Below are 55,572 nucleotides of genomic sequence, written 5' to 3' on the forward strand. Positions count from 1 at the left end.
AAGGCCGCCATCGCGGGCCTCAAGGAACTGCCCGCCGTCAACGCCGAGATCGAAGGCGACGACATCGTCTACAAGAACTACTACGACATCGGCGTCGCCGTCGGCACGCCGCAGGGCCTGGTCGTGCCGGTCGTGCGCGACGCCGACACGCTGTCGTTCGGCGGGATCGAGAAGACGATCGGCGACCTCGGCCGCAAGGCGCGCGACGGCAAGCTCACCATCGCGGACCTGACCGGCGGCACCTTCACCATCTCCAACGGCGGCGTCTACGGCTCGCTGATGTCGACGCCGATCCTCAACCCGCCGCAGTCGGCGATCCTCGGCATGCACAAGATCCAGCAGCGCCCGATGGTCGTCGGCGGCGAGATCAAGGTGCGGCCGATGATGTATCTCGCCGTCTCCTACGACCACCGGATCATCGACGGGCGCGAGGCCGTGCTGTTCCTGGTCCGCATCAAGGAATGCCTCGAGGATCCCGAGCGGCTGCTGCTCGAGGTGTGAGGGATCGGTAACGCTGTCATCCCGAGGGCGAAGCCCGAGGGACCTTTCCGGCTCAGCAAAGGTCCCTCGCTGCGCTCGGGATGACACCGAAGTTTGGAGCGGCGTCAAACCATGGCAAACGAAACCTTCGATCTCGTCGTGATCGGTGCCGGACCGGGCGGCTACGTCGCCGCCATCCGCGCCGCGCAGCTCGGCATGAAGGTCGCGATGGTGGAGAAGCGCGCCACGTTCGGCGGCACCTGCCTGAACGTCGGCTGCATTCCGTCCAAGGCGCTGCTGCAGTCCTCGCACCTCTTCGAGGCGGCGGGTCACGATCTCGCCGCGCACGGCATCGCCGTCGAACCGCCCCGGCTCGATCTCGCCCAGATGATGAAGCGCAAGGGCGAGGTCGTGGACGCGACGACCAAGGGCGTGGCCTTCCTCTTCCGCAAGAACAAGATCACGGCCTTCCAGGGCAGCGGCCGCATCGAGGCGGCCGGCTCGGTCGCCGTTGTGGGCGATGACGGGTCGGTCAAGGAGACCCTGGCGACGAAGACCATCCTGATCGCCTCCGGCTCTGAAGTGATGCCCCTGCCGGGCGTGACGGTCGACGAGAAGAAGATCGTGTCGTCGACCGGCGCGCTCGAGTTCGCCGAGGTCCCGGCGCATCTCGTCGTGGTGGGCGCCGGCATCATCGGCCTCGAGCTCGGCTCGGTGTGGCGGCGCCTCGGCGCGGAGGTCACGGTGATCGAGTTCCTCGATCGCATCACGCCCGGCGTCGACGACGAGGTCACCAAGCACCTGCAGCGGGCGCTCGCCAAGCAGGGGCTGAAGTTCCGGCTGGGCTCGAAGGTCACCAGCGCCGACGCCAGTGGCGAGGGCGTCACCCTCACCGTCGAGCCGGCCAAGGGCGGGGCCGCCGAGACCCTGCACGCCGACATCGTACTGGTCGCGATCGGCCGCCGTCCCTACGTGGCGGGGCTCGGCCTCGACAAGGCCGGCGTGAAGCTCACCGAGCGCGGTCGCATCGCCGTCGACGGCCATTTCCAGACCTCGGTTCCCGGCATCTACGCCATCGGCGACGTGATCGACGGACCGATGCTGGCCCACAAGGCGAGCGAGGACGGCATCGCCTGCGTCGAGACCCTGGCCGGCCAGAAGGGCCACGTGAACTGGGATCTCGTTCCCTCGGTCATCTACACCCAGCCCGAGGTCGCCTGGGTCGGCAAGACCGAGGAACAACTGAAAGCAGCCGGCGTTGCCTACAAGGTCGGCAAGTACCCGTTCACCGCCGACCCGCGCAGCCGCGCCAACGCAGCGACGGAGGGTTTCGTGAAGGTCCTGGCCGACAAGGCGACCGACAAGGTCCTGGGCGTGCACATCATCGGCGCCGAGGCCGGCACGATGATCGCCGAGGCCGCCATGGCCATGGAATTCTCCGCCTCCGCCGAGGATATCGGGCGCGTCTGCCATGCCCATCCCACGGTCAGCGAGGCCTTGAAGGAGGCCGCCCTCGCGGCGTGGGACAAGCCCATCCACCTCTAGCCGGGCGCGGGGCAGGGTCCGTGCGCAAGCCCCTCATGGTGGTGGCGATCATCGCCTGCCTCGCGATGTCGGTGGTGGGCGGCCTGATTCCGATCCTTCAGGGCTGGATCTTCTTCGTGATTGCCCTCTACCTGCTGGCCACCGAGTTCGAGATCGGGCGGGAATGGGTGAAGCGGGCCCGGCGGCGCTGGCCCTCCCTCAACCGCTGGATCGAGCGGGCCCGCGACCACCGCTGGGCGCCCTCCCATCTCAAGGAATTCGAGGACCTGACGGACCCCGGCAAATAGGGCTATCATGGCGGCAACAGGAGGATCCGCCATGAATGGCCCGGTAACACCGCGCGGCGTCAATCACCTCGTGCTGAACGTCCGCGACATCGAGGAATCCCATCGCTTCTGGACGGAGATCGTCGGCTTCCGCCAGGTCGGCCAGCTCACGCCGACCAAGGAGCGGCCGAACCCGCCCAAGATGCGCTTCTACTCGGGCGTGCGCGAGGACGGCACGTCGCACCATCACGACGTCGCCCTGGTCGAGAATCGCGACCTGCCGGCGCCGCCGGAGAACTGGTCGATGTTCGGCATGCCGTGCGCCGTCAACCACATCGCCATCACCATGCCGAGCCGCGAGGCCTGGATGGAGCACCTGGCCTACCTCCAGGAGAAGGGCGTGAAGTTCGACCGCCGCGTCGAGCACGGCATGACGCACAGCCTCTACATCCACGATCCCAACGGCTATGGCGTCGAGTTCGTCTACGACCTGCCCAAGGACGTGTGGCAGGGCGACATCAACGGCGCGCTGAACTACGTCAAGGTGCTGCCCACCGAGGGCGCCGAGGCGCTCGACGACCGTACCGAGGGCATCCCGACCTTCGCCAAGGCGGCCGCGCCGGCGGAGTAGGCGGGTCCGCCGTCGGCTTGTCGACGCTCCCTCAGTCACGCCCTCACCCAGCCTCTCCCCCAAGGGAGAGAGGAGCCTGAGGAAGACGGGGACGAGGGCTGATTTTCTTCCTTTCATGTTCCTCTCCCTCGCGAGGGGGAGAGGTTAGGTGAGGGGGCGGCTTCCTCACCCCTTTGGCGTCAGGCCCTTGTAGACGGCCTCGGCGATCGGGAGCAGCTCGTCGCGGCTGGCCATCGCGGTGACGGCAAAGCCGAAGCCCTGGTCGATCCAGGCGAAGGTCGCCGTGTTGCCCTCGGCCTTGAAGCGGAACGCCGTCTCGGTGCCGTCGGCGGCGCGGACATAGACCGTCAGCCGGCGGCCCGTCGCGTCCTCGTACATGAGCTGGGCGGCGGCGCTGCTGTCGGCAGGCAGCAGGCGGCCGCCGATCAGGCGGAAGCCGAACCGTCCGAGGTCGGGCGCCTCGAGCCGGCGGCCCAGCCGCTTCGACAGCCATTGCAGCAGATGCGCTTCCTGCGCGGCGCCGACCTCGACTGGATGGGCCACCTCGACGACGAAGGTGCGGAAGGCGGCCGTCGCGCCCTGGGCGATGACGGCCGTGGGCGCGGCCGCGACCCGGGTCTCGGACATGCCGTCGTTGGCGAGCCAGCCGGCGCCGGTGCCGGCCACGAAAAGCAGCACGGCCGCCGCCGCGAGGCCCGAACGCCGCCACAGCCGGTTGCGCCGCGCGGCCTGCAGGCTGGCGATGCGCAGCCGCGCCGGGATCGGCTCGTCGGCCTTGGCCTGGAGCTGGGCGCGCAGCGCGGCGCGGTGACGGCGGTCGGCCAGGATCCGCTCGCGCACCTCGGGATGGAGGGCGAGATGGGCCTCGACCGCCGCGCGCCGGCCGGCCTCGAGCCGGTCGTCGACATAGGCCTGCAGCTCGTCCTCGCCGATCGGATGGTCGTCGCCGATCATTTCACTCTCCGCAGAAGGGTCGGGCGCACGCCCTCGACCATCGAGCGCAGCTTCTGCCGTGCCCGCGACAGGCGCGACATCACCGTTCCCATCGGCAGGCCGAGGATGCGCGCGGCCTCGTCGTAGGAAAAGTCCTCGACGCCGACCAGCAGCAGCAGCGACTTCTGCTCCTCGGGCAGCCGGTCGAGTGCGGCGAGCACGTCGCGCGCCTCGGCAGCCGCCTCGGGCGAGGTCGCCGGATCGGCCAGGTCGGTGTCGTCGATCGCGACGGACGTGCCGCGCCGGCTCGACCGCCGGCGAGCGTCGAGATGCAGGTTGCGCAGGATGGTGAACAGCCAGGCGCGCAGGTCGCCGTCGGGACGACGCGATCCCCAGTGCAACAGGGCGCGCTCGAGCGTGTCCTGCACGAGGTCGTCGGCGCCGGCATGCTCGCGCACCAGGGCGAAGGCATGACGGCGCAACGCGGGGATCAGCGGCTCGAGCAGGAGGGCCGGGTCGGCCATGCGTCTCAATCTAGGTGGCCCGGCACCGGCGCGCACGCCGGTGCCGGACCACCGGCTCCGTGTCAGGGCTTGGCGACGTGCCAGGCGCCGTTCAGGAAGCCGTCGCCGGTCGTGTCGCCGGGCTTGGTGTCCTTGACCCAGGCGTAGACGGGCTTGCCCTTGTAGGCCCACTGCTTCAGGCCGCCGTCGCGCACGACGATGGTCCAGTCGCCCGAGGCCTTGCCGCCGTCGGCGACCAGCAGGGGCGGCCAGTTGGTGGCGCACTGGCCGTTGCACACCGACTTGCCGGGCGTGTCCTTGTCGAACGTGTAGAGCGTCATGCCCTTGGCATCGACGAACATGCCGCCCTTGGCCATGGGCGGCGCGGCCACCGGATCGCCGGCGAAGGCGGTGGCGGCGAGCAGGACGGTGGCGGCGGCGGAAAACGACAGAAGCTTGAGCATCGGATCTCCTCGGCAGACGAAGGCTGCCCGGGGAAGACGCCGGCGGCGGCGGTTTATTCCCGGCGTCGATCGAAATCTTCGCTGGGAGTCCGATGCCCGGCGTCCGATAGTGTGCCGCGATGTTCGCACGTCTCCTGTTCCTTCTCGCCGTGGTCGGCGCGACGCCGGCCTTGGCACAACAGGCCGTGCATGTGCCGGTGGAGCAGGGCGGTCGCACGCTCCAGCTCGCCGCGCAGCTCTTCAAGCCGCCCGGCGCCGGCCCGTCGCCCGCCGTTGCGATCTTCCACGGGTGCGGCGGCCCCGGGCAGAACACGGCGCGCATGGCGGGCCTCCTCGCCTCCTGGGGCTATGTGGCGCTGGTCGTCGACAGCTTCTCGGCGCGCCGCCTGAAGGACGTCTGCGGGCGGGCGAACTGGCCCACCCAGCGCGACGCCGAGACCCGCGCGCTCGACATCGATGCCGCCCTCGCCTGGCTGGCGAAGCAGAGCTTCGTCGTTGCCGGACGCATCGCCTTCATGGGCTATTCCTACGGCGGCGGCGTCGCGGCCCTGCGGGCGCTGCAGCGGGCCGATGCCGCGGCCCCGTCGCCGGCGCGGGCCGCCATCCTGGTCTATCCCGACTGCGGGCTGGCCGATGCGCTGGGACCGAAGCTCGCGGTGCGGCAACCCACCCTGTTCGCGATGGGCGCGCTCGATGACTGGACGCCGGTCTCGCAGTGCCAGGCCGCGATCGACCGCATCGTGCAGGGCCGCGACCTGGTTGAGACGAAGGTCTACGAGGGCGCGCATCACAGTTTCGACGCGCTCGGCCTGCCGGTGCGCTATCTCAAGGACGTGGGCAACCGCAGCAAGCCGAACGATTGCTGCGGCGCCCACTACGGCGCCAACCAGAAGGCCTGGGCGGCATTCGTCGAGGACGTGAAGACGTTCCTGGCGAGGACCCTGGCGAAGTGACGGTCGACGCCGCCCACCACCGCCGGCACCTCACGGTCTGGAGTGTCGCGTCGCTCGGCATCGGGTCGATGGTCGGCGCCGGCATCTTCGCGCTGCTCGGCCAGGCGGCGCTGATGGCGGGGAGCGACGTCTACCTGTCGTTCCTGATCGGCGGCGTGGTCGCCCTGCTGTCGGGCTATTCCTATGCCCGGCTGGCCGCCCGCTTCCCGAGCTCGGGCGGCATCATGGACTACTACGACAAGGCCTTTCCCGCGCGCGTGATCGCGGGCGGCCTGTCGGTCCTCTACCTCGTCACCCTGGTCGTCACGATCGTGATGGTCGCCAAGACCTTCGGCACCTACGCCAGCCACATGCTGCCGGGCGGCGATGCGCCGCGCCTCTACACCAACGCCTTCGCGTCGGCGATCGTGATCGCCATCGTCTGGATCAACATGGTGGGTTCGCACGCGGTGGGGCGTGCCGAGGAGGCGCTGGTCGTCATCAAGCTCGTGATCCTGGTGGTGCTGATGCTGGCGGGCCTGCAGGGGCTGGAGCCCGCGATGCTCACCCAGTCGCCGAGCGTCGGGCCGCGTGCCCTGCTGGCAAGCGTCGGCCTCACCTTCTTCGCCTATGCCGGCTATGGCATGATGGCCAACGCCGCCGGCCATGTGAGGGATCCCGGCCGCACCATTCCCCGCGCGATCTACCTGGCGATCGGCGTGGTCATCGTCCTCTACATCGCCCTCGCCGTCGTCGTCCTGGGCAACCTGACCAGCGCACAGCTCGCCGCGCACGCGGAAACGGCGGTGGCGCAGGCGGCCAAGCCGGTCCTCGGCAATGCCGGCTTCGTCTTCGTGTCGATCGGCGCGCTGTTCGCCACGGCATCGGCCATCAACGCCAGCATCTTCTCGGCGCTGGAGATCTCACGCGAGCTCGCTCATCGCGGCCAGCTGCCGCCGATCTTCGCGCGCGCGGCCTGGGGCCAGGGCACCCACGGGCTCGTCTGGTCCGCCGGGGCGGTCCTGGTGATGATCAACCTGTTCGACCTGTCGCGGGTCGCCCATATCGCCGGCGCGGCGTTCCTGGTCTGCTATCTCGCGGTCTTCGCCGCCCACTGGCGCCTGCATGAGAAGGTCGGCGGCTCGCGGCTGCTGATCGGGGCCGGCGCGGCCCTGATGACCGTCGTGTTGCTCGCCCTATGCGCCCACCTGTGGCACGAGCGGCCCTCGACCATCCTGATGATCGCGGCGGCGATCGGCGGCAGCCTGGCGGTCGAGGGCTACGTCCTGTGGCGGCTCGGCCGCCGCTGAGCGGCCGGCACCGTCATCTCTTGGCGCGCGGATGCGCGGCGCGATAGACGGCGGCGAGGCGCGTGGCGTCGACGGCGGTGTAGCGCTGGGTCGTCGACAGCGAGGCGTGGCCGAGCAGCTCCTGGATGGTGCGGAGGTCGCCGCCGGCGCCCAGCAGATGGGTGGCGAAGGAATGGCGCAGCGCATGCGGCGTCACGCTGTCGGCGAGGCCCAGCTCGCGCCGCATCTCGCGCACCCGCTTCTGCACGATCGCCGGATCGAGGGCGCCGCCGCGCGCGCCGACGAAGAAGGAATCGCCCGGCCTGCGGGCGGACAGGAACGGGCAGGCGTCGCGGTACGCGCGCAGTGCCGCCAGCGTCTGCGGCAGGAGCGGCACGATGCGGGTCTTGTTGCCCTTGCCGGTGACGGAGAGCGTGTCGCGGCCGGACGCCAGCAGGTCCTCGACTTCCGAGCGGGTGAGGCTGAGGGCCTCGCCGATGCGCAGCCCGGCGCCGTAGAGCAGGAGCAGGACGGCGGTGTCGCGCCGGTCGAGCCAGGCCTCGCGCTCCTGCTGCGCCGGCACCTCGAGAAACTCCTCCATGTCGGGCTCGCTCAGCGCCTTCGGCACCGAGTGCGGCAGCTTCGGAGTCTGGATCAGGCCGATGCTGGCATTGCGGGCCAGCCCGCGCTTGTCGAGGAACTGGAAGAACGAGCGGACCGAGGAGAAGGCCCGCGCCGTCGAGGTGCGGGCGAGCCCGAGCCGCGCGCGCTCCGCCAGCCAGGCGCGGAACTCCGCCGGCTTCAGCTTGCCCAGCGCCTCCAGGCTGGGCGGCGCCCCGAGATAGGTCGTCATGAAGCCCAGGAAAGACGCCACGTCGTGCTCGTAGGCGACCAGCGTGTGACGGGCGAGCCGGCGCTCGCTCGTCAGCCAGTCGCGCCAGGCTTCCCGGGCGCTATCGACGCTGGCCGTCATCCCGGGCGGGCCCGTTATTCGGGCAGGTCGAGCCAGGCTCGGATCGTGTTCTCGAGCACCTTGGCGAGGAAGAACAGCAGCTCGGTCGCCTGCTCGGGCCCGAAGGCCTGGGGATCGCGCGAGCCGAAGCACATCACCCCGTCGGGCGAACCCGAGGAGACGCGCAGCCGCATCAGCACGTCGGATTTCACGAAGCGGGAGACGTCGCCGAAGAAAGCCTCCTCGCCCACGATCTCGGACCGCAGGCGGGCGTGCTTGTCGGGGCCGATGGCGGCATCGATGGCGCCCGGCGCCAGCACGTAGACGCCGCGCACCGGCACGCGCTTGGGCGCGTCGGCGTTGGCCTCGATCGCGAGCGTGATGAAGTCGACGTCGAGCAGCTCCGGCAGCTCGTGGGTGACGACATGGATCATCTTCTCGAAGGTCGAGGCCTGGATGATGCTGATCACCGCCGCCTGGATGCGGTTCTGGACGATCTGGTTCTGCTTGGAGTTGGCGATGATCTCGGTGCGCTCGTCCTTCAGCCGGTCGATCTCGCTGCGCAGGCGCTTCAGGATCGCCTGCTGCATGTCGATGACGCCCGGCCCCTGGACGCGCGGCGTGACGCCGAGCTCCGCGGCCAGCTCGCCGTGGCGCTCGAAGAAGTCGGGATGGGCCTTGAGATAGGCGATGACGTCGTCGGCCGTGATGACCTTGACCTGGCGGCCCGAGCCATCGGGCGCCGTGACGGTGCCGTCGTTACCCATGTGTCGCTCCGCGTCCCATGCTGGGCTCCCGGTCAGAGAAGGGGTCGGCTGCAGCGGGCGAGGCCGTCGAAGGCGGGACATCGGCAGTATCGGTCCGGAACTTCATATAAACTGCCCCAATGTCCTGTGGTTCGGACGCGCCATCTGCCACAATTTCTAGCGATTCCGCCCCCGAGCGACAAGCCGAGGACGCCGCGGCGCCGCCCTCGGCCCCGGTGGAAAACGTCGCCCGGCGGACGGTCCGGGTCCTGCTGCCGCTGCCGCTGGCGGATGCCTACGACTATGCGGTACCCCCTGACCTCGAGGTCGCGCCGGGCCATTTCGTGATCGTTCCGCTGGGCAAGCGGCTGACGATCGGGGTGGTGTGGGGCGACGGCTCGGGCGAGGTGGCGGCGGCCAGGCTGCGAGATATTGCCGAGGTTTTGCCCGCCCTGCCGATGGCCGAGGCGCTGCGCCGCTTCGTCGAATGGGTGGCGGCCTACACGCTGGCGCCGCCCGGGGCGGTGCTGCGCATGGCCATGAGCGTGCCCTCGGCGCTGGAGGCGCCGCGCACCGAGATCGTCTATCGCGCCGCGCCGCCGCCGGACGACGCCGCCCTGAAGATCACCGCCGCCCGCCGCCGCGTGCTGGCGCAGCTCGCCGACGGACCGGCCCTGCCGGCGGCCGAGCTGGCGCTTCTGGCCGGGGTCGGCACCGCGGTGATCAAGGCCATGGCGGGGATCGGCCTGCTCGAGGGCGTCGAGCGCACGATGCGGCGGTCGTTCCCCCAGCCCGACGGACAGCGGCCCGGCCCGACGCTCTCGGCCGAGCAGGCCGTGGCCGCCCAGGGACTGGTCGACCGGGTGCTGGCCCATACGTTCTCGGCCACCCTGCTCGACGGCGTCCCGGGCGCCGGCAAGACCGAGGTCTACTTCGAGGCAATCGCCGCGGCGCTGGCCTCGGGCCGGCAGGTCCTGGTGCTGCTGCCCGAGATCGCGCTCACGGCGCAGTGGCTCAGGCGCTTCGAGGAGCGGTTCGGCGCGCCGCCGGCGGCCTGGCATTCCGGCCTGACCAGCCTCGAGCGCCGCGAGACCTGGCGGGCGATCGCCGAGGGTCGGGTCGGAGTCGTGGTCGGCGCCCGCTCGGCGCTGTTCCTGCCGTTCGCCCATCTCGGCCTCATCGTCGTCGACGAGGAGCATGACGGTTCCTACAAGCAGGACGAGGGCGTCACCTACAATGCCCGCGACATGGCGGTGGTGCGGGCCCGCCTGGTGTCGGCGCCGATCGTGCTCGCCTCCGCGACACCCTCGCTGGAAAGCGTCGTCAACGTCCAGACCGGCCGCTACGGCGCGGTCCATCTGCCGGACCGCCATGGCGGTCGCCAGCTCGCCACCCTGTCGGCGGTGGACCTGCGCCGGAATGCACCGCCGCGCGGCCAGTGGCTGTCGCCGCCGGTGGTCGAGGCGATGAAGCAGGTCCTGGCGGCGGGCGAGCAGACCCTGCTGTTCCTCAATCGGCGGGGCTATGCGCCGATCACGCTGTGCCGCGCCTGCGGCCACGGCATCGAATGTCCGCAATGCTCGGCCTGGCTGGTCGAGCACCGCTTCCGGCGGACGCTGGTCTGCCATCATTGCGGCTACAACGAGCCGCCGGCCCATGCCTGCCGCTCCTGCGGCGCCGTCGACCAGTTCGTGGCCTGCGGCCCCGGGGTGGAGCGGTTGGCCGAAGAAGCGCTGGCGCATTTCCCGGAGGCCCGGCTCGAGCTCTTCACCTCGGATTCGCTGCTCAACCGCGACGAGGCGGCGGCCGCGGTCGATCGCATGATCGCCGGCGAGATCGACATCCTGATCGGCACGCAGATGGCGGCCAAGGGCCACCATTTCCCCAACCTCACCCTGGTAGCGGTGGTCGACGCCGATCTCGGCCTGAACGGCGGCGACCTCCGGGCGGCCGAACGCACCTTCCAACTGCTCTACCAAGTGGCCGGGCGGGCCGGCCGGGCCGACCGGCCGGGCCGGGCCCTGGTGCAGACCCATGCGCCGGAGCATCCCGTCATGCAGGCGCTGGTGTCGGGCGACCGCGAGCGCTTCGTCGCCGCCGAACTGGCCGATCGGCGCGCCGCCGGCATGCCGCCGTTCGGCCGCCTGGCGGCGCTGATCGTCTCCGGGCCCGATCCCGCCGCGGTCGACAATGTCTGCGCCGTGCTGGCCCGCCGGGCGCCGCACCAGCCGGGGGTGACGGTGCTCGGACCCTCGGTCGCGCCGCTCGCGCTGCTGCGCGGCCGCCACCGCCGCCGGTTCCTTCTCAAGGCGCCGCGGGACGTCGCGGTGCAGCCGCTGCTGCGGGCCTGGCTGGACCGAATCGGCCTGCCCGGTTCGGTCCGACTGCAGATCGACGTCGATCCCTATTCCTTCATGTGACATGCGCGCTGAAAAATCGCGGTAATACAGCGCTTTGGTAACCTTGCGCCTTTACAGGGCGCATGGTAGCAACGCGCGCTTTTCCGGGCGGCGCGAGGGAGTTTTCCCGCGAAAAGAGACGGGGATTCAACCACTTGGCGGCCCGGCAGCGCGGCTGGGGAGAGGCTTTGGACGTGTCGACTTCTGCGACCTCTGGCGTTGCTGGGCGCTATGCCAGCGCCCTTTTCGAACTGGCGGACAATGCCAAGGCGCTCGACCAGGTGGCGGAGGACCTCAAGGCGCTGCGCCAGATGGCTGCCGAGAGTTCCGACTTCGCCCGTCTGCTCGCCAGCCCGGTGATCGGCCGCGAGGTGCAGGGCAAGGCGCTGCTGGCCGTGCTCGACGCCGCCGGCATCCAGGGCCTGACCCGCAATTTCGTCGGCACCGTCGCCGCCAACGGCCGCGCCCGCGACCTGGTCGCCATGGCCACCGCGTTCCTGGCCGAGCTGGCCAGCCGCCGCGGCGAGACCACCGCGACCGTGACCTCGGCCGTCCCGCTGTCCGACCAGCAGTTGCAGCAGCTCAGCGAGACGCTGCGCTCCGTGCTGGGCGGCGGCAAGGTTTCCATCGACGCGCACGTCGAGCCCGACATCCTGGGCGGCCTTGTCGTCAAGGTCGGCTCGCGCCTTTTCGATTCGTCCATCCGCAGCAAGCTGCAGCGACTGCAGCTCGCCATGAAGGGGGTTGCTTAAATGGATATCCGCGCCGCCGAGATCTCGGCCATTCTCAAGCAGCAGATCGCCAACTTCGGCACCGAGGCCGAGGTGGCCGAGGTCGGCCAGGTCCTGTCGGTCGGTGACGGCATCGCCCGCGTCTACGGCCTCGACAGCGTCAAGGCCGGCGAGATGGTCGAGTTCCCGGGCGGCATCAAGGGCATGGCGCTCAACCTCGAGAGCGACAATGTCGGCGTCGTGATCTTCGGCGAGGATCGCGGCATCCGCGAGGGCGACACGGTGAAGCGCACCGGCGCCATCGTCGACGTGCCGGTGGGCAAGGGCCTGCTCGGCCGCGTGGTCGACGGTCTCGGCAACCCGATCGACGGCAAGGGGCCGCTCGATTCGAGCGAGCGCCGCCTCGTCGAGGTCAAGGCGCCGGGCATCATCCCGCGCAAGTCGGTGAACGAGCCGATGCAGACCGGCCTCAAGGCCATCGACAGCCTGGTGCCGATCGGCCGCGGCCAGCGCGAGCTGATCATCGGCGACCGCCAGACCGGCAAGACCGCCGTGGCGATCGACACGTTCCTGAACCAGAAGCCCATCAACAAGGGCACCGACGAGAGCCGCAAGCTCTACTGCGTCTACGTCGCCGTCGGCCAGAAGCGCTCGACCGTCGCGCAGATCGTGAAGACGCTCGAGGACAACGGCGCGATGGAATACTCGATCGTCGTCGCCGCGACGGCGTCCGATCCGGCGCCGATGCAGTTCCTCGCGCCCTATACCGGCTGCGCCATGGGCGAGTTTTTCCGCGACAACGGCATGCACGCCGTGATCGTGTACGACGACCTGTCCAAGCAGGCGGTCGCCTACCGCCAGATGTCGCTGCTGCTGCGCCGCCCGCCGGGCCGCGAGGCCTATCCCGGCGACGTGTTCTATCTCCACTCGCGCCTGCTGGAGCGCGCCGCCAAGCTGAACGACAAGAACGGCTCGGGCTCGCTCACCGCGCTGCCGGTCATCGAGACGCAGGCCGGCGACGTGTCGGCCTACATCCCGACCAACGTGATCTCGATCACCGACGGCCAGATCTTCCTCGAGACCGAGCTCTTCTACCAGGGCATCCGGCCGGCGATTAACGTCGGCCTGTCGGTCAGCCGCGTCGGCTCGGCGGCGCAGATCAAGGCGATGAAGCAGGTCGCCGGCACCATCAAGCTGGAGCTGGCGCAGTACCGCGAGATGGCGGCCTTCGCGCAGTTCGCCTCGGACCTCGACGCCTCGACCCAGCGCCTGCTGGCGCGCGGCCAGCGTCTGACCGAGCTCCTGAAGCAGGGCCAGTTCAGCCCGATGCCGGTCGAGGAGCAGGTCGCCTCGATCTTCTCCGGCACCCGCGGCTTCCTCGACACCCTGCCGGTCGGCCGCGTCGGCGACTTCGAGCGCCAGATGCTCGACGCGCTGCGCGCCGAGGGCTCGATCCTGGCGTCGATCCGCGAGAAGCGCGAGATCGTCAAGGAGACGGACGACAAGCTGAAGGCCTTCCTGACCGACTTCACCAAGAAGTTCGCCTGAGGGACATCCGTCACCGATGCCCAGTCTCAAGACCTACCGGCTCCGGATCCGAAGCGTCCAGTCGACGCAGAAGATCACCAAGGCCATGAAGATGGTGGCGGCCGCCAAGCTGCGCCGCGCCCAGGAGCAGGCCGTGGCGGCGCGTCCCTACGCCGAGGCCATGGACCATCTGATGGCCTCGCTCGGCGCCAGCTTCAAGCCGGGCACCGGGCCGCGCCTGCTGGCCGGCACCGGCGACGACCGCACCCACCTGGTGATCGTCGCCACCGGCGATCGCGGCCTGTGCGGCGCCTTCAACAGCTCGATCGTGCGCGAGGCGCGCCGCTTCATCCGCGCGCTGCTGGCCGAGGGCAAGACGGTCAAGATCCTGGCCGTCGGCCGCAAGGGTCGTGACCAGCTGCGCCGCGACTTCGCGGCGAACATCGTCGATTCGATCACCGACCTCGGGCGGCCGCGGCTCGGCTACGGGGACGCGCAGACCGTGGCCAGGCGCGTCATGGACATGTTCGACGCCGGCGAGTTCGACGTCGCAACGGTGATCTTCAACCAGTTCCGGTCGGCGATGACCCAGATCGTCACCCGCCAGCAGCTGATTCCGCCGCCCGCGCCGGAGACGGCGGCGGCCGGCGCGCCGGTCTCGGTCGGCGGCGCCGTCTACGAGTTCGAGCCCGAGGAGGGCGAGATCCTGGCCGAGCTGCTGCCGCGCAACCTCACGGTCCAGATCTTCCGCGTCCTGCTGGAGAACGCCGCGAGCTTCTACGGCTCGCAGATGACGGCGATGGACGGCGCGACGAAGAACGCCGGCGACATGATCAAGCGGCTGACGCTGCAGATGAACCGCTCGCGCCAGGCGTCGATCACCAAGGAACTCATCGAGATCATCTCCGGCGCCGAGGCCGTCTAGCCCGCGCCGACCGCAATCGAAGGAAGGAATACCGTCATGGCCACCAACAACATCGGCACGATCACCCAGATCACGGGCGCCGTCGTCGACGTCCGGTTCGACGCCGACCTGCCGAACATCCTGAACGCGCTGCACGTCGAAGCCGACGGCCGCAAGCTGGTGCTGGAAGTCGCCCAGCACCTGGGCGAGTCCGAGGTCCGCACCATCGCCATGGACACGACCGACGGCCTGGTCCGCGGCGAGAAGGCGGTCGACACCGGCGGCCCGATCGCCATGCCGGTCGGACCCGAGACGCTCGGCCGCATCCTGAACGTCATCGGCGAGCCGGTCGACGAGCGCGGCCCGGTCGGCAACAAGGAGACCCTGCCGATCCATCGCCAGGCGCCCGAGTTCGTCGAGCAGTCGACCGAGGCGCAGATCCTGGTGACGGGCATCAAGGTCATCGACCTGCTGGCGCCCTACGCCAAGGGCGGCAAGATCGGCCTGTTCGGCGGCGCCGGCGTCGGCAAGACCGTGACGATCATGGAGCTGATCAACAACGTCGCCAAGGCGCACGGCGGCGTGTCGGTGTTCGCCGGCGTCGGCGAGCGCACCCGCGAGGGCAACGACCTCTATCACGAGATGATCGAATCGGGCGTCATCAAGCTCGACGGCCCGGGCTCGAAGGTGGCGCTGGTGTACGGCCAGATGAACGAGCCGCCGGGGGCGCGCGCGCGCGTCGGCCTGTCGGGCCTGACGGTGGCCGAGTATTTCCGCGACGCCGAGGGCCAGGACGTTCTGTTCTTCGTCGACAACATCTTCCGCTTCACCCAGGCGGGCTCGGAAGTGTCGGCGCTGCTGGGCCGCATCCCCTCGGCGGTGGGCTATCAGCCGACGCTCTCGACCGACATGGGCGCCCTGCAGGAGCGCATCACCTCGACCAAGAAGGGTTCCATCACCTCGGTGCAGGCCATCTACGTGCCCGCCGACGATCTCACCGACCCGGCGCCCGCCACCTCGTTCGCCCATCTCGACGCGACGACGGTGCTCAGCCGTTCGATCGCCGAGCAGGCGATCTTCCCGGCCGTCGACCCGCTCGACTCGACCTCGCGCATGCTCGACCCGCGCGTCGTCGGCGACGAGCACTACACGGTCGCCCGCGATGTGCAGCGCGTGCTGCAGCAGTACAAGTCGCTGCAGGACATCATCGCCATCCTGGGCATGGACGAGCTCTCCGAAGAGGACAAGCTGGTCGTGGCGCGCGCCCGCAAGATCCAGCGCTTCCTCAGCCAGCCCTTCCACGTCGCCGAGGTCTTCACCGGCACGCCTGGCGTGTTCGTGAAGCTCGAGGACACGATCAAGGCCTTCAAGGGCATCGTGGCCGGCGAGTACGACGAACTGCCCGAGGCCGCCTTCTACATGGTGGGCACCATCGAGGAAGCAGTCACCAAGGCCAAGAAGCTCGCGGCCGAGGCGGCCTGATCCCGATGGCCAAGGTCCTCTTCCGTCTCGTCATGCCCGAGCGCGAGGTCCTCGCGACGGAGGCCGACATGGTCGTCGTGCCGGGCACCGAAGGCGACTTCGGCGTCCTGCCGGGCCACGCGCCCCTGATCTCGACGATCCGTCCCGGCGTGATCGAGGTCTACCAGGGCGGCAAGGTCGAGCGGCGCTTCATGATCGTCGGCGGCTTCGCCGAGGTGACCCCGGAGCGCTGCACCGTGCTGGCCGACGAGGCCGTGCCCTTCGAGACGGTCACGGTCGAGCAGCTCGACCAGCGCGAGCGGCGGGCCGAGAACGACCTGACCGATGCCGCGACCGATGCCGAGAAGGTCGTGGCCGAGAAGGACCTGGCCGTCGCGCGGGACCTGAAGAGGGCCCAGGCCTACTACGCAAGTCGTTGATCCGGCGGCTGTTTTCAGCGCCAACGCGATTTGGGCCCGACACTTTTGCACGGACGGGCATTGCAAGCCGGCCCGGGCCTCGCTTTATTACGTTAAAGCGACAAGGGCGCCTGAAGGTTCTCGATCATGGGTAACTGGACTCTCGATTCGATCGCCTGGGATCGGTTCGATGCGTCGAAGGTGGATGCGGAGATCCTGCGCAACATCAAGGCCGCGGCCCTGGTGGAACGCAACGGCGGCGACTATCGCATCTACCTGAATCGCGTCTTCGCCGACGACCCCGCCTTCCTCGCCACGGTCGACGCCTGGGCGGACGAGGAGGTGCAGCACGGCATGGCGCTCGGGCGTTGGGCCCAGCTCGCCGACCCCGGCTGGGACTTCGACGGCGCTTTCGCGCGCTTTCGCGAGGGCTACAAGCTGCCCCTCACGGCCGACGCCTCGGTACGCGGCAGCCAGGCCGGCGAGATGATGGCCCGCTGCATCGTCGAGACCGGCACGAGCTCCTACTACAGCGCTCTGAAGGACGCGACTGACGAGCCGGTGCTGAAGCAGATCTGCGGCCGCATCGCGGGCGACGAGTTCCGCCACTACAAGCTCTTCTACGACCATCTCCACCGCTGCCTCGAGCGCGACCAGCTGAGCCGCTGGGGCCGCCTGCGCATCGGCTGGGGCCGCCTCGCCGAGAGCGAGGACGACGAGCTGGCCTACGCCTACTTCGCGGCCAACGAGCCCGCGGACGCCGTCTACGACCGCAAGCGCAGCATGGAGGCCTATGCCCGGCGGGCCTATCCGCTGTACCGGCCGTTCCACGTGCAGCGCGCCATCGCCATGGTGCTGAAGGCGATCGGCGTGCGGTCCCAGGGTCGGCTGAACGGCTGGCTGACCCGCGCCGGCCTCTGGTTCCTGCGCCGCCGCGCCAGCAAGCTCGCCGCCCAGGGGGCCTGATCTTGCGGGGGGCGCGCCACTCTGTGGCGCGTCATTGTTTCGACAGCCCATGAGCGTCACGGAGAGGTCGCGAAGCTATCGAAGCGCGGACCTCCAGGTCCGCATCATGATCATGAGCGGACCTGGAGGTCCGCGCTCCAAGGACGCGCCACGGCGTGGCGCCAGCTACCTGACGAGGTCGCGGAACTCGTCGACCACGGCCTCGTAGACCGCCCGCTTGAACGGCACGATGCGCTCCAGCATCTGGTCCGCAGCCAGCCACTGCCAGGCGTCGAACTCCCGGTCGTGCGCGGCGATGTCGATGTCGGAGTCGCGGCCGGTGAAGGCGAGGGCGAACCAGCGCTGGGCCTGACCCTGCCAGCGGCCCTTCCAGTGGGCCGGCCGCACGGCCTCCGGGACATCGTAGAGCAGCCACTTGGCGCTCTCGCGCAGCAACAGGGCGCGGGTCGTGCCGACCTCCTCCCACAGCTCGCGGCAGGCCGCCTCGACAGGCGTCTCGCCCTTGTCGATGCCGCCCTGGGGCATCTGCCAGGACTCCGGGCTGCCGGCGCGCCGGCCGACGAAGACGCGGCGGTCCGGCGCGATCAGCATCACGCCGACGTTGCGGCGGTAGTAGGCGGGCCGCCCGATGGTCGAGCCGACGGGCGGCGGCGGCTCTTCCGGGGCGGCGGCCGCCGGACGCGCCCGGCGGGCCACTGGCCGCGTCCTGCTGGCTGCGCCCTCCTTACTGGGCGCGGCTGCTGTAGAGCGAGATGCCGCGGATCAGGTCGGCCGCCCGCAGCAGCTGGTAGTCGGCGACGGCCTCCTTCGGCGGCTCGTCCGGATCGCGGGCCGGGGCCGGCGTGGCGGCGGCCTTGTCGTCCGGCTTGGCGGCCTCGGGCTTGGCCGCCTCGGGCTTGGCATCGGCCGGCTTGTCCGCCGGCTTGGTGTCGGCAGGCTTGTCGTTGGGGTTGGTGATCGAGCGGCGCAGGTTCTCCTCGCGGAAGCCCGGCCGTGACGTGAGGTTCTCGATCTTGGCCGGCTCGACCTCGATGTCGGGCTTGATGCCTTCCTTCTGGATGGAGCGACCCGACGGCGTGAAGTAGAGCGCCGTGGTCAGGCGGATGGCGCCGCCGCCCGTCACCTGCATGATGGTCTGGACCGAGCCCTTGCCGAACGAGCGGGTGCCGAGAATGATCGCGCGGCGGTGGTCCTGCAGCGCGCCGGCCACGATCTCCGAGGCCGACGCCGAGCCGCCGTTCATCAGCACGACGATCGGCAGGCCGCCGGTGACGTCGCCGGGCTTGGCGTTCCAGCGCTGCACGTCCTCGTTCTTGCGCGCCTTCACAGAGACGATCTCGCCCTTGTCGAGGAAGGCGTCCGAGAGCGCGATCGCCTGGTCGAGCAGGCCGCCCGGATTGTTGCGCAGGTCGAGGATGTAGCCCTTGAGCTTGTTGCCGGCCTCCTTCTTGAGCTTCTCGACGGCGTCGAGCACGCCCGAGGTCGTCTGCTCGGTGAAGGAAGTGACGCGGATGTAGCCGATGTCGCCGCCCTCGAGCCGGTAGCGCACCGACTTCACCTTGATCATCTCGCGGGTCAGCGAGACGTCGAACGGATCCTTGCCGGCCCGGCGGATCGACAGCTTGATCGGCGCGCCGACCTTGCCGCGCATCTTCTCGACCGCCTCCTGCAGGGTGAGGCCCTGCACCGGCTGGCCGTCGAGGGCGAAGATGAGATCGCCGGCCTGCAGGCCGGCCTTGGAGGCCGGCGTGTCGTCGATCGGCGACACGACCTTGACGACGCCGTTCTCCATCGTGACCTCGATGCCGAGCCCGCCGAACTCACCCTTGGTCTGGACCTGCATGTCCTTGTAGGTCTTCGGGTTCATGTAGCTCGAGTGCGGGTCGAGCGAGCTCAGCATGCCGTTGATGGCATTCTCGATCAGGGTCTTCTCTTCGACCGGCTCGACATAGTCGCGCCGCACGCGCTCCAGCACGTCGCCGAACAGGTTGAGCTGCTGGTAGAGCTCGCTCTTGTCGCCGCCCGTGCTCTTGCGGTCGCTCTTGTCCTGGGACCATGCCGTCCAGGCGACGGGCAGGGCCAGCAGGGCCATGATCGTGGCGGCGGAGGCGATGCGCAAACGGGTCATTTTGGAGCCTTCACGGGAATGGCCGCCGGGCATCCCGGCCGGGCGGCTCGATGTTTTCGGGCGTTGGATCGAGGATACAGGGGCTTCTTTGGCCGTATCAAGGCGAGGCCGGCCCGCGGGTCATCACAATCACGCCGAGGCCGCCGCGGCCTGGCCCCGGGGCACCGCCAGCACCGAAGGACGGGCCGCGCCCGACAGCAGCGAATGCCCGGTCATCTCGTCCGGCTGCGGCAGGCCCATCAGGGCGAGCATGGTTGGGGCGACATCGGCCAGCTTGCCGTCGGTCAGCGACCGGACGCCGGCCGGCGCGTTGAACAGCAGGGCCGGGACGCGGTTCAGCGTGTGCTGGGTGTGCTTCTGGTGGGTCGTCGGGTCGTACATTTCCTCGGCGTTGCCGTGGTCGGCGGTCACCAGCATGACGCCGCCCGCCTTCTCGACCGCCGCCATCAGGCGGCCGAGGCAGGCGTCGATGGCCTCGATCGCCCGCACGGCCGCCCCGAGGTCGCCGGTATGGCCCACCATGTCGCTGTTGGCGTAGTTCACGACCACGAGGTCGAAGCTGCCCGAGCCGATCGCCTCGACGAGCTTGTCCGTCACTTCCGGCGCGCTCATCTCCGGCTTGAGGTCGTAGGTCTGGACCTTGGGCGAGGGCACGAGGATGCGTTCCTCGCCGTCGAACACGCGCTCCTCGCCGCCGTTGAAGAAGAAGGTGACGTGGGCGTACTTCTCGGTTTCGGCGATGCGCAGCTGCCGCAGCCCGGCCTTCGACACGGACTCGCCCAGGCCCATGCGGATGGTCTCGGGCGGGAACAGCGTCTGGAGGAACGGGTTGAGCGCCGCCGAGTAGGTGACCATGCCGACCGCGGCGCCGAACTTCACGACTCGCGGACGGTCGAAGCCGTCGAACCGCGGGTCGAGCAGCGCCGTCAGGATCTGGCGGGCGCGGTCGGCGCGGAAGTTGAACATCAGGAGCCCGTCGCCGTCCTGCATGCCCTTGTAGCCGTCGATCACGGTGGGCTTCACGAACTCGTCGTCGAGCCCGGCGGCATAGGCCCTGTCGACCGCCTCACGGGGCGTCGCGGCGTGCTCGCCGCGGGCGTCGACGATGGCATCGTAGCCCAGCGACACGCGCTCCCAGCGCTTGTCGCGGTCCATCGGATAGTAGCGGCCCGACACGGTGGCGAAGCGGATCGGCAGGCCCTTCTTCAGGCCGCCCTCGGTATGGCGCAGGCACTCATGCGCGCTGCGGGGCGGCATGTCGCGGCCATCCAGGATGGCGTGGATCCAGACCGGGACGCCATGCCCGGCGATTTGGTTGGCGAGGAAGACGAGATGTTCCTGGTGCGAATGGACGCCGCCCGGCGACGCGAGCCCCAGCAGGTGGCAGGCCTTGCCGCTCTTCTTCAGCGTGTCGATCAGGCCGGTCAGGATCGGATGCCTGGCCAGCGAGCCGTCCTCGATGGCGTTGTCGATGCGCGGAAGCTCGGGCACGGCGACCCGGCCGGCGCCCAGGTTCATGTGGCCGACCTCGGAATTGCCCATCTGCCCCTTGGGAAGGCCGACGAAGCTTTCGGAGGCATCGACAAGCCCCTGCGGGCAGGTCGCGACAAGCCGGTCATAGTTGGGCGTGCGAGCTTCGAGGATGGCGTTGTTGTCGCGGTCCGTCCGATGCCCCCAGCCGTCGAGGATGCACAGGACCGCGGGACGGGGCGGAGAAGCCATCAGGATGCCGAGCCGGGACGGTTGGGGGTGCGCTGCACCGAGTTGAACTTGTTGGGGCAGGAGAGGTCGCGCGGATCGGTGTTGGGGTTCTGGTCCGGCACCTCGATGGCGCAGAACACGAACTCGCCGCGCGGCTCGCCGTCGATCGTGATGTCGTAGGTGTAGGTCCCCGGCGGGTCGCCCGGGATGATGCACCACGAGCGCTGCAGCACCCCGTCCTGCACCGTCTCCAGCATGCGCGTGGTGGCCCGCGTCTTGTCGTCGCTGACCTCGGTCTCCGGGCCGGCGATCACCTGCTCGGCCGGCTGCGAGGTCGTCAGCACCTCCTTCAGCGAGACGACGCGGTTCGGCCCGCCGAGATACATGCGCCAGCCGAAGCAGGCGCGGTTGAAGAGAAGCGGGATGGCATTGGTCTCGTAGTGCCGCTGCCGGCCGTCGTCGCCGGTGATCGACACGTAGGGGATGCTGCGCACGGGCCGCGTGGCCGGCTTGTCGCCCGGGCTTGTCTCCGCCGGCGTGCTCTGGGCCATGGCGGCGGAAAGGCCGGTCAGCAGGGCGGCGGCGAGGGCAGTCGCGAGGCGGCGGGTCGGGACGCGCATGGGTGCACTGTAGCCCCGCTTTTTCGTCAGAACAGAGGCAAAATCGACGCCTTGCGCACGCCGGACGCGATTCACGCCCGGTGATACGGATGGCCGGCCAGGAGCTGCTGCGCCCGGTAGATCTGCTCGGCCAGCATCGCGCGCGCCAGCAGGTGCGGCCAGGTCATGGCGCCGAAAGACAGGACCAGGCCCGCCTTCGCCAGCAGGGGCTCGGCATGGCCCTCGGCGCCGCCGATCAGGAAGGCGACGTCGGACACCGAGCCGTCCCGCCAGCGGCCGAGCCGGTCGGCGAAGGCCTGGCTGTCCAGCGGGCTGCCGCGCCGGTCGAGGGCCACCAGGGTGGCGCCGGCCGGCGCGGCGGCCAGCAGCAGCTCGCCCTCGCGCAGCATGAGCTGGGCAGGCGGCAGCTTCTTCTTCTCCTCGAGCTCGCGGAGCGCGAGCGGCCAGCGGATGCGGCCGGCATAGTGTTCGTAGAGATCGCGCTCGGGGCCGCGACCGGCGCGGCCGATGCAGGCGATCGTCAGCCTCACGCCGGCTTCTTGACCCGTCGCGGGCGTGCCGGCCGGGCGGCCTTCGGCTTGGCGGCCTCGGTCTCCATCGCCCACATCTTCTCGAGCGCATAGAAGGCGCGCGGCTCGGGCCGGAAGACATGCACCACCACGTCGCCGGCATCGACCAGCACCCAGTCGCCGGTCTGCTTGCCCTCGACCGGCGTGAAGCCGTGGCCCGCCTGCTTCAGCCGGTCGGCGAGATGCTCGGCGATCGCCACCACCTGCCGGTTCGAGCGGCCGGAAGCGATCACCATGTAGTCGGCGAAGGCCGACTTCCCCTTGAGGTCGATGACGACGACATCCTCGGCCTTGTCCTCGTCCAGCGACCGGCGCACCAGGGCGAGCAGCGCCGCGGCGTCCTTGCTGCGGTCGGGCAGCGTGCGGATCGTGTCCTTGATGGTCTGTCCTTTCGTCTTGCGTCGCGGCCGGGCGGCGCGGATGGCCGTGGCCGAATGGCTGTCGAGCCGGCCGGGCAGGAAGCACCAGGCCGGCGGCGGGCGGTCGGCCAGGCTGCGCGCCGCATCGGCCATTATACGATGGTCCGCGAAGGCGCGCGGCGCCGGCGCGACCAGCGCCGGGTAGCCCCAGCCCGGCCGCGCGAAGGCGGCGAGGGGGATCGCCTCGAAGAGCTCGCGCCAGCCGCGCCAGTCGACGAGCTGGGGCAGGATGTCGGCGCCCATCAGCCACACGAAGCGCGCCCGCGGATAGGTCCGCCGCAGCGCCCGCACCGTGTCGAGCGTGTAGCGGGTGCCCAGCGCCAGCTCGGGCGCGTCGATGCGGATCCGCGGATGGAGGCCGACGATCTGGTGGGCGCGTGCCACGCGGGTGGCGAGCGGCTCCATGCCGTCGCCGGCCTTGAGCGGGTTCTGCGGCGACACCAGCCACCAGACCTCGTCGAGGCCGAGCCGCTTCAGCGCCTCCAGGCTGATGTGGAGATGGCCTTCGTGGGCCGGGTTGAACGAGCCGCCGAGCAGCCCGATCCGCCGTGCCGTGTCGCGCGGCACGCCCGGCATCGGGTGAAGGGCGGCGGTCATCGCGATGTCCACCGCAGCTCATGTTCCTCTCCCACGCGAGGGGGAGAGGCCAGGAGAGGGGGTATCGAAGGCTCGCGCGACCCCCTCACCCAACCTCTCCCCCTCGCGGGGGAGAGGAGCATGGAGGAGCGTTTCCAACCCCTCATGGGCGCAGCGTGCCCTGGCCGCGCACGACGTTCTTGTAGGTGGTGAGCTCGACCAGGCCGACCGGCCCGCGCGCATGCATGCGGTTGGTCGAGATGCCGATCTCCGCGCCCAGCCCGAACTCGCCGCCGTCGGCGAACTGGGTGCTGGCATTGTGCATGACGATGGCGCTGTCGACCTCGCCCAGGAAGCGCCGCGCCGTGGCTTCGTTGCCGGTGACGATCGATTCGGTGTGCTGGCTGCCGTAGCGGGCGATGTGGCGGATCGCGCCCTCGACGCCGTCGACCGTGGCGACCGAGATCACCGGCGCCAGGTACTCGGTGCGCCAGTCCTTGTCGCTGGCGGCGAGCGCCTGCGGGTCGCGCTTCTGCACCTCGGCGTCGCCGCGCACCTCGCAGCCCAGCGCGTGCAGCTTCGCCAGCACCGGCATCAGGTGGGTGTCGAGCGCGGCCCGGTCGACGAGCAGCGTCTCGGCGGCGCCGCAGACGCTGACGCGGCGCATCTTGGCGTTGGCCACGAGGTCGGTCGCCATGGCGATGTCGGCGTCGCGGTCGACATAGACGTGGCAGATCCCGTCGTAGTGGCGCAGGACGGGGACGCGGCTTTCCTCGGTCACGCGGTCGATCAGCGACCGGCCGCCGCGCGGCACGATGAGATCGAGCCAGCCGGTGGCGCGCAGCATCTCGCCCACCGCGGCGCGGTCGGTGGTCGGCACGAGCTGCACGCAGTCCTCGGGCAGGCCGGCGTCCGCGAGCGCCCGGCGCAGCAGCTCGACGATGGCGCGCGAGGAATGGAAGCTGTCGGAGCCGCCGCGCAGCACCACGACGTTGCCCGACTTGATGCAGAGCGCGCCGGCGTCGGCGGTGACGTTGGGCCGCGCCTCGTAGATCACGCCGATGATGCCGATCGGCACCCGCACGCGGCTGATCTCGAGCCCGTTCGGCCGCGTCCAGCGCTCGATCTCGGCGCCCACCGGATCGGGCAGGGCCACGATGTCGTCGAGGCCGCGGGCCATCGCCTCGACGCGCGCCTCGGTGAGCAGCAGCCGGTCCTGCAGCGCCGCCGTCATGCCGGCGGCCTGCGCCGCCGCGATGTCGCGCGCGTTGGCGGCGAGGATCGCGCCGGCCTCGGCGCGGATCAGCCGCGCCGCCTCGGCCAGCGCCCGGTTCTTGGCCTCGGTCGAGGCCGTGCGCAGGGCAGCGGCGGCCTCGCGGGCGTGGGCGCCCAGCTCGGCCATGATCGCGGCGGCGTCCTCGGCGGGCTTGGTCTGAACGTTCATCGGCCGCTCCAGTATATCCCCGGCTGTCGTCACTCGACCACGAGGTCGTCGCGATGGACGATCTCGTCCCGGCCGCGGAAGCCCAGCAACCGCTCGATTTCGGCGCTCTTGCGGCCGGCGATCCGGCGGGCGTCCTCGGCAGCATAGGCGACCAGACCGCGACCCAGCAGGCGGCCGGCGGGGTCGCGGACGTCGACCACGTCGCCGCGGCGGAAATCGCCGGCGACCGCGGTGACGCCGGCCGGCAGCAGGCTCTTGCCGGCCGACAGGGCGCGCACGGCACCGTCGTCGACGGTCAGCGAGCCCGCGGTCTTGAGCGAACCGCGGATCCATTTCTTGCGGGCCGACCGCGGCGAGGCCTCGGGCAGGAACCAGCTGCAGCGGGCGTGGCGGTCGATCAGCGCGCCCAGCGCGCCGACGGCACGGCCGTTGGCGATCGCCATGCGGCAGCCGGCGGCCATGGCGATGCGGCCGGCGATCAGCTTGGTCGCCATGCCGCCGTTGCTGAGCGCCGACGCGGCATTGCCGCCCATCGCCTCGATGGCCGGCGTGATCTCGCGGATTTCAGGGATGAAGGTCGCCGTGGGGTCGATCCGGGGGTCGCCGGTGTAGAGGCCATCGATGTCGGACAGCAGCACCAGCGTGTCGGCCGAGATCATCTCGGCGACGCGGGCGCCCAGCCGGTCGTTGTCGCCGAAGCGGATCTCGTCGGTGGCGACCGTGTCGTTCTCGTTGATCACCGGCACCGCCTTGAGCCCGAGCAGCGTCGCCATGGTCTGGCGGGCGTTGAGGTAGCGGCGGCGCTCCTCGGAATCGTCGAGCGTCAGCAGGATCTGCGCGACCGTGATGCCGTGGCGGGCCAACGCCTCCTGATAGGCGTGGGCGAGCCGGATCTGGCCGGTCGCGGCGGCCGCCTGGCTCTCCTCGAGCCGCAGCGGTCCGCCGGGCAGGGCGAGATGGGTGCGCCCGAGCCGGATGGCGCCGGAGGACACCAGCACGATCTCGCAGCCTTTCGCGTGCAGCCGCGCCACGTCGTCGGCCAGGGCCTCGAGCCAGTCGCGCCGGATCTCGCCCTTCGCCTCGTCGACCAGCAGCGAGGAGCCGACCTTGACGACGAGACGCCGGGCGTCCAGCAGCGTGGTCACGCCGCTTCCCGTGCGCCGTCGCGCTGCCGGTCGACCAGCTTCATCAGCTCGTGCAGCAGGGGCTGCACGCCTTGGCCGGAAACGCCCGAGATGAGATGCACCGTCTTGCGGCAGGCCTTGGCCAGCAGGGCGCGTTTCGCCTCGACGTCTTCCGGCGTCATGGCGTCGGTCTTGTTCAGCGCCACCACTTCCTTCTTGCGCGCGAGGTTGCCGCCATAGGCCTTGAGCTCGGCGCGCACCGTGCGATAGGCGCCGACCACGTCGTCCTGCGTGCCGTCGACCAGGTGGAGCAGGGCGCGGCAGCGCTCGACATGGCCGAGGAAGCGCGTGCCGAGCCCGGCTCCCTCGCTCGCGCCCTCGATCAGCCCGGGAATGTCGGCGACCACGAACTCGCGGTCGCCCACCTTCACGACGCCGAGGCCGGGATGCAGCGTGGTGAACGGATAGTCGGCGATCTTCGGCCGGGCGTTGGAGGTGGCCGACAGGAAGGTCGACTTGCCGGCGTTGGGCAGCCCGACCAGGCCGATGTCGGCGATCAGCTTCAGCCGCAGCCAGATCCAGCGCTCCTCGCCGGGCCAGCCCTTGTCGGCGCGGCGCGGCGCGCGGTTGGTCGAGCTCTTGTAGTGCAGGTTGCCGTAGCCGCCGTCGCCGCCCTTGCACAGGACGATGCGCTGGCCGACCTCGGTCAGGTCGGCAAGCAGCGTCTCGTTGTCCTCGGCGAAGACCTGGGTGCCGCGCGGCAGGCGCAGCACGACGTCCTTGCCGCGGCCGCCAGTGCGCTGGCTGCCCATGCCGTGGTGGCCGGTCTCGGCCTTGAAGTGCTGGGCATAGCGGTAGTCGATCAGCGTGTTCAGACCATCGACGCATTCCAGCACGACGTCGCCGCCGCGGCCGCCGTCGCCGCCGTCTGGCCCGCCGAACTCGATGAACTTCTCGCGGCGGAAGCCGACGCAGCCCGCGCCGCCGTTGCCGGAGCGGACGTAGATCTTGGCCTGGTCGAGGAACTTCATGGCGGTTGTCCCAAAAACGAAAAGGGGGAACGGCGAGCCGCTCCCCCTTCGAAAGGCGATGGGTCGGGAACGGCTATTCGGCGGCGACCGGCACCGGCAGCACGTTCACCTCGACCTTGCCGCGCGAGCGCGTGCGGAAGGTCACGACGCCGTCGGCGGTGGCGAAGAGCGTGTGGTCGCGGCCGATGCCGACATTCTCGCCGGCGTCCATCTTGGTGCCGCGCTGGCGGACCAGGATGTTGCCCGCGAGGACCTTCTGGCCGCCGAAGCGCTTGACGCCCAGCCGCTTGCTCTCTGAGTCGCGGCCGTTACGCGAGGAGCCGCCTGCTTTTTTATGTGCCATGACTGTCTACTCCGGTCGCCCTGGGATCTCGGAATCAGGCGACGATCTGTTCGATCTTGACCACCGTCAGGTCCTGGCGGTGGCCGTTCTTGCGCCGCGAATTCTGGCGGCGCCGCTTCTTGAAGACGATCAGGTGCGGTCCGCGCGCCTGCTTGACGATCGAGCCGACGACCTTGGCGCCGGCGACGGTCGGCGCGCCGACCTTCTCGCCGACCATCAGCACGTCGTCGAACTCGACCTTGTCGCCGGCCGCGCCCGCGATGCGCTCGACCGTGAGCGTGTCGTCGGCGGCGACCGTGTATTGCTTTCCACCCGTGCGGATAACGGCGATCATGATCACACCTGACTGAGGTCCCCGGCTTCGGATCGACCCACAATCCCTGGGGGATAAGGTGGGCGGAAGACCCTAGATGCCGGAAGACACGAAAGAGCACGGCGGGCCAGACCGACCCGCCGGAGGAGCGCGGAATATACGCAGGAAGCCTCCCGAGTCAACGCCGGAAAGCCAGGAAACCCGCTGCCCGCCGACATTTCCGGCCGAGTCGACGCCGCTGTTGCTACCGGAAATCCACCCCCCTATAAGCGGGGCCCCGGAGAGGTGCCAGAGTGGTCGATTGGGACGGTCTCGAAAACCGTTGTGCGTGCAAGCGTACCGTGGGTTCGAATCCCACCCTCTCCGCCAATTTCCCTTCGGGACCGCCCAACAGTGGGCTTTTTTGCGGGTCTTGGTTATCCATCCCACAAATCATCCCGCATTCCTTTCTTCCTCCTTGGGCGGGGATGCTCGCCTGAGGGAGTATTGGCGGCCCTTCGAGCACTCGCGCTGATGGCCAATTGGCAGCGCGAAGCGCCGGCTCAGAAGCGGAAATAGATGAACGGGTTGAAGCTGTTGGCGGCCAGCAGCAGCATGGAATAGACGAGGCACAGGCTGGCGAGGCCGATCTGTGCCGCCAGCATCGCGGGCCGATCGAAGCGCAGCTTGTAGAACTGCTCCAGCGGCGTGAAGGCGAAGAACACTCCAAGCGCGAGATAGGCGAGCGTGTCGTGCTGCAGATAGGCGGCCAGTGGCCGATAGTCGCTGATGGGGAGTCCGAGGAGGAACATCGCAGCCAGGTAATCCCATGCAACCGCCAGGGTCGGCGCGCGGAAGAAAACCCAGCCGATGCTCACCAGGATGAACGTCGCGCCAAGGGCCGCCACGCCGGCTGGCCGCCAGCGCCGGTGGGCATATCGCTCGGCGACCAGCAGGGTGCCGTGATACAGGCCCCAGACAATGAAGGTGAGGCCTGCCCCGTGCCACAGGCCGCACAGGAAGAACACGATCCACAGATTGGCGAAGGTGCGCAGCGTTCCGTGCCGATTGCCGCCGAGCGGGATGTAGAGGTAGTCGCGAAACCAGCGGGACAGGGTCATGTGCCAGCGGCGCCAGAACTCCGTGATGGTGGCCGAACGATAGGGCTGATCGAAGTTCTCCGGAAAATGGAAACCAAGCACGCGCCCCAGCCCGATGGCCATGTCGGAGTAACCGGAGAAGTCGAAGTAGATCTGCAGGGAGTAGCACAGGATGCCGACCCAGGCGTGCTCCCAGGAAAGCTCGTTCGGCGGCAGCGCGAAGATCGCGTCGACGACGACGCCGAGATTGTCGGCGACCACCATCTTCTTGCCGAGTCCCAGACAGAAGCGATAGCCGCCCTCGCTCAGGGCCATCCGGTCGACCTTGCGGTCATCCATCTCCAGCCTGATCTCGCTGAACCTGACGATGGGACCGGCGACCAGCTGCGGGAAAAGTGAATGGTAGACGGCGAACTCGCCATAGCCCGACGCCGGCGGAATCTCCCGCCGGTAGACGTCGATGAGATAGGAGATCGCCTGGAAGGTGAAAAAGGAGATGCCGACCGGCAGCGGGATCTCCGGGGCGGCGGGAAGCGGCGGAAGCGCGAAGGCGGCGAAGCCGTCGCCCAGCAGCCGCCAGAGGAAGCTGACGTATTTGTAATAGCCGAGACCCAGCAGATTGAGCGCGATGCCCAGCGCCAGCAGCCGGACGCGCCAGGGTTGGCTTGCCGGCGCGATTCGAACGGCCAGGAACTGGTTCAGCCATATGGAGGCGAGCAGCACGATGACCGTGCTGCCGGCGCCGACGGCGTAGAAGATCAGGCTTGCCGTCAAGATCAGCCAGTTCTTGCGTCGGTCGTGGATCAGGAAATACAGCGCGAAAAAAACTGGCAGGAAGCCGTACAGGAACAACTGCGAGCTGAAGACCATTCCCGCCTGCCGTCGCGCTATTGGGCGCGCTGGGCAGTGAATCCCACGAATGGCGCGTTGTGAAGCAGAGGCGCGTAGTACTGGTAGATGAAATACTTGGTGCCCGGCGGGACGCTGTCGAGAAGCAGCGCCAAGCGGTCGAATGCGATGCGGCTGTTCTGGATGTGGAAGCGCCGGAACGAGCAGAAGTACCGATGTAGCCCTACTGCCGAGTAAAGATCGGCGAACGAATTGCCCCACAGCACGGTCCCGGGCAGGCGCCTGGCGCAAAGGTCATCGGTGGACTGGTACTCCCACGCGAACAGGGGCGCGATGCCTTCCTCGGCACGATCGAATTCGCGGATGTCCGGCACAGTCCAACGGCCGGTGGAATCCTGGCCGCCAACAACGTAGGCGCCGCCCAGACCGGTGACCTTTTCGACCACCGGGACCAGCGGCGCGAGGAACCGCGCTTCGTTTCCCGCATCCCAAAGGTCGTGGAGTCGCCCGAAGGTCTCATTCAAGGTCACATCGCCACGGTTCTCGATCTGCGCGATTCGCGCGACAATCTCTCTGGCAACGGCGACTTGAGCGAACGCCGTCGCATGCAGATCCGTCTTGAAGTAGAGGTGTTCGGGATTGGCCGGTTTCTCCCGCCGAAGGATGTCCTCGACATCGATGAACGTAAGGGCATCGGAATTCGAGAGGAAGCGGCGCAACCGGTCGTGATTGCCGCCCGGCAGGAGCAGCCGGCCATTCGCCGGCACGTGTTCAGGATAGACCATCGACTTGTCGGGATAGCCGACGACGACGAGTCTCAGGCCCTTCTCCTGCAGACGACGGGCAAGATCGCCGAAGCTTGCCGTCAGCGCCTCGAAGCCTGCCGCATCGAGGCGCTCGAGGGGCAAGCCCGGATCTCGCTCGAACAGCCAATCATCCGAGCCGACATAGACCCGGCGCGACGTCGAGAAGACCGAATAGTCGATCTGGTTCTTTGCGCGAATGAAGAGATCGCGAAAGCCCGCTCGGTCGTCGAACCATTTGTTGAGGCCATCGGCAAAATCGCCATGGGCGCGCGTCAGCAGTTGTAGCGACGGGAAGGCATGGGGCGCGCGGTGCTCATTGACCGGCTTCACGATCGTGCCGAAGACCGGGAAGAGGGTCTGCAGCAACGGGACCGTCAGGCACGCGACCAGCAGAGCGATGAATGCAACGGGTAGCAGCCTGGGCATGAACGTAGCTTGGGCCAGTCTGCCAGCGGCGTTCCAGAGATTCTAGTCCGCTTCCAAAATGGCCGTTTCGGTCGATTTCAGCATGTGCGGCCACAATCTGTGGTCGGCTGCGAATCATATTCCATGTAACGAAACTTAAATACTAAGGCGTTGAAAATACACAATTGATAGTTTTGCCTCTCCCAGGATCCTGCAATCACGCGGGAGGCGCGCCGGCACTGGCGACGCGGGAAGCGCACGGATCAGGTCTTGGATAGCGTCGCCTTGCCCTGCATTTGGCTGCCCAAGGCCACGGATGATTTCGGCCTGCCGGTTGCGCCTCGACCTCGCCATAGCTCGTGAAGGTCGTCAAAACGCCTTCGTGGCCTAGGTTCTGCGACCACGCCTTGTACTGCTCGGGCGACTGGCAAAGCTGCTGCCCAAGGCGTGCCAGCGTCTTCCGCAGGCTGTGAGGCAACGGATCCGGCGCCTCCAGACGGATATGCTCAGCCTCCTGATAGACGACGCCTTCTCACGGCTGGAGGGTCGGCGCGGCGCGGGGCCGGTCTCTGCCGCTCGCCCATCCTGAGCCAGTCGCGGAGAGTCTCGCCGCTCATCGTCACGGGCGCCGACCGCGCGGGCGACTGCCAGCGGCCGCTGTCGATCTCCTCGATCTCCTTGGCGAGACTCCGCGAGACGAAGCGCGAGAAGGGACCGAGGTGGAGATAGAAGGCGGAGATCGTGCCGACCGCCTGGAGCGCGCCGCGATTGTCGCGCGCGCAGTCGATGAGCGCCTTGAGGTAGTGGCCGAGGAGCATCGGGTGCACGCGAACGACCGCCCAAAGGAGGCGGAACAAAGCGGCCCAGTCGGCGGCGTCGAGGCCGGCGAGGCGCCACGCCGGCCGGGGGGGCGGCTTCCGGGCTGGCCAGAAGCAGTCCAGCTTCCGCGCCGCGCGACTCACCCGCCCGAAGAAGGCCTGCGGCGTGTAGATCCGGTCGATCACGCTCTTGTAGTCGGCCAGCACCTCCCGCCGCGGGCGCAGCGTCTCGAAATTGAGGCCGAGCAGGCACTGGTCGCCACCACCCGCCCGGAACCGTTCCATCTGCCAGGTGAGGGGATACAGGCGGCCTTCGCGGGCGAGCCGGGTCGTCAGCTGCGTGTTCGCGAGCGCCGTGAGCAGGCCCGCCATGCAGATGGCGATGTCGGCCTCCTCGATGCAGTCGACCATTCCGTCGGCGATGCTGCCCTTCTCGCTGTCGAAGCCGACGATGAAGCCTGCGATGACGAACATGCCGGCCGCGTAGATCCGGTCGATGCTGGCCGTGAGGCTGCGGCGGGCATTCTGCTTCTTCCGGGTCGCCACCAGCGTGTCGCCGTCGGGACTCTCGATGCCGACGAACACGACGAAGAAGCCCGCCTCGCGCATCAGCGCCAGCAACGCCTCGTCGTCGGCGAGATTGACCGAGGCTTCGGTCGAGAAGGCGAAGGGATAGTCGTGCTCCTTCTGCCAGGCGATGAGCCGGGGCAGGAATTCCTTCACGGCCTTCTTGTTGCCGATGAAGTTGTCGTCGACGAAGTCGAGATGGCCGCGATAGCCGGTCCGGCGGATGGCCTCCAGCTCGGCCAGCATCTGCTCGGCCGTCTTCACCCGCGGCCGGCGACCGTAGAGCTCGATGATGTCGCAGAACTCGCAGGTGAACGGGCAGCCGCGCGAGAACTGCAGGGCGAGGTAGAGATAGTCGCCGCCGCGCAGCAGGTCGTACCGGGGAACCGGACTGCGGGTGACGTCGACGCTGAACTTCTCGGCGGTGAAGGTGCCGCGGCGCGCGCCGGCGTTCCAGGCGTCGATCCATGCCTGGATGACCGTCTCGGCCTCGCCGATCACCACAAAATCGGCGTGGGCGTAGAAACCCGGCTCGGAGGTGACGTCCGGCCCCCCGACCACCACGACCTTGCCGCGCGCCTGCGCGCGGTCGATCACGTCGAGGCAATCGGCCCGCTGGACGATCATGCCGCCGGTCATGACCAGATCGGCCCAATCGAGGTCGGCGTCGGTCAGGGCGGCGACGTTCCGGTCGACCAGCCGGCACGTCCAGTCGGCGGGCAGCAGGGCAGCGACCGTCAGGAGGCCGAGCGGAATGGCGGAATGGCGGGCGCCTCCCACCATGCAGATGGCCTTGTTGTTCCAGAAGGTCGCCATCGGGAACTGGGGCGACACCAGGAGGACGTTGCAGGGGGTCACGGCGCCGGGCCCACGGGCGGCTTTCCGGCCGGCGAGGGTGTCGCGGGGCCCTGCGCGAGAGCGGATCGAGGGGAGCGCGATCCCGCCATCGACCCGTCGGTCAGCGCCGTCCTGCGCGGTCGACCGGGCCGCCGCGGTTGGGGCCGTTGCCCGGCGCCACGCCGGGCCCGGGCGCACCAGCCCCGGCACCCGGCGTCACTCCGACGCCCGGCGCGCCGGCACCGACGCCCGGCCTGACGCCGACGCCCGGGGCGCCGACATCGGTGCCGGGCCGCACGACGCAGCCCTTCGGCACACCCACAGACTTGCAGTAGACCTCGGCGCTGGCGCCGGTCGCGAGGGTGAGGGCGAGGCCCAGCGATGCGAGACCGAACAGACGAATCATGAGTCACTCCCGGCATTTCGCGCCTTGTCCGTGGACCGCCGCCCGCCCTGTCGGCGAGCGTGGCGGCCACGCCCTGCGCGCGCCTGCAGAGTGTGCGTCAAATGGCCGGGCTGCGCCATGTCTCTCCCTGCGGGGCGCGGCACGCCGGCGCCTCACTTTTCGCCCAGCCACTCCTTCCAGAGGCCGCGGCGCTGCTTGCGGGCCTCAGCCTCGGCGGTGGCGTAGCGCTGGCCGGCATGCGGCTCGAAGGCCAGGGTCTCGTTGAGGTCGATGCCGTAGGCCATGCCGGCGGCGATCAGCCCGCTGCCGATGTCGCCGCCCAGCGCGTCGTTCACGGTGCAGTGCGCCACGATGCGGCAGTCGCGGTCGAAGCGGATGGGCCGGCACTTCAGCTTGTGGTCGGCCCTGTCGAGCAGGTCCTGCAGGGTCGCGCGGGCGCGCATGCCGGGGACGGTCTCGGCCTTCGCGGCGTCGCGCAGCTCGGGCGCCTGCACCCCCCACAGGCGGATCGGGGCCTTCAGGCCGACGCCGACGATCGTGTTGCCATCGGCGACATAGGCCTCGCCCGACCACGTCGCGGGCAGTGGTCCCTGCGCGGCGCAATCGGGTCCGTCGGGCCGAGAAGGCGGCGGCGGTGCCGGCGCAGGAGCGGGGGCCGGCTTGCGCGGCCCCGACTGGGCCAGCGCGGCGACGGGCAGAGCGAGAACGGGCAGAGCGAGGACGGCGAGGGCAGCCGAGGCCAGGATCAGGCGTTTCATGGAGGGATAGTGTCCGCCTATTGTGGCCGGCGAGCGGCACCCCGCCGATGCGGCGCCGCCGGCGGGCAGGAGGCACGAGGAAGGGGATCGCACATGTGGCCGACCGAAAGCATCTGGGGCAACGTCCTGATCTTCGCCGCCGTGGGCTACGCCATGATCCTGAGCGCCGCCCTCGGCAGCGTGCTCGGCCAGTCGGGAGCGGGCCGCAAGGTGCTGGGCGCTGCGCCCTTCGTCCTGGCCGTGGCGCTGGTCGCCTATGTCGGCACGTCGCTGGTGCTGGCCGACCGTCCCGGACCCACCGACTGTCTCTACGACAAGTCCCATCCCTCGGAGTGCTGATGGCGGCGGGCGCCGCGGCGGGCGATAAGAGACGAGCCCGCGGCACGGCAGAGACCGGCGGCCGCGACGGCGCCCGTCCGGAGATCGCCCGTGAGTGCACCCGTGTCCCTGCCCGCCGAGCTCGTCGTCCTCAACTATTTCGGCGACATCGTCTTCGCCTTCAGCGGCGCGCTGGTTGCCGCCCGCCATCGCATGGACGTGCTGGGCATCGTGCTGATCGGGACCGTCACGGGGATCGGCGGCGGGACGCTGCGCGACATCATCCTCAATCATCCCGTGTGGTGGGTCGGCAATCCGGTCGAGCTCCTGCTCTGCGCCGGCACGGCGCTGGCCGCCTATTTCGTGAAGCGCCTGCCGGGCGGCACGCGGGGCCTCGCCCAGTGGGCGGACGCCATCGGGCTCGCCGCCTTCGCGGTGGTCGGCGCGCATGTCGCCCAGACCGACGGCGCCTCGTTCGTCGTCGTGGCCTTCCTCGGCATGCTGACCGCCACCGGCGGCGGCGTGCTGCGCGACCTTCTCACCAACACCCGGCCCATGATCCTGAGTGGCGAGCTCTACGCCACGGCGGCCCTGCTGGGCGCGGCGGCCTACACGGCGCTGTCGCCGCTCATGGCGAACCAGACGGCCGCGGCCTTCCTGGCCTTTGCGCTGTGCCTCGCCGTCCGGGGGGCCTCGATGGTGTTCCACATCCGCTTCGGCATCGTCGGCGAGCCCCTGCTGACGATGCAGCGCCGGCCGGGCGGCGCCGAAAGCGATGCCTGATCCCGCGGTCGGTCCGCCGCGCGGCGCGGGCTGCCGCTACAGGGACAGGTTGAAAGCGATCGAGATGCGCTCGGCGCTGCCGCGATAGGGCCGCACCTGGTGCATGAGCCACGAGGGGAACAGCACCATGCGGCCGGCCCGCGGCGACAGCCGCTCGGTGGCGCCGGCCGTCAGGCCGCCGGGCATGGCGACGCCGAGATGCGGGGCGTTCATCGCCGGCAGGGCGCCGCGCGGGTCCATGAACTCGATCTCGCCGCCCAGCGACGGATCCTCGGCGATGCCGCCATCGTCGACATAGTAGACGCCCGACCAGTAGGCGCCGGGATGGGAGTGGAACTCGTTGGCGTGGCCGCTGCGGTTGATGTTCGCCCACATGTTGCCGTGCCAGGTGATGGCGAAGAAGCCGGGATGCGGGCCGCTGCCGGCCGCACCCTTGCGGTCGGTGGTGATCCGGTTGGCGACGTTGCGGGCGACGGCGAGCAGCTTGACGGCCGGCGCGCCGCCCCAGCGATCCATGTCCCAGCTCGACTGGTAGCCGCCGAGGTTGGAGTGCTGGGTGCTGGGATGCGTCAGTTCGCGCTGGAGGATGACGCGCCGCAGGTCGGCGTTGAGAGCGGCGCTGTCGGCGACGTCGAAGGTGACCAGCGGGGTCGGGAATATCGGGATGATCTCGGGGGTATTCGGAGAGCTCATGGAGGGCGACCTGACCGGCGGGGGCGGAACCTAACCCGGCGGCTCTTCCGCCCGGTTGGGCACAAATGCATGTCACCCATGCTGCCGCATGTCACGCTTCGTGACCCGAGGGAGCGCGACTCGGGGCGCCTCCAAGGCGCTGCAAAGATGGCGGCCGACCCTGTAGGCTTGCCCACCACTAACGGTCTCGCATCCGGGGAGGATCGGTCATGAACAAGGATTTCCGCAAGCTCGGCGGCAGTGCCCTCAGCGTCTTCCCCATCGGCCTCGGCTGCATGTCGCTGTCAGGCGCCTACGGCAAGGCGAGCGACGACGAGGGCATCGCGGTGATCCACCACGCAATCGATCGCGGCGTCACCTTCCTCGACAGTTCCGACATGTACGGCTGGGGTCACAACGAGAGCCTGCTGGGCAAGGCGCTGGCCGGCGGCCGCCGCGACAAGGTCGTGCTGGCGACCAAGTTCGGCCAGACGCAGCGGCCGGGCGGGGCCAACGGGGTCGACGGCCGGCCCGCCTACGTCCAGCAGGCCTGCGAGGCCAGCCTGAAGCGGCTCGGCGTCGACGTCATCGACCTCTACTACCAGCATCGCGTCGATCCCTCGGTGCCGATCGAGGACACGGTGGGTGCGATGGCGGAGCTGGTGAAGCAGGGCAAGGTGCGGGCGCTCGGCCTGAGCGAGGCCAGGCCCGAGACCATCCGCCGCGCCCACAAGGTCCATCCCATCGCCGCGGTGCAGAGCGAGTACTCGCTGCTCTACCGCGTCGACGCCGAGGAGACGCTGAAGACGACGCGCGCGCTCGGCATCTCCTTCGTCGCGTACTCGCCGCTCGGCCGCAGCCTGCTCACCGGGGCCGTGCGGCAGGCTTCGGACATTCCCGAGGGCGACGGGCGGGGCCGCCATCCGCGCTTCGCGGCCGACAACCTGGCGCAGAACCTCCAGAAGGTCACGGCCATCGAGGCCGTCGCCGCCGACAAGGGCTGCCGGCCGGGGCAGGTGGCGCTGGCCTGGCTGCTGGCGCAGGGCCCCGACATCGTGCCGATCCCCGGCACCAAGCGTGCGGCGCGGGTCGACGAGAACCTGGCGGCGCTCGACGTCGTGCTGAGCGACGTGGACCTCGCTCGCCTGTCGTCCGCCCTGCCGCCCGGTGCGGCCGCCGGCACGCGCTATCCGGAAGCCGGCATGAAGGGCGTCTACCTGTAGGCGGGGACCGCCGCCGGATCACAGTCTCGACGCATTGTGTAGCGACGATCCGCAGTGCCCGCCGAGGCGCGCCGCGCGGCCTGACAGGCCTGCCCGCGGCGTGTATGGAAGCGCCGCCGCCACCCTTTGAGGGATCCGCTGCCAATGTCGGACGAGATCGTCTTCTATCACAACCCGCAGTCGCGCGCGCAGATGGTGCACTGGATGCTCGAGGAGGCGGGAGCGCCCTACCGCATCGTGCCGATCGATTTCGCGAAGGGCGAGAACAGGACGCCGGCCTTCCTGGCGCTGAACCCGATGGGCAAGCTGCCGACCATCGAGCACCGCGGCATGGTCGTGACCGAGACGGCTGCCATCATCGCCTATCTCGCCGACGCCTTTCCGGCGGCCGGCCTGGCGCCGCCGCCGGGCGATGCGCGGCGCGCACCCTACTATCGCTGGCTGTTCTTCGGCGCCGGCTGCATCGAACCGGCGATGCTCGACAAGATGATGAACAGGCCGCCGGTCGAGCGCAAAGCCGCGGTCGGCTGGGGCAGCTACGAAGACGTGATGGCGACGCTTCGCCAGGCGCTCGCCGGCGGCCCCTACCTGCTCGGCGAGGCCTTCAGCGCCGCCGACGTCTATGTCGGCTCGGAGCTGCGCTGGGCCATGATGTTCGGCGCGCCGGGCGTCAAGGGCGAGCCGGTGTTCGAGGCATATGTCGCACGCCTGTCGGCGCGGCCCGCGGCCCGACGCACGGTGGCCGGCTGACCCCGGTGCGATGAGCAGTCCCACCACCAGCCGCCGGCTCGCGACCATCCTGGTCGCCGACGTCGTCGGCTACAGCCGGCTGATGCGCGCCGACGAGGAAGGGACCTTCGTCGACCTGCGCGCGCATTTCATCGAGCTGGTGGCGCCCGTCGTGCGCCGCTTCCACGGCCGCATCGTGAAGACCGCGGGCGACGGCATGCTCGTGGAATTCGGCAGCGCCGTCGAGGCCGTGCGATCGGCCGTCGAGCTCCAGCGCGGCATGGCCGAGCGCAACGCGACGACGCCGGCCGAGCGCCGCCAGGCGCTGCGCATCGGCCTGCATCTCGGCGATGTCATCGTGTCGGACAACGACGTGTTCGGCGACACGGTCAACGTCGCCTCGCGTCTGGAGGGGCTGGCCGAGCCCGGATCCATCGTCCTGTCGTCGAGCGTGTTCGAGCAGGTGCGTGACAAGCTGGCGCTGCCGTTCCGCCCGCAGGGCTCGCGCGCCCTGAAGAACATCGACCGGCGCATCCAGGTCTATGCCCTCGATTCCGCGGCCCTGCTCCAGGACGAGGCCGCGGCTCCCGCCGGCGGCTTCCTGCGCCGACGGCACGCGCTGCTGGCGGCCGCGGCGGCCGCCACCGCGCTCGTCGCGGGCGGCGCGGTCCTCTACCTCGGCGACCGCGGCCTCGCGACCAGCGAGGTCGCCGAGACGGCGGTGCGCCCGAGCGTCGAGAGCGGCCTTTCGGTGGCCGTGCTGCCCTTCGTCAACCAGAGCGGCGATGCGGGACAGGACTATTTCTCCGACGGCCTGACCGAGGACATCACCCGCGCACTGGGACGCTTCCGGGAGCTCACGGTCATCGCCTATGGCGCCGTGCTTCCCTTCCGCAACAAGGAGCTGCCGCTGCCGGAACTCGGCCGCATGCTCAACGCCCGCTATCTGGTGAGCGGCAGCGTGCGCCGCATGGGACCGCGCGTGCGCGTCACGGTCCAGCTGAACGACGCGGCCCGGAGCACGCAGCTCTGGTCCGAGCAGTACGACGACGAGCTGAGCGACATCTTCGCGGTGCAGGACCGCATCGCCCGCCGTGTCGCCGGCACGCTGGCGTCGAGCCTGCAGCAGATCGCTCTGCAGCAGAGCCTGCGCAAGCCGACCGACAACCTCGACGCCTACGACCAGCTGCTGAGGGCCCGCGCGCTCGCCGCCGACCCGACGCGCGCCGCCAACCGCGCGGCGCGCGAGATGATCGAGCGGGTGATCCGGCTCGCGCCGGACTACGCCGACGCCCATGCCGAGCTGGCCGACCTCACCTTCCAGCGCGCCACCTTCGGCTGGTCGGAGTTCGCGCAGGCGGATGTCGAGACCGCGATCCGACTGGCGAAGAAGGCGATCGAACTCGACGCCGATTGCGTGTTGGCCCACAGCGTGCTGGCGCGGGCCTACACCTCCATCCAGCGGTACGATCTCGGCCTCGCGGAGTCGCAGCGCGCCCTGCAGCTCAATCCCAGCGACGCGGAGGTGCTGCTGGCGCGCGCCGCCGTGCTGCTCTGGACGGGACGGCTGGGCGAATCGATCGCCGCCGCCGAGACGGCGCGGCGCCTGAACGACAGCATCGGCCCCGAGGCCGCGTTCAACCTCGGCCTCGCCTACCTGCTGAAGCATCGCTACACCGATGCCGTCACCCTGATCGAGGCGCAGCGCGTGCGCTATCCGGCCTACCCGCTGCTCGACTTCCCCCTGGCGGCCGCCTACGCCGAGCTCGGCCGCACGGCCGACGCCCGTGAGGCGGCCCGGCAGGGCCGGCTCAAGAACCCGCATTTCGACCTGCCGAGCTTCGGCTCGCGCTTCCAGGACCCCGCGCTGCATCGCGAGCTCGAGCGCAGCCTGCGCAAGGCCGGCCTGACCTGAGGCCCTACTGGCTGACCATGCTCCGGAAGGACTTCCAGGTCTCGGCGGCCTTGATCGCCGCGGCCTGCGGATGCTGGGCGAAGCGCTGGGCGCCGGCAGGGCCGGCGAAGACGTAGAGCTTGCCGCCGATGATCAGCCAGACGGTGGGGTCGGACTCGCGCCGCACGCCGTTCGACATGTTGTTGGCGCAGTTGCCGCCGAACTGAGGCGCGTACTTTTCGGGATCGGCCTTGAACAGGTCGCGATTCTTTGCCGAGGCGAACAGGTAGCGCACGCCGTCGTAGACGTAGTCGTATTCCGCCAGCCCCGCCGTGGGCGTGCCGACCGTGAAATAGGCCACCGGATCGTAGCCCTTCAGCCCGAGCGGCTCGCCTTCTGGGTTGGCCTGCGCGGTCGGACGCGCCCGGGCGAGGACCCCGATGGAGCCTGCCGAGGCGCCGGCGATCGCGGCGAGAGCGAGAAGGGAGAGGACAGGGCGACGCGCGAGCATGAGCGAGATTCCCACGTCAAGGCGGACCACGGGACAGGTCCGCCGGGAGGCTGACTTGGAACCCGAATGGGGCAGCACGACGGCGGCGCGTGAACGAGCGTTCGGACTTGGGTGACCCGCCCGTCCCTCCTATCCGGCCACCATCTGCCGCGGCAGGAAGAGGGCGATGTCCGGCCACAGGGTGAGCATGACCACGCCCAGGCAGAGGAGAGCAAAGAAGGGAACGGACGCCTTGGTGACGGTCCAGATGTCGCGGCCCGTCAGATTCTGCAGGACGTAGAGGTTGAAGCCCACCGGCGGGGTGATCTGCGCCATCTCGACCACCAGCACGATGTAGATGCCGAACCATAGCGGGTCGATCTTCTGTGCGGTGATCATCGGCAGCACGACCGGCGCGGTCAGCACGATCATCGACACGCCGTCGAGGAAGCAGCCGAGCACGATGTAGAGCAGCGTCAGGAAGAAGATCAGGCCGACCGGACTGAGACCGAGCGCGTTCACCCATGCGGCCATCGTCGCCGGCAGGCCGGTGAAGGCCATGGCCATGGTCACGAAGGCCGCGCCGACCAGGATCAGGCCGATCAGGCAGCTCGTCCGCACGGCGCCGAGGAGGCTCTCGCGGAACGTCTCCCACGACAGCGTTCCCGTGGCGGCGGCGAGGACGAGGGCGCCGATGACGCCCATGACCGCGGCTTCCGTCGGCGTGGCGACGCCGCCGTAGATCGAGCCCAGCACGGCCACGATCAGCAGGATGACGGGGATCAGGCGGCGGGCGTTCCACAGCTTATCCGCCAGGCTCATGCGAAGATCGTCGGCCGGAACCTTGGCCGGATTGAAGATGGACCAGATCGCCGTGTAGGCCATGAACAGGCCGATCATCATGAAGCCGGGCAGGAAGCCCGCGATGAACAGGCGGCCGATCGAGACCTGTGCCGTGATGCCGTAGACGATCATCATGATCGACGGCGGGATGAGCAGGCCGAGCGTGCCCGACCCGGCCAGCGTGCCGATCGCCATGCCCTCGTCGTAGCCGCGCTTGCGCAGCTCGGGCATGCTCATGCGGCCGATCGTGGCGCAGGTCACCGACGAGGAGCCCGACACGGCCGCCATCACGCCGCAGCCCAGGATGTTGACGTGCAGCAGGCGGCCGGGCAGCCAGCCGAGCCACGGCGCCAGGCCCTTGAACATGTCCTCGGACAGGCGCGATCGGAACAGGATCTCGCCCATCCAGATGAACAGCGGCAGCGCGGTGAGCGCCCAGCCCCAGCTCGAATCCCACACCGTGCTGGCCAGCAGCGAGCCGGCCGGGGAGGGGGTGAAGAAGAACAGGGCGACGAAGCCCACGATCAGGAGCGTGACGCCGATCCAGACGCCGCTCGCCAGCAGCAGGAAGAGCGTGCCGAGGACGGTGACGGCGAGCAGGGCCTCCGCGCTCACGACGCCGCTCCCTTGGCCGGTGCGGCGGCCGACGCTTCGGCCATGCTCGCGGCGGCCGCCTCGAGTTCTTCACCGATCGCCTGGGCCTCTGCGTCGGCAAAGTCCGGGACCTTGCCACCCAGCGTCTGCACCAACTCGTCGATCAGGCCGATGGACATGATGGTGGCGCCGAGCGCCATGCCGATCTGCGGGATCCAGAAGGGCACCGCCATCAGGCCGGGGCTGGTGTCGCCGAACAGGTAGGAATCGTAGGCCATCTCCCAGGCCTTGTAGGAGAAGAAGGCGAAGGAGATCGCGCCGAGCGCGCAGCACCAGATCTCGATCCAGCGCCGGTGCTCCGGGGCGAAGCGGCCGATCAGCAGGTTGACCCGGATATGGGCGCCGGCGTTCAGCGTGTAGGCGAGACCGAGGAAGGTCGAGGCCGCCATGCAGAAGCCGGAGACCTCTGTCGCATCGAACGTGTAGTTCAGGAACCGGCCGGCGATCTGCGCCACGATGGTGACGCCGATCATCATCAGGAAGAAGGCGGACAGCAGCCCGCTGAACCGGTAGAGGGCATCGAGTGCTGGCCGCATCGCATCACCGTGTCAGGTCAGGGACGCCCGGACCGCGGCGCGGTCCGGGCGATGCCGGTATCAGTTGGTCTTCTGGCCGGCCATGTAGCTGTTGAGCACCGCGACGGCGGGCGGGCTCGCGGTGGCCTTCCACTCGTCGGCCATGGTGGCGCCGACCTTCTTCATCGCCGTGATGACCGCCGGCGGACCGCCCTCGACGGTCATGCCGTTCTTCTTCAGGATGGCCGACTTCTCGTCGCCGGCCGCCTTGCTCAGCTCCCACGAACGCTTGGTGTACGCCTTGGCGGCGTCGGTCACGACCTTCTGCAGATCCGGCGACAGCGCGGCGAAGGCCCGCTTGTTGAAGATCAGCGCGTTCTTGGAAAGGATGGCGCCGACGTCGGTGAAGTACTTGGTGTTGTCCCACGCCTGGATGTCGGTGCCGGTCTGGGCGCTGGTGAACAGCGCCTCGATCAGGCCGGTCGAGAAGGCCTGCGGGATCTCGGCGAACGGCAGGATGGTGGCCTTGAAGCCCAGCAGCGTCGCCATGCGCTGGGTCGCCGTCGAGTAGATGCGGATCTTCTTGTCCTTGAAGTCCTCGACCGTCTTGACCGGGAACTTGGTGTAGAAGCCCTGGCTCGGCCACACCTGATAGCCGGCGATGACCATGCCGGCCTTGTCGAACAGGCCCTTGAAGTAGGGATCCTGCAGCTCCATCAGCTTCCAGGCCTCGTCATAGGTCGAGGCGAGGAACGGCACGCCGTCGAGGATGTACATCGGATCCTCGTTGCCGTAGACGCCAAGCCGGATCTCGCCGCCCTGGACCTGGCCGCGCTGCACCGCCGACTTGATGCTGTCGAGCTTGATCAGGCTGTCGTTGGTGTGAAGCGTGATCTTGAGCTTGCCGCTGCTGCCCTTCTCGACGTCCTCGACCCACTTGCGCAGGTTCTGTGTCATGAAGTTGTTCTCGGGGTAGCCGCTGGCCATGATCCATTGGGTCTGCGCACTGGCCGTGCCGGCAAGGGCGAGGCTCGCGGCGACGATCGCCGCCTTGAGCGCTGACGCCTTTGGAACGAAGCTCATTCTGTCCTCCTGTTTGAAGCGGCTCCGGCCGCAAGTCTGCAACTTCCATGCCACGGATGCCAGCCGCGCCGCGACGTGGCATGGTGCTTGCTGCGAACATTCCTTTGCTTTCAGGGCCTGCAATGAGCGAGTTCATCTTTCCCGTCATCGACCTCGCGCCATGGTACCGCGGCGATGCCGGCCGCGATGCCGTCGCCGAGCGCGTGCGCGAGGCGTGCGAAAGCATCGGCTTCTTCGCCGTGCGCGGTCATCGCGTGCCGTCGGCCCTGATCGAGGAGATGCGTTCGGTTTCGCGCGCCTTCTTCGATCTGCCGGTCGCGGAGAAGGAGAAGGTGGCGCGGCCGCGCCCGGAGCAGAACCGCGCGTGGCATGCCGACGGCACCGAGACCCTGGCGCGTCTTGCAGGCAAGGAGTCGCCACCCGACTACAAGGAAGTCTTCGCCATGGGGCCGCCGGACGTGCCGGCGGACGATCCCTGGTATCATGAGCTGCCCGGCGCCTATCCCAACTACGCGGCCAACCTGTGGCCTGCCGAGCCCGCTTCCTTCGAGCGGACGTGGCGCGCCTACTGGCGCGCGATGGAGGATCTGCAGGACACCGTGGCGCGGATCTTCGCCGTCGCGCTCGACCTGCCGGAGGACTGGTTCGTCCGCCACCTCGACCGTCACTGCAGCATGCTGCGGGCACTGAACTATCCGGCGCAGGCCGAGCGTCCGAAGCCGGGGCAGCTCCGCGCCGGCGAGCACACCGATCTCGGCATGCTGACCATCCTCAAGAACGAGGCGGCCGACGGCGGCCTGCAGGTGCGCGACCTCGCCGGCCGCTGGCACGACGCGCCCGTGGTCGAGGACGGGTTCGTGGTCAACATCGGCGACCTGCTGATGCGCTGGACCAATGATCGCTTCGTCTCGACGATGCACCGCGTCGCCAATCCCGTGCAGGGCGCCGGCGCACGGCGGCTGTCGATCGCCTACTTCGTGGCGCCGAACCACGATTCGCTGATCGAGTGCCTGCCGACCTGCCAGGGGCCGGCGCGCCCCGCGCGCTATCCCGCGACGACCGTCGCCGGCTACCGCAACGAGCGGTTCGCCCGCACCGCGCAGCCTCCCGGCCCGCTCGCCGCCTGACCCGCATCTCCGGCCGGGATCAGGAACCGCCGTTCCTGCCCTGCGCCCGCTCGATCATGCGGTCGGCGATCTCGGCCTCTCCCAGGACGACCAGGTTCGATCCGAGCTTGGCCAGATGCTCGGCGCCGGCGTCGCTGTGGGCCCGCGCGAGGATGTCGAGGTCGGGATTGGCGGCGCGTGCCTGCTGCACGACCTGGCCGGCCTCGAAAGCCTCGGGGATGGTGACGAAAAGCCGGCGCGCGCCGGCGACGTTGGCGGCCGACAGCACGTTCGGATCTGCGGCGTTGCCCGAGTAGGTTTCGGCGCCGTCGGCCCGCGCGCGCTCGATGTTGGCGTCGTTGGTCTCGATGACCACCATCGGCGCCTGCTCGCTGGCGAGCGCGCGGCCGATCAGCGAGCCGACTCGACCGTAGCCGACCAGCACGTCGTGGCCGCTGAGCGTCGTCGGGCGCCACACCGGGGCGGCCGCCGGCGCGGGGCCGTCGGTGGACGCGCCGTCCTCGAGATGGTCGTGGCGCAGACGCTCGGCGAGCATGAAGGTCAGCGGATTGAGGACGATCGACACGATGGCGCCGGCCAGGACGAGGTTGCGCGATTCCGCCGGCACCATCTCGAGCTCTATGCCGAGCCCGATCAGGATGAACGAGAATTCGCCGATCTGCGCCAGGCTGGCCGCGACCGTGAAGGCGGTTCCGGGCGGGCGGCGGAAGGCGCGCACGATCAGGTACGCCGCGAGCGACTTGCCCAGCACGATGATCGCCACGGTGGCGGCGACGGCCAGCGGCGCGTCGACGAACACCGACGGGTCGAGCAGCATGCCCACCGACACGAAGAACAGCACCGCGAAGGCGTCGCGCAGGGGGATCGCTTCCTGGGTCGCCTGCTGGCTGAGGTCGCTCTCGCCCATCACCATGCCGGCGAAGAAGGCGCCGAGCGCGAAGGAGACGCCGAACATCTTGGCGGCGCCGAAGGCCACGCCCAGCGCGATGGCATAGACGGCGAGGCGGAACAGTTCGCGCGACCCGGTATGCGCCGTGTAGTGCATCAGCCAGGGGATCACCCGCCGGCCGACCAGCAGCATGATGGCGACGAAGATCGAGACCTTGGCGAGCGTCACCAGCAGGTAGAAAACGATGCGGGTGGCGGGCACGTCGTCGTTCGCCGTCACCGTCGCGAGTGCCGGGAGAAGCACGAGGGCCAGCACCATCGCGAGGTCCTCGACGACGAGCCAGCCGACCGCGATGCGGCCGCGATTGGTCTCGAGGATATGGCGGTCCTGCAGCGCCCGGATCAGGACCACGGTGCTCGCTACCGACAGGGCGAGGCCGAACACGAAGCCGGCGAGCGGCGGCCAGCCCAGCGTCCAGGCAAGCCCCGCGCCCATCGCCGTTGCGACGGCAATCTGGCCGATCGCGCCCGGCACCGCGATCCGCGCCACCGACATCAGGTCCTTCAGGGAGAAGTGCAGCCCGACGCCGAACATCAGCAGGATGACGCCGATTTCCGCGAGCTCGCTGGCCAGCGCGGGATCGGCCGTGAAGCCGGGCGTGTAGGGACCGACCAGCACGCCGGCGACGAGGTAGCCGACCAGCGGCTGCACGCGCAGGCGATGGGCCACCAGGCCGAGCACGAAGGCGAGCATCAGACCCGCGGCAATGGTGGCGATCAGCGGTGTCTGATGATCAGGCATCGCGATTTCTCTCCGCGGTTCGATACTGGTGATTCCGATTTGGCCGTACGCGCCGGAAATTACAATCACTCCCTTCAAGGAGGAGCCGATCATGAAACGCAGGGATGTTCTGGCCGCGGGCCTCGGGGGTGCCGCCATGCTGTCCGCCGGAGGACCGGCCCGGGCGCAGGCCTTTCCGAGCAAGCCCGTGCGCTGGGTCATCCCCTTCGCCGCCGGCGGCAACTACGACGTCACGTCGCGGCTGGTCGGCGAGGCCATGGGCCAGAAGCTCGGCCAGACCGTGGTGCCCGACAACAAGCCCGGGGCCGGCGGCATCGTCGGCGTCGAGGCCGCGGTCAACGCGCCGGCCGACGGCTACACGGTCGTGATGGGCAGCTTCAGCGTGCTGTGGATCGCGCCCTATCTGGCGGGCAAGCCGTCGATGGTGCCGCTGGTCGCGCCCATCAGCCTGCTGACCACCGTGCCGATGCTGGTGGTCGCCAAGCCGGACGGCCGGTTCGCCGACATGAAGGCGGTGCTGGCCGAGGCCAAGGCGAAGCCCGGCACGGTGACGATCGGCCATGCCGGCAACGGGACGACCAACCACCTCGCCATCCTGCGCCTCCAGGTGAACGAGGGCGTGCAGTTCAACGTCATCCCGTATCGCGGATCGGGACCCGGCCTGAACGACCTGATGGGCGGACAGATCGACCTCTATGTCGACCAGCTCACGACCTCGCTGCCCCACGTCCGGTCGGGCAAGCTGAAGGCGCTGCTGGTGGTCGGGCCGGACCGCATCAGCCAGCTGCCCGACGTGCCGAGCCTCACCGACATCGGCAGCCAGCCGTTCGATGGCGGCACGACGGCCGGCCTGTTCGCGCGCGCCGAGACGCCGCCCGCCGTCCTCGACACGCTGAACGGCGCGGTCGTGGCGGCGCTCAAGGACCCGGAGGTCGCGCGAAAGCTCACCGATCTCGGTGCCGCGGTGCGTCCCAGCACGCGGGCGGAATTCGCCGCCTATCTCAAGGACCAGGAAGGCGGCGCCAGCGCGCTCGTGAAGTCGGGGCTGCTGAAGCGCGAGTGAGGGCGCGCCCTCAGACGTCCTTCATCACGGCCCACAGGTTGGCCTTGCGCTCGAAGCCGATGCCCGGCGCATCGGGCAGCGCGACGCGGCCGTCGACGACCGGGCAGTCGTCGGCGAAGCCGCCGAACGGCGCGAAGACCTGCGGATAGGATTCGTTGCCGCCGCACTGCAGGCCGACCGCGATGTTGAGGGCGAACTGGTGGCCGCCATGCGGCACGCAGCGCCGCGGCGACCAGCCATGGTCCTTCAGCATGTCGCGGGTGCGAAGGTACTCGACCAGCCCGTAGGACAGGGCGGGATCGAACTGCAGGATGTCGCGGTCGGGCCTCAGCCCGCCATGGCGCACGAGGTTGCGGGCGTCCTGCATGGAGAACAGGTTCTCGCCGGTCGCCAGCGGCGGCGCGTACTGGGTGGCGAGCGCGGCGTGCGCCAGGTAGTCGAGCGGGTCGAGCGGCTCCTCGTACCAGCGCAGCCCGTATCCCTCGATCGCCTTGCCGAAGGCGAGCGCGGTCGGCAGGTCGAACTTGCCGTTGACGTCGACGGCCAGGCGCTCGCCGGCGCCGACGATCTTCAACACGGCCTCGATGCGCTTGATGTCCTCGCCGAGCGGCACGCCGCCCACCTTCATCTTCACGCAGGAATAGCCGAGGTCGAGATAGTGCCTCATCTCGTCCTGCAGCCCGTCGAGGTCCTTGCCCGGATAGTAGTAGCCGCCGGCAGCATAGACCCAGGCCCGATCGTCGAAGTTTCCGTCGTTGTAGCGGTCGGCCAGCAGCTTCCACAGCGGCACGCGCCTGGCCTTGGCGACGGCGTCCCACAGCGCCATGTCGAGCACGCCGACCGCGACCGAGCGCTCGCCGTGGCCGCCCGGCTTCTCGTTGGCCATCATCGCGGCCCAGCACCGGGCGGGATCGATCAGCCCCTCGCCGTCCAGCAGGGAGTCGGGCCTGGCGGCGCTGAGCCGCGGGATGAATCGCTCGCGCAGCAGGCCTTCCTGGGCATAGCGGCCGTTGGAGTTGAAGCCGTAGCCGATCACCGGCTTCCCCTCGACCTGCAGGTCGGTCTCGATCGCCACGACCGAGGCCGTCATCTGGCTGAAGTCGATGTAGGCGTTGGCGATGTTGGAGCGGATCGGCGAGACGATGTCGCGGATGGCGACGATGCGCATGGTGTCTCCTTCAGGCGGGCTGCGCGCGGCGGGTCTGCCGCATCAGCAGCCAGGCGGCGATGGCGGCGTTCAGCACGTTCCACGCAATGCCATTGAGGAAGGCGGCGCGGTACGAGCCGGTCCAGTCGAACATCACGCCGCCCATCCAGCCGCCCAGCGCCATGCCGAGCACGGTTGTCGACACGGTGAGGCCGACGCGGGTCGCGGCCTCGCGCGGCGGGAAGTACTCGCGCACGATGATGGCGTAGGACGGCACGATGCCGCCCTGGAACAGGCCGAACAGGATCGAGGCCAGGTAGAGCGACGTGAGGCCGTCGGCGATCAGGTAGACGACCAGGGCCACGCCCTGCAGGGTCGAGCCCAGCAGCAGGGTGGTGACGCCGCCGACGCGGTCGGCGATCCAGCCGGTGGCGACGCGGCTCACGATGCCGAAGCCCAGCATCAGCGACAGCATCTCGGCGCCGCGCGCCACGCCGTAGCCGAGATCGGCGCAGTAGGCGACGATGTGGACCTGCGGCATCGACATGGCGACGCAGCAGCTGATGCCGGCCACCGCCAGCAGCGCCTGGAGCGCGTTGGGCGACAGGCCGAGCGCCGCCTGCGAGCGGCGGGCGACGGAGACGAGGGCGGTCTCCTCGTGGTCCGGCGGCCGGCGGCGCAGGGTGAGCGCCAGCGGGATCATGGTGACGAGGCAGATCGCGGCGATCAGCCAGTAGGTCGAGCGCCAGCCATGGTCGTGGATCAGCGCCTCGACGACGGGCGGCCACAGGGCGCCGGCGATGTAGTTGCCCGAGGCCGCGATGGCGACGGCGACGCCGCGGCGGCGGGCGAACCAGTGCGAGACGTCGGCGACCAGCGGCGCGAAGGTCGCCGCGGCGCTGAAGCCGATCAGGAGCTGGGCGACCGCGAACAGGACCAGCGAGGAGGTGAGCGGCGCCAGCGCGAAGCCCGCCGCCAGGCCGAAGGCGCTGGCGATCGCCGCTACGACGATGCCGCGGCGGTCGACCAGGCGGCCGACCAGCACGCCGCCGGCGAAGAAGCCCACCATGTTGACCGAGTAGGCGAAGGAGATGTCGGCCCGGCTGATGCCGAGATCGGCCTGCACGGCGGGCAAGGCGACGGCCAGGCACCACATGCCGACGCCGCCGACCGTGCTCAGCGCGACGCTGGCGGCCAGGCGCCACCAGGCGTAGCTCGAATCGATGCCGCGCATGGTCCGGCTCAGCCGCCAGCCACGCCCTGCGTGTTGACGTAGAGGGCGTAGAGCGAATGGCTCGCCGCCATGAACAGGCGGTTCCGCCAGCGGCCGCCGAAGCACAGGTTGGCGCAGCGTTCCGGCAGGTCGATGTGGCCGATCGGCTTGCCGGCCGGATCGAACACGCGCACGCCGTCGAGGTCGGGCGTCCCCATGCCCCAGCCGCACCACAGGTTGCCGTCGACGTCGACGCGGAAGCCGTCCGGCGAGCCGCCGGGGCCGGCGTCGATCAGCACCTGGCCCTTGCCCAGCGCCGTGCCGTCGGCGGTGACGTCGTAGGACAGGATGGTGCGATGCGGCTCGGCGCGCGAGGCGACGACGTAGAGCTTCTTCTCGTCGGGCGAGAAGGCGAGCCCGTTGGGGCCGGCAATGTCGTCGGCCACGACCGTGAGCTTGCCGGTAGCGGCGTCGAGCCGATACACGGCCGGCTTGTTCTCGCTGTCCGCCCTGTGGCCCTCGTAGTAGCCCAGGATGCCGAACAACGGATCGGTGAACCAGATCGTGCCGTCCGACTTCACGACGACGTCGTTCGGCGAGTTGAGCGGCTTGCCGTTGTAGGAATCGGCCAGCACCGTGATGGCGCCGTCATACTCGAAGCGCACGACGCGGCGGGCATCGTGCTCGCAGGCGATCAGCCGGCCGCGGCGGTCGCGGGTGTGGCCGTTGGCGTTGTTCGACGGCTTGCGGAAGATCGTGACGTTGCCGGACTCCTCGTCCCAGCGCAGGACGCGGTTGTTCGGAATGTCGCTCCACAGGAGATAGCGGCCGTCGCCGAAATAGACCGGCCCCTCCGACCAGCGGCAGCCGGTATAGAGGCGTTCGACCGAGGCCAGCGGCAGCCGGTACTTGGCGAAGCTCGGATCGAGGACGCGGACGGAAGCGTCGGGATAGCGTTCATTGGGCTGCCACATGGCGTTCCCCCGGATGTTTCATTGTCGGTCGATGCTACAGGGTCGGCCGCGCCGTTCGCGACTCCCGTTTTGTGGGGCAGGATCTAGCGCGCGACGGTGCGGAAGACCTCGACGAAGCGCTCGACATCCTCCTCGTCGTTGTAGACGTGCGGGCTGATCCTGAGCCGGCCGAGCCGCGGCGCGGCGTAGACATTGTGCGCGGCGAGCTTCTTCGGCAGGTCGACGGGCATGCCGCCCGGAAACTGCAGGCTGAGCACGTGCGGCGCCCGGAGCTTGCGGTCGAGCACGCGCACACCGGTATTGGCGAGCCCGTCGGCCAGCCGGTCGGTCAGCATCGAGAGCCGCGCCACGATCGGCTCGTTGCCCCAGTCGGCCATCATTTCCATGCCGACCGCCGCCATCTCCATCGAGATGAAATGGTCGCGCTCGCCCATGTCGTAGCGCCGGGCGCCGTCGGCATAGGCGAGGTCGCGGAAGTAGACCGTGTCCTCGGCCGACACGCCCTTGCGCGCCGGCGCCGGCTGCTCCAGCGGCACGCCGTTCTGGTGGCGCGGCGCCACGTACATGAAGGCGCGCCCGTAGGGACCGAGCACCCACTTGTAGGTCGGGAAGATCAGGAAGTCGGGATCGAGGGTCCTGACGTCGATGCGGCGGACGCCGGCATCGTGGGTGGCATCGACCAGCAGCATGGCGCCGGCGCGGCGCAGCGCGGCGGCGAGGCGCGGCAGGTCGAGCGCGCCACCGTCCGACCAGTGGACCGAGGCGATCGAGGCCAGCGCCAGCGGCGCGGCGCCCGGCCGCTCGATCGCCTCGAGCACGGCCGCCGTCCAGTCGCCGTCCTCGGGCTGCTTCACCGTCTCGACCTCGAAACCGCCGGCCTCGGCGCGGCTCATCCATTCCAGCACCGGCGCGGTGTGGTCGTCCTGCAGGACCAGGATCCGGCTGCCGCGCGGGATCGCCAGTACCTTGCCGGCCGTCGACACGCCGTAGCCCACCGAGGGAATGAGCGCCACGTCGCCGGGCGCCGCGCCGATCAGCGCGGCAGCGGCGGAGCGGGCGCGCTCGTTCTGGCGCGACTGGAAGTCGGCCGGCAGGGTCCAGGGCTGGCCCTTGCGGCCGACGCCGGCGCGACCGGCCTCCTGCACGGCGAGCGGCAACGGGCTCCACGATGCCGCGTTGAGGAAGCACACCTCGCGCGGAATATCGAACAGGGCGCGCTGGCTGGGGAGCATGGGGACCTCTGAGACCGAGACCGGGACGGCGCGCACCCTAGCGCGGCTGTCGTGCGCGCCGCCTGACAATTTCTCGGGGCTGCCCTGCCCGCAGCTTTGGTCGGCCCGCCGCTGGTCATCCCTTCGGCAGCCGATGTCGGGTGCCGGTCAAGTGGGCACATGTGTCGTGCACTTGTGGGCAACCGAGCCGCCGCTTAATGATTTCTTCCGAATTTTGCCTCATTGTCGCCACATGCGGACGCCTTTGTGGGCCGCGACCGTGGCTGGCGGGCAGCACCCGCGCGGACCGTGCGGGGTTGGCGCCCCGGCGGGACGGTCCGATCCTTCGACGTACCGGAGTCCCTGCGATCCGGAGCGTTCTCTTGAAATCGTAGCTGTCTGAGGAGCCGGACAGAGAATGACACCGCCGGATCTCGACCGGACGAACGCACTGTTTCTCGACTTCGACGGGACGCTCCTCGAGATCGCGCCGACGCCGGAGTCCGTCGTGGTGCCGCCGTCGCTGCCTGGCCTGATCGCGGCCCTGCACCGGGCGCTGGGCGGCGCCGTCGCCATCGTGACCGGCCGTTCGATCGCGGTCGTCGACGGCTTCCTCGCGCCTTTCGTCGGCGTCACGGCGGGCGAGCACGGCGCCACGATGCGGTTCGAGGACGGGAGGCGCGAGGACATGCCGCGCGGCATGGCGGTCCCGGAGAGCTGGCGCGACACGCTGCGGGAAGCGGCCGAGCGCTGGCCCGGCGTGCTGGTCGAGCCCAAGCCGCACGGCGTCGCCGTCCACTATCGCCTGGCGCCGGAGCATGGCGAGGAAGTCTGGCGTATGGTGCGCCGCCTCGTGCCGGACGACCATCCGGGATTCCGGCTGATCCCGGCGCGCGAAGCCGTCGAGATCGGGCCGCGCACCACGTCCAAGGGGGTCGCCGTCGAGCGGCTGATGAAGGAAGATCCGTTCCGCGGACGGCGGCCGATCTTCATCGGCGACGACTTCACCGACGAGGCCGGGATGGAGGCCTGCCGCAAGTTCGGCGGCGAGGGCCTGCGCGTCGCCGAGGTGTTCGGCGGCGAGCCGGCGGCGGTTCGTGCCTGGCTGGCGCGCGGCGTCGAGTTGCTGGGCGAGCGCGCTCCGTCGCTGACGGAAACGGCGACGCCATGAAGCGTCTACATGACAGGATCGGAGAACCGGGTAGTTCGGCCCGGCGCCGGTCGCGAGACGGGGAGGAGGGACCATGGCGCGCATCGTGATCGTCTCTAACCGGGTGCCCATTCCCAAGGCCCGCGTCACCGCCGCTGGCGGCCTGGCGGTGGCCCTGCGGGATCTTCTGGTGCCCGGCTCGATGTGGTTCGGGTGGAGCGGCCGGCTGTCCGACGAGCCGTCGCTGCAGCCGGCGCTGGTCGAGGCGCGGGGCGTGACCTACGCCACGATCGACCTGACCCGCGAGGCGCACCGCGCCTTCTACGTCGGCTTCGCCAACGGCGCGCTTTGGCCGCTGCTGCATTTCCGCCTCGGCCTCATGCACTTCCGGCGCGAGGACTATGCCGGCTACCTGGAGGTCAACGCCACCTTCGCAGCCGCGCTGGGCAACGTGCTGCAGCCCGACGACACGGTGTGGGCGCACGACTACCACCTGCTGCCGCTCGGGCGCCTGCTGCGCAAGCAGGGCTTCACCGGCCCGCTCGGCTTCTTCCTGCACGTTCCGTTCGTGCCGCCGTCGATGCTCGAGGCGATGCCCGTCGCCCGCGAGTTGGTCGCCGACCTGTGCAGCTACGACGTGGTCGGCTTCCAGACCGAGGAGCATGCGATCGACTTCCGCGACTGTGCCCATCGCCTGCTCGGCGCCACGGTCGAGGGCGAGTACGTTCGCCTGAACGGCCGCCGCACGCGCGTCTTCGCCGACCCGATCGGCATCGACGCCAGATCCTTTGCCGAGGAGGCCGAGCGGTCGGTGGGCGACAAGCTGGTCCAGCGGGTGTTCGGCAGCCTGTCCGGCCGTGCCCTGGCCATCGGCGTCGACCGCATGGACTATTCCAAGGGCCTGCCCAACCGCTTCGAGGCCTATGGCCGGCTGCTCGAGCGCTATCCCGAGCACCGCAGCCAGATCAGCTTCCTGCAGATCTGCCCGCGCTCGCGCGAGGAAGTCGACGAATACCGGAAGCTGCGCGCCGAGCTCGACCGCCTGACCGGGCGGATCAATGGGCGCTTCTCGGAGTTCGACTGGACGCCGCTGCGCTATTCGACGCGGGCGGCGCCGCGGGCGACCCTGGCCGGCCTCTACCGCATCGCGCGGGTCGGCGTGGTGACGCCGCTGCGCGACGGCATGAACCTGGTCGCCAAGGAGTTCATCGCCGCCCAGCCCGACGAGGATCCCGGCGTGCTGGTCCTGTCGAAGTTCGCCGGCGCCGCGCAGGATCTCGGCGAGGCGCTGATCGTAAATCCCTTCGACCCCGATGCCATCGCCGACGCCATCCACCAGGCGTTGACCATGCCGCTCGAGGAACGCCGCGAGCGGCAGGTGGCGCTCAAGGCCAAGGTTTTCGAGGCCACGGCCAGCGCCTATTGCCAGCGCTTTCTCGACGCGCTGGGCACGTCGATGCCGGCGCTGCAGGCGGCGTAGCGGAAGGCCGCGCCGGACCGTCTCCACCGACAGCGGATCGACGCGTTTCATGGCCATCGTCGACCGTCTGTGCATCGCTGGGTACCGCTCTCTGCGCGACGTGAGGCTGCCGTTCGACCAGCTGACGGTTGTCACCGGCGCCAACGGCAGCGGCAAGTCGAGCCTCTACCGCGCGCTGCGGCTGCTGGCCGACGTGGCCCAGGGCCGGATCATCCCCTCGCTCGCCGTCGAGGGCGGCCTGCAGTCGGCGCTGTGGGCCGGCCCCGAAAACCTGTCGCGCGCCATGAAGCGCGGCGACCAGCCGGTGCAGGGCACGCCCCGCGCCAAGCCGGTCAGCCTGCGGCTGGGCTTCTCCTCCGACGACTATGGCTATGCGATCGATCTCGGCCTGCCGGTGCCCGGCGGGTCGCGCTTCGACAAGGATCCCGTGATCAAGGCCGAGAGCCTCTGGACGGGACCGCTGCTGGGGCGGGCCAACGTCTTCGCGCAGCGGCGCGGCCCGGCCGTCTCGCTGCGCGACGGCGAGGGGGCGTGGCGGGCGGCCGCCACCGACCTCAAGCCTTACGACAGCATGCTGACCCACGCCGCCGATCCGCGCGACGGGATGGAGCTGCTGCTGTTGCGCGAGACGCTGCGCGACTGGCGCTTCTACGACCATTTCCGCACCGATCCCGGGGCGCCGGCGCGCGGCCGCCAGGTCGGCACGCGCACAGAGGTCCTCGCCGCCGACGGCGCCGATCTCGCCGCCGCCATCGTCACCATCCAGGAGGTCGGCGCCGGCGAGAGGCTGGCGGCCGCCATCGCCGACGCCTTCCCGGGCGGTTCGGTCGAGGTCCGGGACGTCGACGGCACCTTCGCCGTCGAGATGCGCCAGCACGGCCTGCTGCGGCCGCTGGGCGCGGCCGAGCTGTCCGACGGCACGCTGCGCTACCTTCTCCTGGTCGCGGCGCTGCTGTCGCCGCGGCCGCCGTCGCTGATGATCCTCAACGAGCCGGAGACCAGCCTGCATCCCGACCTGCTGCCGCCGCTCGCGCGCCTGATCGCGGCGGCGGCGAAGCGCTCGCAGGTCGTGGTCGTGTCGCATGCCGCGAGCCTCGTCTCGGCGCTCGAGACGGTGGGCGCGCGCCGCATCGTCCTCGAGAAGCAGCTCGGCGAGACCGTCGCGGCCGGCGAGGAGCGGTTAACCTGGAACTGGCCGTCGCGATGACGCCCAGCATCACCACATCGTCTGGGCGGCGCGGCCCGGCCATTCGCGGTCGTAGCGCTCGCCGCCGACCCGATCGTCGCTGAGCGCCGCCAGGATCTGGCCGGCGCTGGGCAGGCTCTTCGGATCGACGTGTCGGGCCGGGTCCCACACTTCGGAGCGCACCAG

54 protein-coding genes, 1 tRNA gene and 1 pseudogene (1 of these 56 only partly in view) are annotated in these 55,572 nt (G+C 69.7%); 24 read left to right on the forward strand and 32 right to left on the reverse strand.

Translation table 11 applies throughout. The features are described 5' to 3' along the window. The 4 genes from ACO073_RS00005 to ACO073_RS00020 form a co-directional block, all read left to right on the forward strand. On the forward strand, positions 1-501 hold a 501-nt coding region (locus tag ACO073_RS00005), incomplete at its 5' end, for a 2-oxo acid dehydrogenase subunit E2 (protein WP_421993970.1). A 111-nt stretch (positions 502-612) separates the two neighbouring features. Further along, positions 613-2,025 carry a dihydrolipoyl dehydrogenase gene (lpdA, locus tag ACO073_RS00010; protein ID WP_421993972.1) on the forward strand — a complete coding sequence of 471 codons (1,413 nt, stop codon included), beginning with the start codon at positions 613-615 and terminating at the stop codon, positions 2,023-2,025. Positions 2,026-2,045: 20 nt separating this feature from the next. Further along, positions 2,046-2,312 carry a hypothetical protein gene (locus ACO073_RS00015; RefSeq protein WP_421993974.1) on the forward strand — a complete coding sequence of 89 codons (267 nt, stop codon included), beginning with the start codon at positions 2,046-2,048 and terminating at the stop codon, positions 2,310-2,312. A 31-nt stretch (positions 2,313-2,343) separates the two neighbouring features. Then, the gene (locus tag ACO073_RS00020; protein ID WP_421993976.1) at positions 2,344-2,922 is read left to right on the forward strand and encodes a VOC family protein; all 579 of its coding nucleotides are present in this window, start codon (positions 2,344-2,346) and stop codon (positions 2,920-2,922) included. 165 nt (positions 2,923-3,087) lie between these two features. Here ACO073_RS00020 and ACO073_RS00025 read toward each other — a convergent pair whose 3' ends face one another. The 3 genes from ACO073_RS00025 to ACO073_RS00035 all read right to left on the reverse strand — a co-directional run bounded on the left by ACO073_RS00025 (position 3,088) and on the right by ACO073_RS00035 (position 4,822). After that, positions 3,088-3,876 carry an anti-sigma factor family protein gene (locus tag ACO073_RS00025; protein ID WP_421993978.1) on the reverse strand — a complete coding sequence of 263 codons (789 nt, stop codon included), beginning with the start codon at positions 3,874-3,876 and terminating at the stop codon, positions 3,088-3,090. Beyond that, positions 3,873-4,379, reverse strand: coding sequence for an RNA polymerase sigma factor (locus ACO073_RS00030; RefSeq protein ID WP_421993980.1), 507 nt, complete (start codon positions 4,377-4,379; stop codon positions 3,873-3,875). Before ACO073_RS00030 ends, ACO073_RS00025 begins: the two co-directional genes overlap by 4 nt. Positions 4,380-4,441: 62 nt before the next feature. Next, a complete protein-coding gene (locus ACO073_RS00035; RefSeq protein WP_421993982.1) occupies positions 4,442-4,822 on the reverse strand; it encodes a hypothetical protein in 381 nt (126 codons plus the stop codon). A 119-nt stretch (positions 4,823-4,941) separates the two neighbouring features. Between ACO073_RS00035 and ACO073_RS00040 the strand changes: the two genes are divergently transcribed. Both ACO073_RS00040 and ACO073_RS00045 read left to right on the forward strand, forming a co-directional pair. Beyond that, a complete protein-coding gene (locus ACO073_RS00040) occupies positions 4,942-5,775 on the forward strand; it encodes a dienelactone hydrolase family protein (RefSeq protein ID WP_421993984.1) in 834 nt (277 codons plus the stop codon). Then, positions 5,772-7,064, forward strand: coding sequence for an APC family permease (locus ACO073_RS00045; RefSeq protein WP_421993986.1), 1,293 nt, complete (start codon positions 5,772-5,774; stop codon positions 7,062-7,064). The genes ACO073_RS00040 and ACO073_RS00045 overlap by 4 nt, the downstream gene beginning before the upstream one ends. 13 nt (positions 7,065-7,077) lie before the next feature. Here the strand turns inward: ACO073_RS00045 and ACO073_RS00050 are convergent, their stop codons facing one another. Together ACO073_RS00050 and ACO073_RS00055 are read right to left on the reverse strand one after the other, a co-directional pair. Beyond that, positions 7,078-8,016, reverse strand: a complete 939-nt coding sequence (locus ACO073_RS00050) for a tyrosine recombinase XerC (RefSeq protein ID WP_421993988.1) — start codon at positions 8,014-8,016, stop codon at positions 7,078-7,080. A gap of 14 nt (positions 8,017-8,030) precedes the next feature. After that, entirely contained in the window at positions 8,031-8,762 is a 732-nt protein-coding gene (locus ACO073_RS00055; protein WP_421993990.1) for a DUF484 family protein, read from the reverse strand. Between the two features lie 119 nt (positions 8,763-8,881). On the opposite strand from ACO073_RS00055, the gene ACO073_RS00060 reads away from it, so the two are divergent. The 7 genes from ACO073_RS00060 (at position 8,882) to ACO073_RS00090 (ending at position 17,148) form a co-directional block, all read left to right on the forward strand. Continuing rightward, positions 8,882-11,161 (forward strand): primosomal protein N', encoded by a 2,280-nt coding sequence (locus ACO073_RS00060; RefSeq protein WP_421993992.1) that lies wholly within the window; start codon positions 8,882-8,884, stop codon positions 11,159-11,161. A 173-nt stretch (positions 11,162-11,334) separates the two neighbouring features. Then, the gene (locus ACO073_RS00065; RefSeq protein ID WP_421993994.1) at positions 11,335-11,892 is read left to right on the forward strand and encodes a F0F1 ATP synthase subunit delta; all 558 of its coding nucleotides are present in this window, start codon (positions 11,335-11,337) and stop codon (positions 11,890-11,892) included. Then, positions 11,893-13,419, forward strand: a complete 1,527-nt coding sequence (gene atpA / locus ACO073_RS00070) for a F0F1 ATP synthase subunit alpha (protein ID WP_421993996.1) — start codon at positions 11,893-11,895, stop codon at positions 13,417-13,419. It begins immediately after the preceding gene. Positions 13,420-13,435: 16 nt separating this feature from the next. Continuing rightward, the gene (locus tag ACO073_RS00075) at positions 13,436-14,323 is read left to right on the forward strand and encodes a F0F1 ATP synthase subunit gamma (RefSeq protein WP_421993998.1); all 888 of its coding nucleotides are present in this window, start codon (positions 13,436-13,438) and stop codon (positions 14,321-14,323) included. A 36-nt stretch (positions 14,324-14,359) separates the two neighbouring features. After that, on the forward strand, positions 14,360-15,784 hold the full coding sequence (atpD, locus tag ACO073_RS00080) for a F0F1 ATP synthase subunit beta (RefSeq protein WP_421994000.1): 1,425 nt from the start codon (positions 14,360-14,362) through the stop codon (positions 15,782-15,784). 5 nt (positions 15,785-15,789) lie between these two features. Then, a complete protein-coding gene (gene atpC / locus ACO073_RS00085; protein WP_421994002.1) occupies positions 15,790-16,203 on the forward strand; it encodes an ATP synthase F1 subunit epsilon in 414 nt (137 codons plus the stop codon). 126 nt (positions 16,204-16,329) lie between these two features. Beyond that, positions 16,330-17,148 (forward strand): ferritin-like domain-containing protein, encoded by an 819-nt coding sequence (locus ACO073_RS00090; RefSeq protein WP_421994004.1) that lies wholly within the window; start codon positions 16,330-16,332, stop codon positions 17,146-17,148. A 165-nt stretch (positions 17,149-17,313) separates the two neighbouring features. On the opposite strand, the gene ACO073_RS00095 is transcribed toward ACO073_RS00090, so the two are convergent. The 11 genes and pseudogenes from ACO073_RS00095 to rplU form a co-directional block, all read right to left on the reverse strand. After that, entirely contained in the window at positions 17,314-17,778 is a 465-nt protein-coding gene (locus tag ACO073_RS00095) for an RNA pyrophosphohydrolase (protein ID WP_421994122.1), read from the reverse strand. Between the two features lie 94 nt (positions 17,779-17,872). Next, a complete protein-coding gene (locus ACO073_RS00100) occupies positions 17,873-19,276 on the reverse strand; it encodes a S41 family peptidase (RefSeq protein WP_421994006.1) in 1,404 nt (467 codons plus the stop codon). Positions 19,277-19,405: 129 nt separating this feature from the next. Beyond that, positions 19,406-20,998 (reverse strand): 2,3-bisphosphoglycerate-independent phosphoglycerate mutase, encoded by a 1,593-nt coding sequence (gene gpmI, locus ACO073_RS00105; RefSeq protein WP_421994008.1) that lies wholly within the window; start codon positions 20,996-20,998, stop codon positions 19,406-19,408. After that, entirely contained in the window at positions 20,998-21,597 is a 600-nt protein-coding gene (locus tag ACO073_RS00110) for a hypothetical protein (protein ID WP_421994010.1), read from the reverse strand. The genes gpmI and ACO073_RS00110 overlap by 1 nt, the downstream gene beginning before the upstream one ends. Positions 21,598-21,668: 71 nt before the next feature. Beyond that, positions 21,669-22,127 carry a 23S rRNA (pseudouridine(1915)-N(3))-methyltransferase RlmH gene (gene rlmH, locus ACO073_RS00115; RefSeq protein WP_421994012.1) on the reverse strand — a complete coding sequence of 153 codons (459 nt, stop codon included), beginning with the start codon at positions 22,125-22,127 and terminating at the stop codon, positions 21,669-21,671. Beyond that, positions 22,124-23,182, reverse strand: coding sequence for a nicotinate-nucleotide adenylyltransferase (locus ACO073_RS00120; protein ID WP_421994014.1), 1,059 nt, complete (start codon positions 23,180-23,182; stop codon positions 22,124-22,126). The genes rlmH and ACO073_RS00120 overlap by 4 nt, the downstream gene beginning before the upstream one ends. Before the next feature lie 142 nt (positions 23,183-23,324). Further along, positions 23,325-24,605, reverse strand: coding sequence for a glutamate-5-semialdehyde dehydrogenase (locus ACO073_RS00125; RefSeq protein WP_421994016.1), 1,281 nt, complete (start codon positions 24,603-24,605; stop codon positions 23,325-23,327). A gap of 29 nt (positions 24,606-24,634) precedes the next feature. Further along, positions 24,635-25,750, reverse strand: a complete 1,116-nt coding sequence (gene proB, locus ACO073_RS00130) for a glutamate 5-kinase (RefSeq protein WP_421994018.1) — start codon at positions 25,748-25,750, stop codon at positions 24,635-24,637. Continuing rightward, positions 25,747-26,760 (reverse strand): GTPase ObgE, encoded by a 1,014-nt coding sequence (gene obgE / locus ACO073_RS00135; RefSeq protein WP_421994020.1) that lies wholly within the window; start codon positions 26,758-26,760, stop codon positions 25,747-25,749. Before obgE ends, proB begins: the two co-directional genes overlap by 4 nt. Before the next feature lie 73 nt (positions 26,761-26,833). Beyond that, the gene (rpmA, locus tag ACO073_RS00140) at positions 26,834-27,103 is read right to left on the reverse strand and encodes a 50S ribosomal protein L27 (RefSeq protein WP_421994022.1); all 270 of its coding nucleotides are present in this window, start codon (positions 27,101-27,103) and stop codon (positions 26,834-26,836) included. 40 nt (positions 27,104-27,143) lie between these two features. Next, positions 27,144-27,437 (reverse strand): annotated as a pseudogene (gene rplU, locus ACO073_RS00145) (50S ribosomal protein L21); the annotation flags it as partial. A 258-nt stretch (positions 27,438-27,695) separates the two neighbouring features. On the opposite strand from rplU, the gene ACO073_RS00150 reads away from it, so the two are divergent. Then, positions 27,696-27,785, forward strand: a tRNA-Ser gene (locus ACO073_RS00150). A 173-nt stretch (positions 27,786-27,958) separates the two neighbouring features. Here ACO073_RS00150 and ACO073_RS00155 read toward each other — a convergent pair. From ACO073_RS00155 to ACO073_RS00175, 5 genes are all read right to left on the reverse strand, one after another. After that, a complete protein-coding gene (locus tag ACO073_RS00155; RefSeq protein ID WP_421994024.1) occupies positions 27,959-29,365 on the reverse strand; it encodes an MBOAT family O-acyltransferase in 1,407 nt (468 codons plus the stop codon). Positions 29,366-29,382: 17 nt separating this feature from the next. After that, on the reverse strand, positions 29,383-30,576 hold the full coding sequence (locus ACO073_RS00160; protein ID WP_421994026.1) for an alginate O-acetyltransferase AlgX-related protein: 1,194 nt from the start codon (positions 30,574-30,576) through the stop codon (positions 29,383-29,385). 485 nt (positions 30,577-31,061) lie between these two features. Next, on the reverse strand, positions 31,062-32,798 hold the full coding sequence (locus tag ACO073_RS00165; RefSeq protein WP_421994028.1) for a B12-binding domain-containing radical SAM protein: 1,737 nt from the start codon (positions 32,796-32,798) through the stop codon (positions 31,062-31,064). A 100-nt stretch (positions 32,799-32,898) separates the two neighbouring features. Beyond that, positions 32,899-33,183 (reverse strand): hypothetical protein, encoded by a 285-nt coding sequence (locus tag ACO073_RS00170; RefSeq protein ID WP_421994030.1) that lies wholly within the window; start codon positions 33,181-33,183, stop codon positions 32,899-32,901. 152 nt (positions 33,184-33,335) lie between these two features. Next, complete coding sequence (locus ACO073_RS00175) at positions 33,336-33,941, reverse strand: thermonuclease family protein (RefSeq protein ID WP_421994032.1); 606 nt, start codon at positions 33,939-33,941, stop codon at positions 33,336-33,338. A gap of 93 nt (positions 33,942-34,034) precedes the next feature. On the opposite strand from ACO073_RS00175, the gene ACO073_RS00180 reads away from it, so the two are divergent. Together ACO073_RS00180 and ACO073_RS00185 are read left to right on the forward strand one after the other, a co-directional pair. Beyond that, on the forward strand, positions 34,035-34,280 hold the full coding sequence (locus tag ACO073_RS00180) for a hypothetical protein (protein WP_421994034.1): 246 nt from the start codon (positions 34,035-34,037) through the stop codon (positions 34,278-34,280). Between the two features lie 90 nt (positions 34,281-34,370). Next, positions 34,371-35,042 (forward strand): trimeric intracellular cation channel family protein, encoded by a 672-nt coding sequence (locus ACO073_RS00185; protein WP_421994036.1) that lies wholly within the window; start codon positions 34,371-34,373, stop codon positions 35,040-35,042. Positions 35,043-35,078: 36 nt separating this feature from the next. On the opposite strand, the gene ACO073_RS00190 is transcribed toward ACO073_RS00185, so the two are convergent. Further along, a complete protein-coding gene (locus ACO073_RS00190; RefSeq protein WP_421994038.1) occupies positions 35,079-35,735 on the reverse strand; it encodes a TIGR02466 family protein in 657 nt (218 codons plus the stop codon). A gap of 209 nt (positions 35,736-35,944) precedes the next feature. On the opposite strand from ACO073_RS00190, the gene ACO073_RS00195 reads away from it, so the two are divergent. The 3 genes from ACO073_RS00195 (at position 35,945) to ACO073_RS00205 (ending at position 39,581) form a co-directional block, all read left to right on the forward strand. Next, positions 35,945-36,937: an aldo/keto reductase gene (locus tag ACO073_RS00195; protein WP_421994040.1), complete on the forward strand. Its 993-nt coding sequence runs from the start codon at positions 35,945-35,947 to the stop codon at positions 36,935-36,937. A gap of 144 nt (positions 36,938-37,081) precedes the next feature. After that, positions 37,082-37,687, forward strand: coding sequence for a glutathione S-transferase family protein (locus ACO073_RS00200; RefSeq protein ID WP_421994042.1), 606 nt, complete (start codon positions 37,082-37,084; stop codon positions 37,685-37,687). Positions 37,688-37,697: 10 nt separating this feature from the next. Continuing rightward, complete coding sequence (locus ACO073_RS00205) at positions 37,698-39,581, forward strand: adenylate/guanylate cyclase domain-containing protein (protein WP_421994044.1); 1,884 nt, start codon at positions 37,698-37,700, stop codon at positions 39,579-39,581. Positions 39,582-39,585: 4 nt separating this feature from the next. On the opposite strand, the gene ACO073_RS00210 is transcribed toward ACO073_RS00205, so the two are convergent. The 4 genes from ACO073_RS00210 to ACO073_RS00225 form a co-directional block, all read right to left on the reverse strand. Beyond that, on the reverse strand, positions 39,586-40,071 hold the full coding sequence (locus tag ACO073_RS00210) for a YHS domain-containing (seleno)protein (RefSeq protein WP_421994046.1): 486 nt from the start codon (positions 40,069-40,071) through the stop codon (positions 39,586-39,588). Between the two features lie 129 nt (positions 40,072-40,200). After that, complete coding sequence (locus ACO073_RS00215; protein ID WP_421994048.1) at positions 40,201-41,508, reverse strand: TRAP transporter large permease; 1,308 nt, start codon at positions 41,506-41,508, stop codon at positions 40,201-40,203. Beyond that, a complete protein-coding gene (locus tag ACO073_RS00220) occupies positions 41,505-42,083 on the reverse strand; it encodes a TRAP transporter small permease (protein WP_421994050.1) in 579 nt (192 codons plus the stop codon). Before ACO073_RS00220 ends, ACO073_RS00215 begins: the two co-directional genes overlap by 4 nt. Positions 42,084-42,143: 60 nt before the next feature. Beyond that, on the reverse strand, positions 42,144-43,145 hold the full coding sequence (locus ACO073_RS00225) for a TRAP transporter substrate-binding protein (RefSeq protein ID WP_421994052.1): 1,002 nt from the start codon (positions 43,143-43,145) through the stop codon (positions 42,144-42,146). A gap of 122 nt (positions 43,146-43,267) precedes the next feature. Here ACO073_RS00225 and ACO073_RS00230 point away from each other — a divergent pair, with 122 nt between their 5' ends. After that, positions 43,268-44,272 (forward strand): isopenicillin N synthase family dioxygenase, encoded by a 1,005-nt coding sequence (locus ACO073_RS00230; protein WP_421994054.1) that lies wholly within the window; start codon positions 43,268-43,270, stop codon positions 44,270-44,272. Positions 44,273-44,291: 19 nt separating this feature from the next. Here the strand turns inward: ACO073_RS00230 and ybaL are convergent, their stop codons facing one another. Continuing rightward, entirely contained in the window at positions 44,292-45,962 is a 1,671-nt protein-coding gene (gene ybaL, locus ACO073_RS00235) for a YbaL family putative K(+) efflux transporter (RefSeq protein WP_421994056.1), read from the reverse strand. A 91-nt stretch (positions 45,963-46,053) separates the two neighbouring features. Here ybaL and ACO073_RS00240 point away from each other — a divergent pair, with 91 nt between their 5' ends. Continuing rightward, positions 46,054-47,025 (forward strand): Bug family tripartite tricarboxylate transporter substrate binding protein, encoded by a 972-nt coding sequence (locus tag ACO073_RS00240; protein ID WP_421994058.1) that lies wholly within the window; start codon positions 46,054-46,056, stop codon positions 47,023-47,025. Between the two features lie 10 nt (positions 47,026-47,035). Here the strand turns inward: ACO073_RS00240 and ACO073_RS00245 are convergent, their stop codons facing one another. From ACO073_RS00245 to ACO073_RS00260, 4 genes are all read right to left on the reverse strand, one after another. Further along, a complete protein-coding gene (locus ACO073_RS00245; protein WP_421994060.1) occupies positions 47,036-48,193 on the reverse strand; it encodes a mandelate racemase/muconate lactonizing enzyme family protein in 1,158 nt (385 codons plus the stop codon). A 10-nt stretch (positions 48,194-48,203) separates the two neighbouring features. Beyond that, positions 48,204-49,406 (reverse strand): MFS transporter, encoded by a 1,203-nt coding sequence (locus ACO073_RS00250; RefSeq protein WP_421994062.1) that lies wholly within the window; start codon positions 49,404-49,406, stop codon positions 48,204-48,206. An 8-nt stretch (positions 49,407-49,414) separates the two neighbouring features. Continuing rightward, a complete protein-coding gene (locus tag ACO073_RS00255; protein WP_421994064.1) occupies positions 49,415-50,359 on the reverse strand; it encodes an SMP-30/gluconolactonase/LRE family protein in 945 nt (314 codons plus the stop codon). 83 nt (positions 50,360-50,442) lie between these two features. Next, positions 50,443-51,591: an aminotransferase class V-fold PLP-dependent enzyme gene (locus ACO073_RS00260; RefSeq protein ID WP_421994066.1), complete on the reverse strand. Its 1,149-nt coding sequence runs from the start codon at positions 51,589-51,591 to the stop codon at positions 50,443-50,445. Between the two features lie 397 nt (positions 51,592-51,988). On the opposite strand from ACO073_RS00260, the gene otsB reads away from it, so the two are divergent. The 3 genes from otsB to ACO073_RS00275 all read left to right on the forward strand — a co-directional run bounded on the left by otsB (position 51,989) and on the right by ACO073_RS00275 (position 55,407). After that, complete coding sequence (otsB, locus tag ACO073_RS00265; RefSeq protein WP_421994068.1) at positions 51,989-52,741, forward strand: trehalose-phosphatase; 753 nt, start codon at positions 51,989-51,991, stop codon at positions 52,739-52,741. Positions 52,742-52,814: 73 nt separating this feature from the next. Continuing rightward, entirely contained in the window at positions 52,815-54,200 is a 1,386-nt protein-coding gene (locus ACO073_RS00270) for an alpha,alpha-trehalose-phosphate synthase (UDP-forming) (protein ID WP_421994070.1), read from the forward strand. 55 nt (positions 54,201-54,255) lie between these two features. Further along, positions 54,256-55,407, forward strand: a complete 1,152-nt coding sequence (locus ACO073_RS00275; RefSeq protein WP_421994124.1) for an AAA family ATPase — start codon at positions 54,256-54,258, stop codon at positions 55,405-55,407. Positions 55,408-55,416: 9 nt separating this feature from the next. Here ACO073_RS00275 and ACO073_RS00280 read toward each other — a convergent pair whose 3' ends face one another. Beyond that, positions 55,417-55,572: the end of a pyridoxamine 5'-phosphate oxidase family protein gene (locus tag ACO073_RS00280; protein WP_421994072.1), read on the reverse strand. It continues 477 nt past the right edge of the window; 156 of the gene's 633 nt are visible here — the last part of the coding sequence; its start codon lies off the right edge, out of view; its stop codon occupies positions 55,417-55,419.

The organism is Reyranella sp. (genome assembly GCF_965229815.1).
GTDB lineage: Bacteria > Pseudomonadota > Alphaproteobacteria > Reyranellales > Reyranellaceae > Reyranella.

Coding starts and splice junctions, on each gene's coding strand:
- ACO073_RS00195 (WP_421994040.1), top strand. CDS start 35,945: ATGAACAAGGATTTCCGCAAGCTCGGCGGCAGTGCCCTCAGCGTCTTC.
- lpdA (WP_421993972.1), top strand. CDS start 613: ATGGCAAACGAAACCTTCGATCTCGTCGTGATCGGTGCCGGACCGGGC.
- otsB (WP_421994068.1), top strand. CDS start 51,989: ATGACACCGCCGGATCTCGACCGGACGAACGCACTGTTTCTCGACTTC.
- atpC (WP_421994002.1), top strand. CDS start 15,790: ATGGCCAAGGTCCTCTTCCGTCTCGTCATGCCCGAGCGCGAGGTCCTC.
- atpD (WP_421994000.1), top strand. CDS start 14,360: ATGGCCACCAACAACATCGGCACGATCACCCAGATCACGGGCGCCGTC.
- ACO073_RS00075 (WP_421993998.1), top strand. CDS start 13,436: ATGCCCAGTCTCAAGACCTACCGGCTCCGGATCCGAAGCGTCCAGTCG.
- ACO073_RS00025 (WP_421993978.1), bottom strand. CDS start 3,876: ATGATCGGCGACGACCATCCGATCGGCGAGGACGAGCTGCAGGCCTAT.
- ACO073_RS00020 (WP_421993976.1), top strand. CDS start 2,344: ATGAATGGCCCGGTAACACCGCGCGGCGTCAATCACCTCGTGCTGAAC.
- ACO073_RS00210 (WP_421994046.1), bottom strand. CDS start 40,071: ATGCTCGCGCGTCGCCCTGTCCTCTCCCTTCTCGCTCTCGCCGCGATC.
- ACO073_RS00175 (WP_421994032.1), bottom strand. CDS start 33,941: ATGAAACGCCTGATCCTGGCCTCGGCTGCCCTCGCCGTCCTCGCTCTG.
- ACO073_RS00230 (WP_421994054.1), top strand. CDS start 43,268: ATGAGCGAGTTCATCTTTCCCGTCATCGACCTCGCGCCATGGTACCGC.
- ACO073_RS00110 (WP_421994010.1), bottom strand. CDS start 21,597: ATGCGCGTCCCGACCCGCCGCCTCGCGACTGCCCTCGCCGCCGCCCTG.
- gpmI (WP_421994008.1), bottom strand. CDS start 20,998: ATGGCTTCTCCGCCCCGTCCCGCGGTCCTGTGCATCCTCGACGGCTGG.
- ACO073_RS00240 (WP_421994058.1), top strand. CDS start 46,054: ATGAAACGCAGGGATGTTCTGGCCGCGGGCCTCGGGGGTGCCGCCATG.
- ACO073_RS00180 (WP_421994034.1), top strand. CDS start 34,035: ATGTGGCCGACCGAAAGCATCTGGGGCAACGTCCTGATCTTCGCCGCC.
- ACO073_RS00155 (WP_421994024.1), bottom strand. CDS start 29,365: ATGGTCTTCAGCTCGCAGTTGTTCCTGTACGGCTTCCTGCCAGTTTTT.
- rpmA (WP_421994022.1), bottom strand. CDS start 27,103: ATGGCACATAAAAAAGCAGGCGGCTCCTCGCGTAACGGCCGCGACTCA.
- ybaL (WP_421994056.1), bottom strand. CDS start 45,962: ATGCCTGATCATCAGACACCGCTGATCGCCACCATTGCCGCGGGTCTG.
- ACO073_RS00060 (WP_421993992.1), top strand. CDS start 8,882: ATGTCCTGTGGTTCGGACGCGCCATCTGCCACAATTTCTAGCGATTCC.
- obgE (WP_421994020.1), bottom strand. CDS start 26,760: ATGAAGTTCCTCGACCAGGCCAAGATCTACGTCCGCTCCGGCAACGGC.
- ACO073_RS00090 (WP_421994004.1), top strand. CDS start 16,330: ATGGGTAACTGGACTCTCGATTCGATCGCCTGGGATCGGTTCGATGCG.
- ACO073_RS00255 (WP_421994064.1), bottom strand. CDS start 50,359: ATGTGGCAGCCCAATGAACGCTATCCCGACGCTTCCGTCCGCGTCCTC.
- ACO073_RS00055 (WP_421993990.1), bottom strand. CDS start 8,762: ATGGGTAACGACGGCACCGTCACGGCGCCCGATGGCTCGGGCCGCCAG.
- ACO073_RS00100 (WP_421994006.1), bottom strand. CDS start 19,276: ATGACCCGTTTGCGCATCGCCTCCGCCGCCACGATCATGGCCCTGCTG.
- ACO073_RS00160 (WP_421994026.1), bottom strand. CDS start 30,576: ATGCCCAGGCTGCTACCCGTTGCATTCATCGCTCTGCTGGTCGCGTGC.
- ACO073_RS00040 (WP_421993984.1), top strand. CDS start 4,942: ATGTTCGCACGTCTCCTGTTCCTTCTCGCCGTGGTCGGCGCGACGCCG.
- ACO073_RS00120 (WP_421994014.1), bottom strand. CDS start 23,182: ATGACCGCCGCCCTTCACCCGATGCCGGGCGTGCCGCGCGACACGGCA.
- ACO073_RS00170 (WP_421994030.1), bottom strand. CDS start 33,183: ATGATTCGTCTGTTCGGTCTCGCATCGCTGGGCCTCGCCCTCACCCTC.
- ACO073_RS00205 (WP_421994044.1), top strand. CDS start 37,698: ATGAGCAGTCCCACCACCAGCCGCCGGCTCGCGACCATCCTGGTCGCC.
- ACO073_RS00225 (WP_421994052.1), bottom strand. CDS start 43,145: ATGAGCTTCGTTCCAAAGGCGTCAGCGCTCAAGGCGGCGATCGTCGCC.
- ACO073_RS00270 (WP_421994070.1), top strand. CDS start 52,815: ATGGCGCGCATCGTGATCGTCTCTAACCGGGTGCCCATTCCCAAGGCC.
- ACO073_RS00200 (WP_421994042.1), top strand. CDS start 37,082: ATGTCGGACGAGATCGTCTTCTATCACAACCCGCAGTCGCGCGCGCAG.
- ACO073_RS00125 (WP_421994016.1), bottom strand. CDS start 24,605: ATGAACGTTCAGACCAAGCCCGCCGAGGACGCCGCCGCGATCATGGCC.
- ACO073_RS00260 (WP_421994066.1), bottom strand. CDS start 51,591: ATGCTCCCCAGCCAGCGCGCCCTGTTCGATATTCCGCGCGAGGTGTGC.
- ACO073_RS00250 (WP_421994062.1), bottom strand. CDS start 49,406: ATGCGCGGCATCGATTCGAGCTACGCCTGGTGGCGCCTGGCCGCCAGC.
- ACO073_RS00190 (WP_421994038.1), bottom strand. CDS start 35,735: ATGAGCTCTCCGAATACCCCCGAGATCATCCCGATATTCCCGACCCCG.
- atpA (WP_421993996.1), top strand. CDS start 11,893: ATGGATATCCGCGCCGCCGAGATCTCGGCCATTCTCAAGCAGCAGATC.
- ACO073_RS00035 (WP_421993982.1), bottom strand. CDS start 4,822: ATGCTCAAGCTTCTGTCGTTTTCCGCCGCCGCCACCGTCCTGCTCGCC.
- ACO073_RS00220 (WP_421994050.1), bottom strand. CDS start 42,083: ATGCGGCCAGCACTCGATGCCCTCTACCGGTTCAGCGGGCTGCTGTCC.
- ACO073_RS00030 (WP_421993980.1), bottom strand. CDS start 4,379: ATGGCCGACCCGGCCCTCCTGCTCGAGCCGCTGATCCCCGCGTTGCGC.
- ACO073_RS00050 (WP_421993988.1), bottom strand. CDS start 8,016: ATGACGGCCAGCGTCGATAGCGCCCGGGAAGCCTGGCGCGACTGGCTG.
- ACO073_RS00245 (WP_421994060.1), bottom strand. CDS start 48,193: ATGCGCATCGTCGCCATCCGCGACATCGTCTCGCCGATCCGCTCCAAC.